This is a genomic window from Streptomyces sp. NPDC090445, from assembly GCF_044769385.1.
Taxonomy (GTDB): Bacteria; Actinomycetota; Actinomycetes; order Streptomycetales; family Streptomycetaceae; genus Streptomyces.
Map to the genome: position 1 here is coordinate 35,885 of NZ_JBIVXV010000033.1, position 45,412 is coordinate 81,296.

Below are 45,412 nucleotides of genomic sequence, written 5' to 3' on the forward strand. Positions count from 1 at the left end.
GGTGGACTTCGCTCGTTCCGATTCAGGTGGGCGGTTCGACGTTCCTGTTGTCGTACAAGGGTGGGTCGGGTGCTGCGGCGCTGGATCGTGTCGATGGCGGTGGTGGGCTGGCTGAGGTGTGGCGTCAGGAGTGGACGCAGGGGTGGACTTCGCTCGTTCCGATTCAGGTGGGCGGTTCGACGTTCCTGTTGTCGTACAAGGGTGGGTCGGGTGCTGCGGCGCTGGATCGTGTCGATGGCGGTGGTGGGCTGGCTGAGGTGTGGCGTCAGGAGTGGACGCAGGGGTGGACTTCGCTCGTTCCGATTCGGGCGAACGGTTCGACGTTCCTGTTGTCGTACAAGGGTGGGTCGGGTGCTGCGGCGCTGGATCGTGTCGATGCCGGTGGTGGGCTGGATGACGTCTGGCGTCAGGAGTGGACGCAGGGGTGGACTTCGCTCGTTCCGATTCAGGTGAACGGCTCGACGTTCCTGCTGTCGTACAAGGGTGAATCGGGCGCCGCTGCCAGCGATCTGGTCCACCCGGACGGAAACCTGACAGAGGACTGGCGTACCTCCTGGACGGGAGGGTGGACCTCGTTCGCCCCCCTCCAGGTGGACGGTGTGGTGTACCTGCTGTCGTACAAGAGCGGGTCAGGCGACGCCGCCCTGGATCGGATCACCCTCTGATGCCAGACCTGTAGCCGGTGGGCGCCATCCATCGGCAGGGACTCGGAACGGGCCGTGCACCGGCGTTCGCGTCGACGTACGGCCCGTTCGCGGACCCTTGATCCACGGCGAGAGTTGAGGATGTGCGCGAGCTCGCTCGCCTCGCCTTTGAGGCCGTCGACGTCACCGACCGGTCTCCAAGATCAAGCAGCGGGCCGGTGCCGGCGCTCTCGTGGTGGCGATTCGCGTACGGCCTCGGCTGCGTCCTCGGCGGCCTGTCGGGCCGTAGCCCCCGCGGCGCCGTGCAGCGGCAGGCCCCTGGCGGTCCCGCAGGGCGCCTCCTCCCTCACCAGACGACGATCCCGCCGGCCTCGGCCTTGGCCCGCAGCGCGGCGGCGACGATGTTGTCGAAGCGCCGGGCGACGTAGCCGGGGTCGTAACCGCCCTGCCCGGCGAGGTGGTCGAGGTGCGGGCGGACGGCCTCGCACTCGGCGAGGAAGTCGTCGATCTCGTCCTGCTCCACGTAGAGGTCGTCGCCGTCGAGCCGCGGGAAGAACCTCGCGCCCAGGGCCCGTATCGCCTCGGACCCCCACAGCCGGGTCCGGGTGCTCTCGAAGCCGGCCAGGTCCCGGCCGTGTTCGGGGTCCTCCAGGAAGTCGTAACCGCCGTCGGCGTCATAGACGAAGGTGTGCACGAGGAGACTCATGGGCCGATTCTCGCGAGCGGACCCGAGCACGTCGAACGCATTGTCGACTCGGCTCCGCCCCCGGACTTCCCCGGGGGCGGGAACACCCTCACCGGAATCCCGGGATCACACCTCGGGCGCGTACGCCACGAAGCCGGCCCACGCGGTGGGGGAGAGGGCGAGCTGCGGGCCGTGCCGGTCCTTGGAGTCCCGGACGTGGACCGCGGAGGGACAGGCAGCGACTTCCACGCAGTCGTCGCCGTCGCCGCCGCTGTAGCTGGACTTGTGCCAGGAGAGGGCGACTTCGACACAGCTGTCCCCGTCACCGCCGCTGTAGCTGCTCTTGAACCAGGTCAGTTCTTCCGTGCTCATAGCGCTCCTCGGATCTCCCTCAACAGGCCCACGGAGTCCTCCAGGGAGAGGGCCTGTGCCCGCATCCTGGCATACCGCCGCTGGAGGACGCTGACCTCCTTCGGGTCGGAGATGAGCACACTGCTGCGTTGCGCCTCGCAGTAGGCAAACCACTTTGCCTCCCGGGTCTCCAGCAATTGCATGGACCCGTCCAAACCCGCATGCGCCGCCCGCTCCAGCGGCATCACCTGGAGCTCCACGTTCCGTAGCTCCGCGGTCTCCAGCACGTGGTCGATGAGCTCCCGGGTCACCTCCACCCCGCCCGTCTTCCGCCGGAACAGGTGTTCCTCCAGGATGAATCCGAACGTGGTGTTCGGGCGTTCCCTCAGCAGCCGCTGCCGTTTCGCCCGCGCCGTCCACTGGGCCTCGATCTGGGCGTCGCTGAGCGGGGGCACCTGGTCCACGAACAGCGTGCGCGCGTACGACTCCGGCTGCAAGAGGCCCGGAACCATGCGGCACTCGTACGTGTACAGGGTCACCGCCACCAACTCCAGCCGCGCCCACCGCCGGAACCAGCTCGCCAGGCCCGGCTGGCGGGACAGATGACGGGCCGCCCGCCGCAGCGCCCCCGTGTTGCCCAGCGCCCCCTCCGCCCGCTCGACGAAATCCGGATCCGGCATGCGCCGGCCCTGTTCGACCGAGGCCACCGTGTGCTTCGAGAAGCGGACCAGCTCCCCGAACTCCTCCCGGCCCAGCCCCGCATGCTCCCGCAGGGCCTGGACGACCGCGCCGAACGTGCGCAGACTGTCCGATGCCTCCGGTTCCCCACCGGCCGGGCCGCCTTCGCCCGGCTCCCCGCCCGTACCGCCCTCGTCCGTGTTCTCGTAGGCCATCCCGGGCCACCTCCCGCGCACGTGCTTCCGTAACGCTCCCGACCCACCCATGCTCACGCTCGGTGATGCGTACTGTCCACCCTCTGTGCGCGTACGCTGACCGACCGTACGCGCCGCGGCCCTGGTGAACGCCGACTTCCGCCGCCACATTGGGGCCATGACGCCACCTCCTGCACAGCGGACCCGGCAGGCGCCGGTCACCGTACGTGTGTTCTCCCAGCAGTTCAGCTCCACCCCGCGCGGCGCCCGCCTCGCCCGGTGCCTGGCCCTCCACGAGCTCCACACCTGGGGCGTTCCGGCCGCCGGCGACACCGCAGACGCCGCCGCCCTCGTACTGGCCGAGCTCACTGCGAACGCCGTCACCCACGGCCGGGTCCCCGGCCGGAACTTCGAACTCGTGGTGACCCTCACCGCGGACGTGCTCCGGATCGAGGTCTCCGACCCGCGCGGCGAGCGCCGCCTCCCGACTCCCGGCTCGGCCCCCGCGCCGGCCCCGCTGGCCGACGCGGGCCGCGGCCTGCTCCTCGTACAGGCCTTGGCGACCCGTTGGGAGGTCCGCGACCGCCCGCCCATCGGCAAGACGGTCGTCGCGGAACTGAACCTTCCGGGCTGAACACCCCCTGATACGACGCTTGTCAGGGTGAATCATCCTGTGTCGTACGGCTACGGAGGGTGCTCGGTGACGTTCGACGAGGAATGGGCGGACGCCAAGCGGACGGCGGGGGTGGCGAGCGACTCGTACGCCCTGGTCGTCACGCGGAAAGGCCAGGGTGCCGTGGGGCACGTCCGCAACACCCGTCCCGAGGAGCCGGGGTGCACGTGCAGCGACGGCTTCGGCCACCTTGGCCTGCCCGAGCCCGAGACCTTTGTCGATGGCGTGCGCATCGGCGTCTCTCCCGTGGCGACGCCAAGACGCCCGAAGCCCAAGCCGTGCGGTCCTGTGCGGACATCCACGTGCACAAGTCCCGGCCCGGCACCACCCGCATCCATCTGTGGGTCGGCCACGGTGCGCCATCAAGAAGCCACAGGCCTGATGGGGTGTGCGGGAGTAGATCGGCACCGACGGCCCGGCTCTGCTGCGGTCCGGCCCGGCGCTTTGAGACCGTTCCGTGAAGCGGAAGGTCCCCGTCCACTGCTAGGGTGACGTGCGCCCGTCAAGACAGGGCCCTTATTTATTGCCACTTCAACGGGGGTTGAAACGTGAAGCTTCGCCATGTCCGCGCCGTCGCCGTCTTCGGTATAGCAGTCTTCGCCCTCACCGGAGCCCGCGGCTCCCACGGCGCGAGCTGCGGCGGCGGCCACAGCTCCAGCTCCAGCTCCGGCAGCTCCGGCAGCACCAGCGGCGGCAGCAGCACCACGGGCGGCAGCAACGACAGCAGCAGCACCAGCACCTCGGGCGGCACCTCCGTCCCGAACGGCTCCAGCCGCGACAAGGCCGAGCGGGACATCCGGATCGACGAGTGCAAGCTGGACGGCAAGAACCTGGTCGCCCGGCTCACCGTCACCAACAGCGGCATGCTGGACTCCACGTACGACATCACCATGAAGTTCCGCGGCGACGCCACCGCGAACCTCGCCCTGGCCAAGGTGACCGGCCTCAAGGTCGCGAAGGGCGCGTCCGCCAAGGCCGAGGCCACCACGCCGTACACCGGCAAGGGCAACGGCAGCGAGTACAACAAGTGCGAAGTCGTCAGCGCGTCGAAGTCCTCGCTCTGACGCACCGCTGCCCGGCGCACACCGACGTACGGTGCGCGCCGGGCAGCGCCTTTTCACCGGCCCGAATCCTGTAGGGCCCGGGCCCGGGGCTCCGCTCGCTTCTCCGGCCCGGTGCAGTTTTTTTCGAGCGCGAGCGCGGCAGGTCAACGCCCGGCGGCATGCCGGTCAGCGCCGCGAACTTCCGGGTCAGGTGGGCCCGGTCGTGGAACGCGAACAGCTTCTGCTGTGGCTCGCGCTGTTCAGGCCGTACGCGCAGTGGTCGGCGAGGCCCGGCCACAGCGTGGCGTGCGGCCGGGCGAACGACACGTCGCAGTCCCCCTGCAAACACGGGTGGTGGCGCACCGCTCTCTCCCCTCGACGGCTCCGCGCCACGGCCCCGGCACCGGAACCGGCACCGGCCCCGCGCCGAGGCGATCCGCCTCAGCGCGTGCGGCGGCGGGGCAGGCTACTGCCCGTCGGCCGGGTCACCGGGCTGCGGCGGCGCGGACGGTGTCGGCGACTGTGCCGGAGACGGCGGCGCGGACGGGGATACGGCCAGCTCGGCGAGGAGCGCCTCGGCGAGGCCCTCGCGCCGCATGCGCTGGTCGACGTACAGCAGGGAGCCCACCAGCTGGGTGAACCCGATCTGGAACATCTGCCCGGCAGCGGCGCCGAAGAACACGAGGAAAAAGGCGAACGCCATGGCGGCGATCACCCCGCTCGACGGGCCTCCGCCGTCCTCGGGCATCGCCGTCATGGCGGGGAAGAGCGCGAACGTGCCGATGAAGTTGAACGGCAGCTGCATCACCCACCCGATCGCGCCCGCGATCAGGCTGCCGAGGAGGGTGATGCCGAAGATCCGCCACCAGGCACCCCGGACCAGTGCGGTCGAACGGCGCAGCGCCATGACCGGACCCATATCCTCCAGCACCACGACGGCCGACGCCAGACCGAACCGGGTGGTGAGCCAGAGGGTCACCGGCGCGGCGGCCAGCATCAGTACCGGGAGCAGGCCGAGGATCGCGGGCCCGCTGCCGTCGGCGGCCGAGGCGACCACCACCGGAATCCCCACCGCCAGGGCGGCGAGCATCGGAAGCCCGGCGATCAGGCCGGCGAGGACCATGGCGCCGGCCACCGCGGGAGCCCGCCGGACGGCGGCGCGCCACATCGCGCGGAACGTGGTGGGGCGGCCCGTGACCGCCTCCTTGAGGACCGCCGGACAGAGCGCGGTGACCACCGCCACGCCGAACAGCCCCAGAGCGACCAGCACCACGAACAGCACACCGCCCGCGACGAGCAGGGGTATGACGTCCTCGGCGGGGGGCTCCTCGCCGAAGGGCGGGTCGAAGACGGGCTCGAAGTGCTCGAACACCGAGGCCACGCCGATGCCCACCGCAAGGCCCATGGCCGGCAGGACGACGGCCATGACGGCGAGCATGACACCGGCCAGCTGCTTCCAGTGCGCCCGGATCGTCCCGAACGCCCCGCCGAGTATCTCCCCGAGGTCCAACGGGCGCAGGGGTATCACTCCCGGCTGCGGTGCTGTCGGCACCGGATAGCCCCACTGCGGGGCCCCGCCCCAGCCTCCGTACTGCTGCCCCTGGCCCGGATACCCAGGCCCCGGCCCCTGCCCGCTGTTCTGTGTCATGCACAAGCTCCGTATGTCGTCCCCCGGTGAAAGGCACAACATAACCCGGCACCTCACCGGCCACAGGCCGCAGGCTGCCCGGCACCGCAGGCCCAGCACCCGCAGGCCCGTCCCCTCCCGGATGGCCGGGAGCAGACGGGCCTGCGGCCGGGGCACCTGGGTCAGCGGGCGACCCCGAGCGGCGAGGCAAGCCCCGCCGCGTACCAGCGTTGGGCGTTGGAGCCGTTGCAGTCGTGGAGGGCGAGCTGGGTGCCGTTGCCGATGGCGGCGTTCGGCAGGTTCAGGCAGCGGCCCGACCGGGGGTTGAGGAAGCCTCCTGCGGCGGTGGGAAGCCACTGCTGGGCTCCGCCGCCCTTGCAGGTCATCAGCTGGACGGGGGTGCCGTTCGCCGTGCCGCCGTCCGCGGCTTCCACGCACGTGCCGAAGACGCGGAGCTCGCCGTCCTCACGGACCTCGAACTGCTGGGCCGGTCCGTTGTTGCAGTCCCAGATCTGGATGCGGTTTCCGTCCGCGGTGCTCTCGCCGTTGTCGTCGGCGCATTTGGTGTCGCTGACCGCGGAGACGAGTGTGGTACGCGTGGCGGAGGGGATGGTGGAGTGGTTGTAAGCGGTGACGTTGCTGATGCGGCCCCGCAGGTTGGTCGCGGTGGTGCCCTTGCCCTCGTCCAGCTTCCAGGATCCGGTGGAGATACGGGCGTCGCCCATGGTGCGGGAGCCTGCGAAGCCGGTGACCCTGCCGCCAGTGGCGGTGCCGTTCCAGGTCTGCAGGCGGTGGTGGCTGTCGAGGGCCCACAGGTCGGGGATTCCGTCGGCGCTGGTGTCGCCCGAGGAACTGATGACCGGATGGTCGGCGGCCTTGGCGACGCCGGTGCCGATCCTGGTGCGCTTGGAGTGGTCGCCGAGGGCTGCCGGGTTTCCGGCTTCGTTGGCGTACTGGTAGAGGTCACCGGTGGTGTTGTCGCGGACCCACAGGTCGGGGAGCCCGTCACCGGTGGCGTCGCCCGGGGCGATGAGGGTGAGGTTGTCCCAGCCGGAAGCGCTCAGGACGAGGGCGACCGGGTCACGCAGGGAGCCGGTGGAGCCGGTGCCCTGGAACAGCACGAGCGAGCTCTTGGCGCCGTCGCTCTCCACGGTGATCAGGTCGTTGCGGGGGTCGGCCCCGGCTTCGGGCAGGGCGTCGCCGACGGCGAGGATCTGCTTGACCCGCGTCCAGTTCTCCACGTACTCGGCGCCGCAGGGCTGCTTGGTGGCGGCCACGGTGCAGTCCGACAGGTACGGGCGCTTGACGGGCACGGCCTTGCCGGCGGTGAAGTACAGGCCGTCGTTGGCGGCGAGACCGCCCTGGGTGAGGGAGTTGCGGTACAGCGTGAGCTGACCGTCGCGGTGGACCCACAGGTCGTCGGTGCGGATGCCGTTGCCGCCGCGGTGTGTGGTCAGGGTGCCGGGACCCCAGCCCTTGCCGCCGGGGCTGTGGGCTGCGGTGGAGGCGAGGACGCCGCCGGTGGCCGGGTCGGTGGCGGTGGGGTAGACGACGAGGTCGCCGGCGTCGGTGGGGGCGACGAAGTCGACCCGCTCGTCGCCGATGATGTCGCCCAGCGTCGTCTTCGCGTTGGGGTTGTCGGGCACGTAGAAGGTGTAGGTCTGCTGTTGCGACCGGTTGCCGGCACGGTCCACGGCTTGGACGCGCAGGATGTTCGTGCCCCAGGTGGTCGGCGTCAGCGGGATCGAGGCGCTGCCGGCGGCACCGGCGTCGGCGCGGTTGGCGCCGGCGGTCGGGAGCGCGGCGTTGAACGACCACTCGCAGAACTGCACCCCGCTCAGCGTGTCGGTCGACGTGACCGTGAAGGTGCCGGGGCACCCGACGTGCTGAGTGGAACCGGGCAGGGTGCCCGAGGGCGGGAACTCGGAGGAGGTGACTGCAGGGACGGACGGTGGCTGCACGTCCAGAGTGAAGCCGCAGCCGGTCACCGGGCTGGAGGTCATGTCACCATCGCCGCTCTGGACCTGCCAGCGATAGGTATGGCCGTCGAGGAGGCCGGTGGGGTGCGCTGAGACCCAATGGGTTCCGCTTGCCTGACCGATCCATCCGCTGTCGTAGGCCAGGATGTCGCCCGCGGCGTCGTACACGAGGAAGCGGGCGTCGACCGGCTGGTTCTCGGGGTCGCCGATCCAGGCACCGAGGCCCAGGCCTGCGTACGAGGTGGCGCCGACCCAGCCGCAGCCGTTCGTACCGCTCGGGTTCTTCGGCGCGGGGAACGTACTGAGCTCCCACGGGTCGTAGGGGCGCCGGTTGTACTCGACGTAGAGGAACGGAAGGTGGTTGCGGTCGCGGGTGAACCGTTTGAAAGAGTTGTTGCCGCCGCTCTTGGACTCGTCCGAGGCGAAAAGGCCGTAGGTCAGGCTCCCTCGCCATTCGTTGGCGACGAGGTGCTCGCGCACGTCCCACTCGCCGAGCGTGGTGGAACCGGGGCAGCCGGGGCCGCCCGCGCTGTTCAGCGACGTCGTACGAAGGACCTCCCAGTCTCGCGGCTGGGTGTTCCAGGTGATGTCTGACAGCAGCGGTTCAGTGGAGTGCAGGTCCACCTCATAGGTGCGCGAGCAGACGGCGTCGGCAGCGTATGACTGCGTCGCGATGAACGATGCCTTCTTGATGCTCTTGTCCCGCAGGTCGCTGGTGTCGACCTGGACGTAGTACCGCTCCAGGCCGGTCCGGGAACGCCACCGCTGGTAGCCGACACCGGGGTCGTAGGTGTTGTCGTAGTCGTCGTAGCTGACGTTGCCGGGGTAGGCCTCCTGTACCCAGGCCCAGTGCTGGGTGCCGCGGTTGGCGGGCTGCCAGGCCGGGTCGATGAAGACCGGGTACGTGGTCGAGGGGTCGGTCAGGAACGAGCGATCCGGGGTCAGCGAGATGGAATCCTTGCCGAGATCGGTACGAAGCCGCGCAACCTTGGCGGCATCGCCTGGGCTGTCGCTGTCCGAGACGGGCTTGACCGGCACTTCGTCGACGCCCGGAGCCTGCGACGCCGCATTCTTCACGGCTTGGGAGAACGCCCCAGACCCAGGGGACTTGAGCAGCGGGGCCTGGACAGGAATCGTGGAGTCCCACATCGTCGGGGTCGGAGCCTGGAAAACCGTACGTCCGGAGGAATCGGCGGCCTTCAGGTTGCCACGGTGGTCAGCGGAGAGACTGACACCTTGGCCCTTGAGACCCATGGTCAGTGTGGTGAGTTTCGGGTGCTCCGCGGCCTCGGCGGACTTCACCACCAGTACCTGGGAAATGCCACCGCCCTCGTCGGCCGTGACCTTTAGATCGGTTCCCGGGACCACCTCGCGGTAGATCGCGCTCCTGCCCTCCAGTGCGGGCACGGGAAGGGGTTCCGGCCAACTCAGCTCCAGTTCCTTGCCGTCTTGGTCCAATGTGGCCAGTGGTGCCGTGCCGCCGCCGGACAGCGTCAGCGCACTGACCGTAGCCTTCGGGCGGAGTCTGCCGTCGGCCTCCTTGAACCAGGGTGGCGTCCAGGCCGACCCAAGTGCCATCGCGCTTCGTACGCAGCAGTGCACGGCTACCACCCGCTGTACACCGTCGGGGGAGCCCTACCGTCACTGGCGGGAGCCTTCAGGGAAAATAACTGAGCATTTGCTTAGTGGCTGATCAAAGATGAAGGGATCCGACAGGTGCAGGATAAGATGACGTTTCGAAATGGTTGGAATATATTCCTCTGCGCCTTGGGTCTCCTGGCTCTTTTTCTAGGGTATGCCACTGCAACCACGGTAGGATGGAGCGAATCGATGCTGACCGTATCCATCTGCCTCTCCGTGGGTCTCTGGGTGTCAGTCAGAGCAGCACTTTGTGTGGCGTGGGTCGACAGCTGGGGGGTGAAGTACCTTGGGATATTTACTTGGAAGAAGATTCCCTGGGGTGCCATACAAGAGATCGGCTCGGAATATCGAGGCGGTAGCCTTTTGACCTCTACTGTTCCGGTCATCCGGCTGAAGAGCGGTCAGTCCGTCTCATTGGACGGGCTAGCTGGTTACACCACCCGGAACGGTGGCGGGAACTCTCGCGTCGACGCCCAGGTTCATGAGATGGAGAGTGCTCGCAGAAGGTCTCAGCGAACCGTCCCGTAGGGGCCAAGGATCCGGGCATGAACCCCTGGATGCAGCACGCCGACAAAGTAGCGACGGCCCGCCGGATCCCCCGGCGGGCCGTTCGGCGTGTCGGCCAGTGTTGCCAGCCTGCAGTGGTGAATCCGATGCTCTATCGCTCCTGCCTGAAGCGGCCCAAAAGCGCACGGAGACTTCCACTGGGCCAACCTCACCTCCGGCCCAAGACCGCTGATCCTCGACTGGTAGGGCTGGTTGCGACACGAGATCGCGGATCACGGGAAGGAAGGTGGGCCTGTGGCGGCACCCAGGACTGGACCACCGGCCTCACCCACCTCGGGGCCCACGAGTACGACTCGCGGACCGGAACCTTCCTCAGCGTGGGCGCCGACTCGACGGAATGGTCTCCTTTGCTCCCTCCCAGGGCCAGAACCTGCGGTCGGGAGAGGTGATCGTTGCGGATGGCGAGGATGGAAAGAGCGTGCGTAAATCGGAATTCATGAAGAGTGATTCTGGGCGCTGCACGCCGGTATTGTGTCGGCGAAGCGTGCCGCGTTCATGCGGTCGTCTCCAGGGCGACGCAAGTCCTGACGGCTGCGGCGTCTACACCCCTTCGGCGGAGGGTGCGAGGCGGTGGCGGAGCAGGACGGTGCGGCCGTCGAAGGGGCGGGTGTCGACCAGTTCCAGGCCCGTGCGGTGAGCGCCGGCCGGGAAGGCCGGCCGTCCTCCGCCCAGCAGCAGCGGGTGGACCACCACGTGGTACTCGTCGATCACCCGGTGACTGGTCAGGTGGGCGGCGAGCTCGGCACCGCCGAAGAGCACCAGGTCCGCGCCGGAGCCCTTCATGTCGGCGATCTGCTCGGCGGCGTTCCCGGAGACGATCCGGGTGTTGAAGCCGGCCGTCTTCAGGGTGGTGGAGACCACCACCTTCGGGGCCGCGCGCCAGACCGGGGCGAAGGCGAGGTCATGCGGGTCGTCGGAGTACTGCTCGGCGTTCGGCCAGAAGCCGGCCATCATCTCCCAGACCTTGCGGCCGTACAGGAAGACCGTGCCCTCGGGGGTCAGTTCCCGCGAGTACGCGGAGAGCTGCGCGCCCATCACGGGCCAGTCGAACTCCCCGTTCGGGCCTTCGATGTAGCCGTCGAGGGACTGGTGCACGAAGTGGATGAGCTTTCCCATGGCCCCATGATCTCCTGTGATGCGGGTGCCCCCGAGCGGTTGACACGCGCTCGTGCGTGCGCCCGGGGTCGGGGGTCCCGCAACCGTACGGAAGCGGTGCGGGCCGTGCAGGAGCGGGCTGGCTCTGACAGCCGTCCGGCAGGCGGGCGGGCCGCGGGCGGCTGCCGCACGTCATTCACCCGGGGCGGAAGCGGTATCGCTCGCGGTGAGCCAGTTGTGGATTTCCTCCGCTTCCCGGGGACGCCGCCTGCCGACTCTGCGTCGGCAGTGGTCATGTCTGGGGGCCGAAGCGGACGTCCTGCTGGTTGTTGTTGCCGACCTGGAACGCGGTGGGGCCCTTGAACGTGTTGCCGGACACCCCTCCGGCTTCACCGGCGGACGGGGGCGTGGCCTGGTCCAGGAGTTCCTGCAGCAGGCCGGCCGCCTCGGTGCGCTGCTCGTCGTCCAGGCCTTCCAGCAAGGTCTCGATGCGGGTCTGCCACACCACCTCTTGTCGTCCCCTGACCCGGTCGGCCGTGCCGGTGTCGGCGGCGACGATCTCTGCCGCGCTGTGCTCCAGGCGCTCCAGCTCGCCGCGTTCCCGCTCGGCGTCCCCGCGGCCGAACCACCGCGCCAGTCGGCTCCGCAGCCCTTCCCAGGCGTCGGTCCCGGCCGCCTGCACCACCGCGGCACCCCCTGCCGCGGCCAGCGCCGTCAATGCCTCAGCCAGCATGTCGTCCCCCTGCTGTTCTCGTTCTCGGTTTCGTCGTGTGCCGATGGGTCTGAAAACGTAGCGGCCTACCGGCGCGTAGACAGGGCTTTGCCTGAATGGGTACTCCCTCTCCCTCTTCCCCTCCCTCTTCCCCTCCCGCTGCCGCTTTCGCTTCCGCTTCCGCTGCCGGGCCTGTCCGTCCGGACGGACGGACAGGCCCGGGGCGCAAGGCGGCCTGCTACTTGCGGAGCGCGTCGATTGCCGCGGAGATCCGCTGGACCGCGTTGTCGCGGTACGGGGCGTGCTTCTGGCTGAAGACCGGCCCGATCCGGCGACGCAGGACGAGGTAGTGGCGCGTTCCCCCGGTCTGCAGGTGGACGGCCATCAGGGCCGACCCGTTCATCGCCTCGACGCCGGTGATGTCCACCAGCGCGAGGTAGTGATCGTCCAGCCCCGAGACGGCGTTGGTCAGGCCGAACGCGATTTTGAACGGGCCGGCGTTTTCCCCGAACATCATCGGCTTGAAAGCCAGCCGCTGGTCGGTGAGGACCAGCCGGCCCGGAGTACGGACCACCTGCAGGCTCCCGACTGCCGTCCCGGCAATCCACTGCCCCAACAGGCTCTCCCCTGGCCAAAGATCAGTCATCTCGCCCTCCCCAGACGGACCAACCCTGCCGCTGTACCGTTCCCCGTCCGCGCCGCCTCCGAACCGAAGTGATGCGGTGTGCAGGGAGGTTGACGGCTGGGTAGGGACGGAGGGGAGACAGCTCACGCAGTGATGCAAGGGGGGAACATGCTGGCTGAAACCATGGCGGCAATGGCGGCTGGGGGCGGTTCGGCGGTCGTGCAGGCGGCCGGCACGGACGCGTGGGAGGGGCTGCGCAGCCGACTGGCGCTGATGTTCGGACGCGGGAACGCGCACCGCGAGCAGGCGGAGCTGGAGCACCTCGACGCGACCGCGGCCGCCCTGTCGGCATCCGGTCGGCCCGAGAGCGAGGCCGAGGCGGCGCGCATCCAGCAGGAGATCATCTGGCAGACCCGCTTCGCCGGGCTGCTGGAGTGCGTCGGCGACGTGGAGCGGGACGCCCTGGGCGAGCAGCTGCGGGCGCTCGTGGCCGAGCACACCGCGGCGGCGGCCGCGGGGCGGATCGAGATCACACACAACACCTTCTCCGGGCCGACGGCCGTGCAGGTGGGCGGCGGCAACACCCAGGAGGTCACGTTCGGCCGGACCAGCGAGTGACCTCGCCAGGGTCCGGCCCCGCCGAGCCGGGCGGTCCCGCCGAGCCGGCTGGCCTCGCCGAACCGTCCACTGCGGCCCCGGACGCGCGCGACGCCGTCGGCGGAGAGCCGTACGCCGCTCTGGCGGGGAGCTGGTTCAGCGGGCCGACCGCCGTGCAGGTCGGCTCCGGGAACGTGCAGTACGTCCACTTCCCGGCGCCCCAGACTCCCGTCGCCTGGCCGTACGTGGTCGGCCTCCCACCGCACCGCGCCGAGGGGTTCCGGCGCCGGGACCTGGCGGTGGACCTCGACGAACCGGCGGCCCCGCCCGCCGCGGACGGCAGCGACTGTGACGGCCGTCGCCACGGTGACAGTGACGGCGACGGTGATGGCGGCCGCCGCCGCGGCGGGGACCTGACGTCCTGGGTGGTCACGGGTCTCGGCGGAACCGGGAAAACCCAGATCGCCGCCGACCATGCCGCCCGCATGCTGCGCGAGGGCCGGATCGACCTGCTGATGTGGGTGACGGCCGGAAGTCGGGACGCGGTGCTCGCCGCCTACGCCACGGCCGCCGAGGGCCTCTTCGGCGCGCCCGGCGGCAATCCCGAGCGGGCCGCCGCCGAGTTCCTCACCTGGCTGCTGCCCCGGCCCGCAGGGCCCGGGTGGACGCCCCGCCGCTGGCTGGTCGTCCTGGACGACGTGGCCGACCCGGCCGATGTGCGCGGACTGTGGCCGCCCCCGAGCCCGTACGGCCGGACCCTCGTGACCACGCGGCGCCAGGAGGCCGCGCTGGGCGGGGACCTGCGGCGCCTGGTGCGGGTCGGGCTGTTCACGCCCGACGAGGCAGTCGCCTACCTTGCCGACGGCTCCGCATCCGTCGGCCGCCGGGACCCGCGGCCCGAACTGGCCGCCCTCGCCGAGGACTTGGGCCGCCTCCCGCTCGCCCTCGCGCACGCGCGGACCTACCTGGCGGACAACCCCACCCTGTCCTGCGCCGCCTACCGGGAGGAGCTGGCGGACCGGCGCCTGACCCTGGCGGAGGTGTTCCCGTCCGGTTCGGCCGTTCCGGACGGGGCGGCGGCGGACGCCGGGCCCGTCGCGCTCACGTGGGCGCTGTCCGTGCGCCGGGCTGACGCGCTGAGCCCCGGGGGCGCGGCCCGGCCCCTCCTCCGGGTGGCCTCGTACCTCGACCCGAACGGGATACCCGAGGAGGTGCTCGGCGCCCCGAGTGTCCTCGCACTGCTGCCGGGGCCACCGGGGCCACCGGGGCCGCCGGGGCTGCCGGGGCCGCCCGGGCTCTCGCGGCTGCCGCAGGGCGCAGGCCCGGGCAGCCGCGGCTCCCGTGCAGCCCGGCTCGCGCTGGCCAACCTGCGCCGGCTGAGCCTCGTCGAACTCGACGCGGAGCAGCCGCGTTCCGCCGTACGGGTCCACCAGCTGGTGCAGCGCGCGGTACGGGAGGACATGGCCGCCGACGAAGCGGCAGCGGCCATCGCTGCCGCAGCCGATGCCCTGATGGCCGTCTGGGAGCGGGACCCGGAGCCGGCGCCCCCGGCCGAGGAGGCGCTGCGCGCGAACGCCGCCGCGCTCACGGCGACGGCGGGCGAGGCACTCCTCGCGCCGGTGCCCCACGAGGTGCTGTACCGGATGGGCCGCAGCCTGGGCGAGGCGGGCCGGTCCGGCGCCGCCATCGGGCACTTCGCCGGGCTGCTCCGGGAGGTGCGGACCCGCTTCCCCGACGACGCGGACCTGCTCTTCAAGACCCGGGGATACCTTGCCTGGTGGACGGCGAAGTCGGGTGACGCGCGCGGCGGCGCCGAGGCCTTCGAGGCCCTCCTCGCCGACCAGCTGCAGGTCCTCGCGCCCGACTCCCCCGACGTCCTGCAGACCCGGCGCAGCGCGGCCGTATGGCGGGGTTCCGCCGGGGACGCGCGCACGGCGGTCGCGAAACTGGAGGCACTGCACTCCGACTGGGTGCGCATCGAGGGCGCGGACGCCCCGGGGGCCGCGAGCACCCGCAACCACCTCGCCAACATGCGGGCCGTACTCGGCGACCACACCGGAGCGCTCGCCCTCCACGGGGAGGCGCTGCGCGAGGCCGAGTCCCGGTTCGGGCCCGACGACCCGCGGACCCTGAGCGCCCGGGCGGAGGCCATGCGCCACCGCGGCGAGCTCGGCGAACCGGCCCTCGCGCTGCGGGCGTTCACCGCTCTCGCCGCGGTCCGGCGCGAGAGTGCCCCGGACCACCCCGACACCTTCGGTACGCGGGCGGCGGTTGCGGAGTGGACCGGCCGCTCGGGTGACCCGGCCGGGGCGGTCCGCCTGCTGGAGGAGCTGCACGCCGAGCGGGTCCGCGTCCTCGGCCCGGCCCACGCCCACACCCTGGCCGGCCGTGAGCAACTGGCCCGGTGGCGCGCCGAGGCCGGGGACATCCCGGGGGCGGTCGCCGAACTGGAAGCGCTGATCCCGGACCAGATCGCCGCTCTCGGACTGGACCACCCGGCAGCGGACCGCACCACGCGCCTGCTGGCCCGCTGGATCGGGGGGTGACGGTGACGGCGCCTACCTCGCCGGTGACCGGCAGGCGGCGGGCCGGGTGACGGGCGGCCCGTGAGTGCCGGCGGCGAGCAGGGCGAGGCCGGCCTTCTCACTGCCGCCGGCCCGCTCCCCGCCGCTTGACGATCAGGCTCACGCCGAGGGTGTTCGCCGACCCGGTGAACGGCTCCGGCAGCGCTTTCAGGCGGTTGACCGGGGAGGCGAGCAGGCCGAGTGCGACGGCGGCCGAGCCGACGGCCGCCACCACCAGCGCGCCGTGGGCGCCGAGCCGGCCCGCCAGCAGGCCGGCCGCGAGCCCGCCGAGCGCGCCGCCGCCGAACAGCAGTGTCCGGAACGCAGCCGTCATCCGGCCCATCATCGACTGCGGGGTCAGGGTCTGGCGGAGGCTGACGATGATGACCCCGGCCACGCCAAGGCCCAGGTACGTCGTGAAGAAGGACAGCACGAACATCGCCAGCATCAGCGGCCTCGGCCCGCCGGCCGCCACGATGAGCGTCGGGCCGAGCAGCAGGGCCGACTGCGCTACCAGGTACACCCGGCCGAGCGGGAAGCGGGCGATGACCCGGCGGGAGACCAGCGAGCCGATCAGCCCGCCCACGGAGGCGGTCGCGAAGATGGTCCCGAGGGTGGACGAGCCCAGGTGGAGGTCGTTCGTGCCGTGGAGCAGGAACATCGTCCAGGTGGTGATCATGGAGAAGTTGCAGCAGAAGCCGACGAGCGCGAGCGCCCGCAGCACGCTGTTCCCCATGACCCATCCGAGCCCGTCGCGGAGTTCGCGCAGCAGATGCCGTTCGGCGGCCGGCTCCGGGCGGGGTTCGCGCGTGCGGATCAGCAGCAGCGACAGCATGGACACCGCGTACGAGCAGGCGTCCACGACGAGCGCGACCGGTGCGGTGAGGGCCGAGACGAGGACACCCGCGAGGCCCGGCCCGGCCACGTCGGCGGCGGAGGAGCTGGTGCCCATCTTGGCGCCGGCCTCGACGTAGTGTTCGGGCGTGCGGACGACCGTGGGCACGTACGACATCCAGCTGACGTCGAAGACGACGGACGCGATGCCCACGGCGCAGGCGATCACCAGCAGGATCGTCAGGTCGAGGAGGCCACACCAGTACAGCAGCGGCACCGAGCCGATCAGCACCAGCCGGACGGCGTTGGCGCCGAGCATCACCGGTCGGCGCCGCACCCGGTCGGTCCAGACCCCGATCAGCAGAGCCAGCCCGAGGTACGGGACGAGCTGCAGGAAGCGCAGCAGCCCGACCTGTTCGTCGGTGGCTCCGAAGGCGCTGATCGCGGTCAGCGGCAGGGCGAGGTTGGTGACCTGGGTGCCGAGCAGCGACACCGTCTCGCCGAACCAGAACCTCAGGAAGTCGCCGTTGCGCCACAGGCTCTCCCGCGCCTTCGACGGCGGGGGCGGGGCGGCAGCTGCAGGCCTGGCGGTTACCGGCCCGGCTGGGCGTTCCCCGCTCACCTGGGGTTCCGTACGAGCTCGGCGACCGCCGCGGCGACCTCGTCGACCTCGTCCTCCGTGTTGTAGTAGTGCGGCGACAGCCGCAGGCACCACTCCACCTCCTTGTCCCCGAAGTCGAACTGCGCGAACTCCCGGAAGCTCAGGGCCGAGTTGATGCCGCGTGCGTCCATGGCGGCCTTGAACGGCTGCGGCCGCCACCCCTCCACCGCGAACGTGACCAGGGCGGCGGGCGCCGCACCCCCGTCCAGCGTCCGTACGCCCGGCAGCCCGGCCAGCTGCCCGCGCAGCCGGGCGGCGAGCGCCGGGGTGCGCCGCGACACCGGTTCCATGCCGACCCGCAGGGCGTAGCGGACGGCGGCGGCGCAGCCGAGCACGGTGGCGTACGGGAACTCCCACTCCTCGAAGCGGGCGGCGGTGTCGCCCGGGCGATCGCCCTGCTGGCCGCCGAGGGCATCGTCGTCACCCGCCCCGGCAGCGGTACGTACGTCGCCACCCGCCGCCCCCCGGCGTCGGAGGAGGGCCCGGCGGACACCTCCTGGCAGACGGTGGCCCTGGCCGGCCGCGCCTTCGACCCCGGCGGTACCGCGAACGGCCCGTCCGCGGAACTCCCGCCCGGCACGGTCGCCCTCTCCGGCGGCTACCTGCACGAGAGCCTCCGGCCCGCCCGCGAACTCAGCGCCGCGCTCGCCCGCGCCGCGCGCCGCCCGGACGCCTGGCACCGCGCCCCCGTCGCCGGACTCGCCCCGCTGCGCGCGCTCTTCGCCCGGCAGGCGGGAAACGGCGTGAACCCCGAGGACGTCCTGGTCACCGGCGGCGGCCAGGGCGCGCTGTCGATGCTGTTCCGCGCCCTGGCCGCCCCCGGCAGCCCGGTGCTGGTCGAGTCACCGACGTACCCGGGCGCCCTCGCCGCCGCCCGGGCGGCCGGCCTGCGCCCCGTCGCCGTCCCCATGGACGGGGACGGGATCCGCCCGGACCTGCTCGCCGACGCCTTCGCCATGACCGGCGCCCGGCTCCTCTACTGCCAGCCGACCTTCCACAACCCGACCGGCACGGTGCTCACACCCGAGCGCCGCCGCCAGGTCGTGGACGTGGCCCGGGCCGCCGGGGCGTTCCTGATCGAGGACGACTTCGCCCGCCACCTCGGCCACGGCGGCAGCCCGGTGCCCCGCCCGCTCGTCGCCGACGACCGCGACGGCACAGTCGTCCACCTGACCTCGCTGACCAAGCCCGCCTCGCCGAGCCTGCGCATCGGCGCACTCGTCGCCCGCGGCCCGGTGATGCACCGGCTGCGCGGCATGCGGCAGGTGGACGACTTCTTCACAGCCCGCCCGCTCCAGGAAGCCGCCGTCGAACTGCTCTCCACCCCTGCCTGGGACCGCCACCTGCGCGCCCTCGCCACCGCACTCCGGGCCCGCTCCACCGCGCTCGCCACCGCCCTCGCCCGCGAACTGCCCGACTGGACACTCACCCGGCACCCGGCCGGCGGCCTGCACCTGTGGCTCCGCCTCCCCGACCGCCTCACCGACACCGCCGTCGCCGACGCGGCCCGCCTGCACGGCGTCTCCGTCGACGCCGGCCACCGCTACTTCCCCACGGACCCGCCCGCTTCACACCTCCGCCTCGGCTTCGCCGCGGCCGCCGACACCGCGGACCTGACCGAAGCCGCGCACCGCCTGGCCGCCGCGGCACGCACCCTGCCCCAGGCCTGAGACGCTCCCGCGCGCGACCGTCCGTACGGGGCGGGGAGGGGCGGGCTGGGGCGGGGCAGGCCGGGGCGGGGCGGGAGGTCTACAGGTCGACGTTCCAGTGTCGTGGGAGGTCCGTGTCGCAGAAGACGCAGGCGAAGTGGCTGTCCCGGACGATGCTGTGCTCCCGGCAGGCGGGGCAGCGGCGGAAGACGATCCCGTGGGTGAAGCCGTTCGGGCGGTCGAGCCCGGCTGCATCCAGTGCACGGGCCACGGCCGGCCACGACACCGGGTCCGGGCAGTAGCCGGTCGACTGGTTGCTGACCTCGTGCACCGCCCACCGACCGGCCTCGGCACGGAAACGGAAACCGATCTCGCCGGCGCTCAGGACGCGGTGCCCGCCGGCGCAGGCGACGTGCTCGCTGCGGCGTGGGGCCAGTCGCAGGATGCCGTCCGTGCCGATGACGAAGGTGAACGGTTCGGCCAGTTCGCCGGGTGACCGGTCCGCCGCCCACCGGGCGAAGTCGGCCGGTGTGCGGACGGGGGTCCCGGCCGCCGCCCCACGGACGGCGGCCCTCACGTGCTCCGGGCCGACGTACCGGTAGCCCGGCTGTCCCGCTTTCGGCGTGCTCATGCCGGTCACGGTAGGGCATGCCGGGCGGAGGGGGCGCGGCGCCGGAGTGCGGCGGCCGACGACACCTCTGGCCGATGACATCTCCGGGCCGACGACGCCTCCGGCCGACGACGCCTCCGGCCGACGACGCCTCCGGCCGACGCCCGCCCGGCCCGCCCCGGCGTCAGCCCCGGGTCGGCGGGGTCGGCGGGGTCGGCCGCGTCGCGAAGTGGCGGGCGGTCGGGACGAGCGCCGCGGCCGCGGCCGGTACGAGGAAGCAGGCGGCGGCGCACGCGGCCAGCACGGCCGTGACCCCGAACCGCTCGATGGCCGGGGCGATCAGGGCGAGCCCGACCGGCGCCAGGCCGTACGAGACGAGGAAGTCCAGCGACGAGACCCGGGCCAGCTTGTCCGGGGCGACCTCGCGCTGGGTGGCGGTGAACCAGGGCACGTTGAACAGCTCGATGCCGATCCCGGCGACGGCGTACGCGGCGACGACCACGACCGGGTGCACGGGCAGCATCAGGCTCAGCGGGGCGACCCCGTACGCGGCCAGCCCGGCGAAGGCCGCCCAGCCCTGGGAGCGGAACTGCCATCGGGCCATGACGAGGCCCCCGCCGAGCGCGCCCACGGTGTACGCGGTCATGGCCGCGGCCAGGACCCACTCGGTGCCGTACCGGTCCCGGCTGATCAGCGGCAGCGCGACGCTGGTGGCGGAGTAGCCGAGGGCGATGACGGCGACGAGGGCGGCGAGTCCGGCGAGGAACCAGGGGTGGCGGCGGGCTTCGCGTATGCCGTCCAGGAATTCGGCGCGGAAGCCGGGGCGGCGGGGCGAGGCGATGTCGGCAGGGTCCGCGGCCGCTGCGGGGGCAGCCGCGGCGGCGGCGCCCTTGCCCGGGACGAGGGCGGCGACCAGCCACAGCAGGCCGATGCCGAGCAGCAGCGTCGAGACGTCGAGGAACGCCGCGAGCAGCGCGGTGAGGGCGGGTCCGGCGAGGGTGGACGCGCGGACGGCCGTGGTCATGGCGGCGTTGGCCTGCTGACGGCGCTCGGGGGCGACGGTCTCGGCGGTGAGCGCCTGGAAGGCCGGGCGGCAGGCGCCCTGCCCGGCGCCCGCGAGCGCGGCGGCGGCCGTCATCAGCAGGAGCGAGCGGCCCAGCCCGAGGGCGAGGAGGGGCGCGGCGACGGCGGCAGCGAGGGCGGACCAGAGGACGACGGCGCGGCGGGAGTGCCGGTCGGCCAGTACGCCTCCGACGGCGACGGCGAGGAGGAAGCCGGCGGTGCGGGCGGCGAGGACCAGGCCGAGGCCGGCGGCGCCGAGGTCGCGGTGGAGGACGGCGAGTCCGAGGACGAAGGGCAGGGCCCAGGTCGCGAGCCCGGAGGCGGTGGTGCCCGCCCACAGGCGCAGGAACGCGGTGTCGCGCAGGACCGAACGCGGGCGCGGGGCTTCGGACTTGGCCGTTGTGGGCGGGGGTGTGGGGGTGGGTGTGGCGGCCACGGTGTGGTTGCTCCTCGGGGGCGGGGCGGCGGCTCAGGGCCGCACCCCGGGGTCGTTAATGAAAATGATTGCCATTACAGTACCCTTCGGATGCGGTGCTTCTGCCCCGTGCACGACAACACCTGCTGCCTGCCGTCCTGAGCCCCACCGCCGCCCAACCCCCTGTCCCCGCCTCCTCCCAGACCCCGGAGAGTCCATGCGGCACCTCGCCCGCCTCGCCCGTCGCGCCAGCCTCGCTCGCCTCGTCCGCCTCGTCCGCCTCGTCCGCCTCGTCCGCCTTGTCTGCTCTGCTCGCCCCATCCGTCCTTCGCGCCTCGCCCACCCCTCCCGCCTCTCCCGCCCTGCGCGGTTCGGGATCGCAGCCCTGGCCGCCGGACTCGCCACCTCCGGCTGCTCCGCGGGGGACGCCAAGCCCGCCGCGGAACAGTCGGCCGCCTCCGCGCATGGGGCGGCCTCCTTCGCCAGCTGCGGCCGCCAGGTGTCCTTCGCCCAGCCGCCGGGGCGGGCCGTCGCACTGGACCAGACCTCGACCGAGACCCTGCTCGAACTCGGCCTCCAGGACCGCATGGCCGGCACGGCCAACCTCAAGACGAAGATCCCCGCGCAGTACGAGGCCGCGTACGCGAAGGTCCCCGTCATCGCGCCCAAGATCGCCACCGGCGAGCAACTGCGCGCTGCCACGCCCGACTTCGTCGTCGCGGCCTCCACGGACCTCTTCACCAAGGACCGGGCCGGCACCCGCGAGGAACTGGACGCCCTCAAGGTCCCCACCTTCGTCAGCGCGGTGGACTGCCCGCAGCAGAACCCGGCCGGTACGACCCCGTTCGAACTGCTCTTCTCCGACTACGAGAACCTCGGCAAGGTCTTCGGGGCCGAGGACCGGGCCGCCTGGCTCGTCGCGGCCCAGCGCGCCGCGGTCGCCAAGGCCGGGGAGGGCGCCGCCAAGGTTCCCGGAGGCGCCGACCGGCCGACCGTCGTCTACCTCTACTCCGTCTTCAACGGCATGCCGTACGTCGCGGGCCGGACCGGCCTGCCCAGCGAGATGAGCCGCATCGTCGGCGCGAAGAACGCCTTCGACGACATCGGCGAGGACTGGCCCGAGGTCACCTGGGAGGAAGTCGCCAAGCGCGACCCCGACTTCATCGTCATCGGCGACCTGTCCGAGCGCGGCCGCCCCGGCGACAGCGCCGCCGAGAAGCGCGCCGCCATGACCGCACACCCGGTCGTCTCCCGGCTCGCCGCGGTCCGCGACGGCAGGATCCTGCAGGTGCCGGGCATCGAACTGGACCCCTCGGTGCGCTCCGTGCACGCCCTGGGGCTGCTGGCCGACGGGATGAAGGACCTCGGGTATGCCCGCTGACCCACTCACCTCGGCCACGTCGGTTGCCCCGGTTGCCGCGGTGGACCTGTTGATGCCCGCGGCCCGCGGGCGGGGGGCGGTGACGAGCGGGAGATCCCTCCCCGTCCCGCCCGCCGGCGGGAGTCGGCCGACTGCAGCCGCTGCCCGGGCCGGCCGTCTCCTCCTCGCCGTGCTCGCGCTCGCCGCCTCCGTCGCAGCGGCCGTACGCATCGGCACCGCCGACGTCGGCTGGGACGGCCTCGCCCGCGTCCTCGGCAGCCGGCTCGGCCTGGCCGTGGAGCCGCTGCCCCCGCTGCTGGACTCCCTCGTCTGGGACCTGCGGCTGCCCCGCGTCCTCATGGCCGCCCTCGTCGGCGCATCGCTCGCCGTCTGCGGCACCGTACTCCAGGCCGTCACCCGCAACGCACTCGCCGACCCGTACCTGCTCGGCGTCTCCTCCGGCGCCTCGACGGGAGCCGTCACCGTGGTCGTCCTCGGGGTCGGCGCGAGCACCCTCGGGGTCACCGGCGGAGCCCTGGCCGGTGCGCTGCTCTCCTTCGGGCTGCTGCTGGTGCTGCTCCGGCGCAGCGGGCTGGACTCGGTCCGCATCGTCCTCACCGGCGTGGTCGTCGGCCAGCTGTTCACCGCGCTGACCTCGCTCGTCCTGATGGCCTCGGCCGACGCGGACACCACCCGCGCCGTCACCCACTGGCTGCTCGGCTCCATGGCCCCGGCCCGCTGGAACACCGTCGCGGTCTGCGCAGCCGTCACCCCGCTGGGCCTGGTGGCCGCCTGGCTGTGCGCCAACGCCCTCGACGGGCTCGCCTTCGGCACGGACACCGCCGCCTCCCTCGGGGTCGGCGTGCGGCGTACGCGGATGCTGCTGCTCGTCGTCACCGCCGCGCTGACCGCCGTGGCCGTGGCCACCGTCGGCGCCATCGGCTTCGTCGGGCTGATCGTCCCCCACGGAGTGCGGTTCCTCGTCGGACCGCTGCACCGGCTGCTGCTGCCGTACGCCGCCCTGGCCGGCGCGGTGTTCCTGGTGTGGACGGACGCCCTCGCCCGGATCGCGTTCGCACCCCGCGAGGTCCCGGTCGGCGTGATCACCGCGCTGCTCGGCGTACCGCTGTTCCTCCTCGTCCTGCGCAAGCGGGGTGAGCTGTGAGGATCACCACCGAGGGGCTGACCTGGTCCGTGGCCGGCAACCCCGCCCCCGTCGTACGCGGGGTCAGCGTGGACATCGCCCCCGGCGAGACCGTCGGGCTGCTCGGCCCCAACGGCTCCGGCAAGTCCTCCCTGCTGCGCTGCCTGGCCGGGCTGCGGGTGCCCGACGCGGGCACGGTCCGGTACGACGGCGAGTCCGTACGCGGCTGGAGCGCGCGCCGGATCGCCCGCCGCGTCGCCTTCGTCGAGCAGGACGCGGCCGCGGACAGCGACGTGCGGGTCAGCGATGTCGTGGGCCTGGGGCGGACCCCGTTCCGGGACCGGTGGCGCGGGCCGGACACCACCGACCGGGCGGTCGTCGCCGCCGCACTGGAGCGCGTCGGCCTCACCGCGCTCGCCGGACGCCCCTGGCGAGCCCTGTCGGGCGGCGAGCGGCAGCGCGCCCACATCGCCCGCGCGCTGGCCCAGCAGCCGTACGCCCTCCTGCTCGACGAGCCGACCAACCACCTCGACGTCAAACACCAGCTGGAGCTGATGGAGCTGCTGACCGGCACGGGCACGGGCACAGGCGCAGGCACGGGCAGCGGTACCGGCGGGACCGGCAGGACCGTCCTGGTCGCCCTGCACGACCTGTCGCTCGCCGCCCGGTACTGCGACCGGCTGCTGCTCCTGCACCACGGCCGCCTCATCGCCTCCGGCCCACCCGCCACCGTCCTGACGGCCGAGCGGCTCGCCGAGGTCTTCGAGGTCGACGCCGAACTCACCACCGACACCCTGGGACATCCCCAGGTCGCATACCGCGGGCCGCTCGGCACCCCGGCCCCGCCGGCACCCCGACCCGCCACATGAACAACAACAAGAACAAGCGCAAGAACAAGAACAAGCGCAAGAACAGGAACCGGAAACCCCTGATGACCCAGACAACCCCCACTCCTGCCCGCCCGCTGTCCGCCGACCGACTCGACGGACTGGACGGACTGGACGGACTCGTCGCGGCCGTCCTGGCCGGCGCACACGGCCCGCTGCCCTCCGAACTCGTCGCGACCAGCGTCTTCTGGATCCACCACGGCACCCGCCTCGCCGGCGGCGACACCACCTACCTCAACCAGTACGTCCTGGTCCGCCTCGGCGGCTCCTTCGGCGGATGCGCCTTCGAGGCAGGCGAGCTCGACCCCGCGATCTGCCGCGACTCCTCCGGCACCCCGCTCGACGTCCTGCTGCGCGAGGCACCCCGGCCGCTGCGCATCGCAGCCCTCGACGCCTACCTCTCCGAAGCCCGCCCGCACCGGCTGGCCGCCGAGACCGGCGAGGCCGAGCCCGTCACCCTCCCCGTCGGCACCCCCGAGGTCCGTGCACGGGCCCGTGACGCGGCGATCGCCGGCCTGCTCGACATCGGACAGGGCGCGAAGGTCGGCCTCATCGGTGTCGTCAACCCGCTGGTCGCGGCGATCCGCGAGCGCGGCGGCGACCCCCTGCCCTGCGACTTCAACCTCAAGGCCACCCAGTGGGGCGACCCCGTCACCGACGACATGCACGAGGTGCTGGACCGCGCCGACGCCGTCGTCGCCACCGGCATGACCCTGAGCAACGGCTCCTTCGACACCATCCTCGAACGCTGCCGCTCGCGCGGCATCCCGCTGATCGTCTACGCACAGTCCGGCAGCGCCGTCGCCCGCGCCTTCCTCGACTCGGGCGTGACCGCCGTGTCCGCGGAGCCGTTCCCGTTCTCCCAGTTCAGCGCCGACGAGACGGTCCTGTACCGCTACCGGACGAAGGGCGGCGCGTGAGCCCCGCCCTCCGCCCGGCCGTGGCCGACACCGGCTTCGGCACCGGCGTCGGCTTCGGCACCGGCACCGGGTACGCCCCCTGCCACCACGGCGAGATCCTCCAGGGCGTCTTCCTCGACCACGACGGCCGCCGGTGCGCCGGCCTCGTCACCCTCCCCATGGCCGGCCCCGGCACCAGCGCCGAGTTCACCCGCCGCCCCGGTACACCGCCCGAGACCGTCACCGTCGTACCCGCCGACCGTGCGAAGGCCGCACAGGCCGCGGTACTCGCGATCGCCGAGTGCGCCGAGCGGACCGGACTGCCGCCCTGCGGCGGCGTGTTGCGGCTCACCGGCGACATACCGGTGGGCCTGGGCATGGGCAGCTCCACCAGCGACGTCATCGCAGCCGTCCGCGCGGTCGCGGACGCGTACCGGCTGCGGATGGCGCCCGGCACGGTCGCCCGGCTCGCCGTACGGGCCGAACGGGCCAGCGATCCGCTCATGCTGGACGACGGCCGCCCGGTCCTCTTCGCCCAGCGGGAGGGCCGCGTCCTGGAGGTCCTCGGCCCGGCCCTGCCGCCGCTGGTCGTGGTCGGCTGCGCCCTCGGCGGCGGCGCCCCCGTGGACACGCTGTCGCTGCCGGCGGTGTCGGAGGCGGACGAGGACGAGGACGAGGACGACGTGCGGGCCTGCGAGCGCCTGCGCACCCGGCTGCGCCGTGCCGTGGCCACCGGCGACGCAGCGCTGCTCGGCGCGGTCGCCACCGCCAGCGCCCGGCGCGGCCAGCGGGTGCTCGGCCACCCGGAGTTCGACGCGCTGACCGCCGTCGCCCGCCGGACCGGGGCGGTGGGCGTGCAGATCGCGCACAGCGGGGCGGTGGCGGGCGTGCTGTTCGACCCGGCCGCACCGGGCGTGCGCTACCGCGTCCGCAGCTGCCTGCACGCCCTCGACGCGCACGGCATCCCCACCACCCGGACCTTCACGACCTCCACAACCCTCACAACCTCCACGACCCGCACGCCTCGCACGACCCCCACAACCCCAACGACCCGCACGACAAGGAGCTCCTGAATGGACCAGCACATCGCGGAGGCGATCGGCCGGCCGGACCTGATACGCCTCGACGACCGGCTCGTCTGCCTGCGCTTCGAGACGATGAAGGCGGTCTCCGCCCTCGCGGCCGTACGCCACCTGCTGGACACCGGAGCGGTACGGCGCGGGGACACCCTGCTGGACAGCTCCAGCGGCATCTACGCGTACGCCCTCGCCCTGGCCTGCCACCGCTACGGCATGCGCTGCCACATCGTCGGCTCGACGACGGTGGACCACACCCTGCGCACCCAGCTGGCCGTCCTCGGCGCCACCCTGGAACAGATGGAGCCGTGCAGCGACCTCAAACTCGACCAGAAGCGGCGGGTGGAGCGGATCCACGACATCCTCGCCGAACACCCCGAGTACCACTGGATGCGCCAGTACCACGACGACATCCACTACCTCGGCTACGCCGCGGTTGCCGACCGGATCCGCGAGACGCTCGGCACGGACGGGCTCACCGTCGTCGGCGGGGTCGGCTCCGGCGCCTCCACCGGCGCCCTCGCCCGCTACCTGCGCGCGTCCCCCGACAGCCGGGGTTCCGACGGCCGGGGCCCCGACGGGCGGGGTGCCGGCCGGCGGGCGGCGGACGTCGAACTCGTCGGCGTCCAGCCGTACGGCAGCATCACCTTCGGCGCCGGACACATCGCCGACCCCGAGATCATCATCGCCGGGATCGGCAGCTCCATCCCCTTCGGCAACGTCTCCCACGAGCTGTACGACGCCCTGCACTGGATCTCGTTCGACGCGGCCCTCGCCGGCAGCGTCGACCTGCTGCGGCGGCACGCGGTCTTCGCAGGGCTGTCGAGCGGCGCCGGCTACCTCGCCGCCCGCCACGAACGCGACCGCTCCCCGGAACGCACCGTCCTCTTCGTCGCCGCCGACACCGGCCACCGCTACGCCGACACCGTCCACGCCCGCCACCGCCAGGCCGTCCCCCTCTGCGACTTGGCCCCGCAGGAGGTCACCGACCAGAGCCGACTCGCCCTCCCGTGGTCCCGCATGCAGTGGAACCGGGCCCGGGCGACGGCGCCGTGACACACCGGCGGCCCGCAGCGCGGACTACGCCGAGGCCGGCGGGCCGGGGTCGTCAACTGCCGCTGTTCCCCGCGTCCATGGCCTGCATCGCCGCCTCGGCCCGCTTCTCCATCTCCTCCGGCGGGACGTCCTCCACGTGCGTGGCAAGGCTCCAGCGGTGGCCGAAGGGGTCCTCGATCTGGCCGGTGCGGTCGCCGTAGAACTCGTTCCTGACGGGCCGCAGCTCCTTGGAGCCCTGGGCGAGGGCCTTGGCGAAGACGGCGTCGACGTCCTCGACGTAGACGTGGAAGGTGACGGGAGTGCCGCCGACGGCCTTGGGCGAGCGGAATCCCATGTCCGGGTACTCGTCCGCGAGCATGATCACCGAGTTGCCCAGATCCAGCTCGGCGTGGCCGATCCTGCCGTCGGGCGCGGGCATCCTCATCCGCTCGGTCGCGCCGAACACGGAGACGTAGAAGTCGATCGCAGCCGCGGCCCCGTCGACACAGAGGTAGGGCGTGATGCGCGGATATCCCTCGGGAACGGGCTTGACGGCCACCGGACTCCCGCCTTTCCGGACAGGGCGGTCACCGCCGACCGCCGCCTGCGACCACTGATATCCCGCCCCGCCCCGACACGCGCCCCGCCGCGCGGCAGCCGGCCCCGGCATGCCCCGAAGGGACTCCGGGCCGGTCCGACACGGTGAGCCGAAGGCGAGGCGGCAGCGCGCGTACGTCGAGGCGATCGAGGCGATCGAGGCCTTCACGGTCGTCACCCCGACCGACGGCCCCGAACCGGATGCGGCAGCCCGGCGGGGGTGGGGTACCGGCGGGGCCTGCCCGGGCAGCGTGCGGCTGCGATCACGGCGGCCCCTGCAGGTATACCCGGGTGTGGGGCACCCGCGCCGCCGCGGCCCGGAAGGAGATCGCGCGCCGGTCGCTCACCACCGAGACGCGGAGGTGGTCCGACGTACCGTCTTCCGTGATCCGGACCGCGCGCTCGGCGTCCGCGAGGATTCCCGAGACCCGGAGGCCGGTGACGCCCGTGAACTCGATCCAGAAACGCAAGGTGTTGTACGCGTTCCCCGACCACTCCGGCTTCGGATGGGGTGGCAGTCGCCCGGTCTCGAAGCCGAAGGTCACCGAGGTGCCGCGCTCGTCGATGTGGGTGTGGAAGAAGTGGCAGGTGCTGAGGTCGGGCACGGGCGCCGCCCCGTACAGAGCCTGCAGTTCCGGCCAGCGGATGGAGTCGGTCATGTCACACCCGCCAGAAGAAGGTGTCCACGTACGCCGGTGGGACGGTCGGGTAGAGCCTGTTTTCGAGCGGTCGGGCGAAGTGGTGCGGACCGATGTCGTCGCCGCCGTCCGGGTCCCGCGTGAAGACGCTGAACCTGCCCGCGACGAGCGAGGCGTTCGACGTGAACGACACGGCCACACCCGGCGCCGTCACGGCCACTGCCAGCCGATGTTCCGGCAGCTCACGCAGTGAGATGTCCGCCGTGACCGGAGGCTGCCATCCCTCCATCAGAAAGTCCTCGACCATGCAGAACTGGACGTGGCACTGCATCGTGTCACCCGGGCGCCCGTCCCAGCGGTCCGGGAACCTCGGCAGATCGAGTCGCAGCGTCACGGCCGGGTCCCACCCGTCCAGGTGCACCGAGCGCAGCCGTACGCCTGTCAGGTCGGGGACCTCGTCGTAGTACGACCCGAAGCCCGTGTTCACCACGAAATCGGTCCATGTCATGGGAACACTGTGCCTCTGCGCCCGTCGGCGACGCGGTTGCGGGCGTAGTGATCTGCGTCGCCTTCACCCCGCCATGTACGGAGCCGTGGCCTGCTCCGGTGTGTTCGCTCCGCCGTCGGAACGCGGAGACTCGGACGTCCGCGTGAACGGGTTGTCCTGGAGGGCCTTCAACGAGATGGTGACCTGCCCCTCACGCGTCTCGGACATGATCACCTCGGCGGTGATCCGCTGTCCGGGTTCCACGGCCTGCGAGGGGTGGTCGATCCACGACCAGGACAGGTCCGGCAAGCGGATGAACCCAGTGCAGCGCCCGTCCGGCTCGCCGTCCAGGTGGACGAAGACCCCGAAGTCGTGCACCCCGGAGACCGTCCCCGAGACGACCTGCCCCGGGCGGATGCCCGTGAGGAAACCGCGCAGGTCCTGGTTCTCACAGGCCCGTGCAGACAGCCACAGCTGTTCTCCGCGCCGGCGGCCGATCTCCTCGGCCTCCATCTCCCGGCCCACCTCGAAGACCTCCGACGGGTGCTCGATGCAGCGACGCATCGACGCTTCGTGCCGCGGAATTCGCCCGACCTCGACGTCGTCCCCCTCCGTGTCCAGGAGGCTCACGAGGGTGTCCGTTCCGTCGAACCCGATGACCTTCACCCGCCTTACGGGGCCCGGCTCCGGTCGGTTGAACAAGGATCGTAGGCGAGCGTAGGGGTCGGATTCGGGCATGGGCGGAGTCTACGGTCCGACCACACGGGCGGGCCGGCGGCGCGGGGTGGTGTCATCGGGCGGTGCTGCTGCCTTCCACGGCGGATCGGCGGAAGGAGCGGACGGTGGCCGACCTGGACAGCGCGAGCGACATCCGTACGAGCCCCTGGCTGCTGCTCGGCGAGGTCAGCACCGCGTCCGCGGTGTGCGGGAGCGGGAGCGGGAGCGGGAGCGGGTGCGGGCCCTGGCCCGGGCCCCGGCTCGGGCAGGCTGTGGTCCGGGCGCGCTCCCACTGCGCGACGGCGCTGACCAGTGCGGCGGCGTCCGCGACGGCCGCGGCCTCCTCCGCCGGGCGCCCGTCCGCCAGCTCCTTGCGCAGTGCCCGCTCCCGCAGCTCGGCCCGCAGGTAGGGGTTGACGGTGAGGATGCCGTCGTGGATGTCCGACTCGCGCTGCGTCAGCCGCATCCCGATCGGCACCCAGGCCCCGCCGGCGGACAGGTCGATGCTGCGCTCGGTCGCCCCCCGCAGCTCGTCGTGCAGGGGGCGGAGCCGCCGGTACCGGCGCCACATCCGCCACCGGCTCGCGACGGGCTCGGCGACGAGGGGCAGCACGAACCCGACCGCGATCAGCAGCGCCGACACGGAGGCGAGGGCCGGCGCGACCTCGACGGCGAGCACGTCCCAGTCGCGGCCCGCCCACCGCGCCCCGACCGCGGCGAACTTGGCGACGTCGTAGCAGAGGTTGAGCACGTAGCCGACGACGATCAGCACCAGCCCCGCGCGCAGCGCGCCGCGCACCGCGCGGGCCCACCTCCAGCACAGCACCGTCATGGTGACGGCCGCGGTGGTGTGCGCCGTGAGGTAGAGGAGGATCGTCTCCCGGATGAACGGGGTGCTGGCGTAGTACGTGTCGAGGTCGCGCAGGCGCTCCACGGGCGCGTCGCCGAGGACGAACAGCGTGTTGACGGCCACGATCACGGCGAGCGTGGCCGCGGTGCACAGACGGGCCCGCCGACGCGTCCGCTCCCCGTCGGCGTCCGCGGCGCCGCGGCTCCAGTGGAGGATGAGGACGATGTTGGCCCCGGAGAACGCCGTGATGAGGGAGTAGACGAGGGGCGCCGCGGCGTTGGGGACACCGGTGAGCCGGTTGACGGCGACGAGGCTCGGGATCGCGGTGAACCCGAACACGGCCGTCCCGAGCGCGAGCAGGACACACACGGAACGCAGCAGCTCGTCACGCGGATTGCGCCGGAGCGCGGGCAGCTTCAGCAGCGTCGCGAGCAGGAGTACGGCGCCGGGTAGGTAGAAGCCCAGGCCCTGGGGGTCGTTCACCGCGGGCCCCGCCCGTGGGGGACCGTATGGTTCCGGCGGCTGGTGGTTCGGGGCGGCTGCTGCTGTGTCGTCATGGCAGGTGTGTTCCTCACGGGCGGTTCGGTGGTCCGGCGGTGCCGGTACCGGGTGCCGTATCCGTTCCCACGCCTCGTCGCTCGGCCCATCAGCGCGATCACAGGCACGACGAGTGATCATCGTACTGAGTGGCCGAAAGGGGCATGGTCCGAGCATCGCTTTGCTGCTGGGCGAAGCGCACGGCCGACCGCCAGAGGCTGAATCCCGCCCCCTGCCGCTGGGTGGCGGGTTGGGGTCCGCTGCCCCGTCCGTGCGGATCGTGCCGGCCGCAGCCCCTGTCGGCACGAGGTCGAGTTCCGCCATGCTCGTCGAGCGTGCGCCGGCCGGCATGTGTGCCGGGCGCGCCCCCTGCCGCTGGGAGGGCGCGCCCGGCGATGCTGCTGCCGGTCGGCCGGTTACAGCGTGTGGGTCAGGCGGGTCGTGAGCAGGCGGGTGAAGCGGGCCGGGTCGGGCAGGTCGCCGCCTTCGGCGAGCAGCGCGCTGCCGTACACCAGCTCGGTGATCTCCGCGAGCGCGGGGTCGTCCGCGTTGGCCTCGTGGGCCGAGCGCAGGGCGGTGACCAGCGGGTGGGCGGGGTTGAGCTCCAGGATCCGCTTGACGGGCGGCATCTGCTGGCCCATGGCCCGGTACATCTTCTCCAGGGTCGGGGTCATGTCGTGGGCGTCGCCCACGATGCACGCCGCCGACGTCGTCAGCCGCGACGACAGCCGGACCTGCTTCACGTGCTCGGACAGGGACGTCGCCATCCAGGGCAGCAGGGCGGCGAAGTCCTGGTCCCGCTTGGCCTTGTCGGAGTCGGCTTCCCCGTCGCCGTCGGCGGCCTGGTCGAGGTCGACCTGGCCCTTGGCGACGGACTGGAAGCGGTGGCCGTCGAAGCCCGGGACCTGCTCGACCCAGACCTCGTCGACCGGGTCGGTGAGGATCAGGACCTCGTACCCCTTGGCGGCGAAGGCCTCCATGTGCGGGGAGTTCTCCACCATGGCGCGGGTTTCGCCGGTCAGGTAGTAGATCGCGTCCTGGCCGTCCTTCATGCGCTCGACGTACTCGCGCAGGGTGGTCGTCTTCTCCGCGTCGTGCGTGGAGCCGGCCGACACGAGCGCCAGCAGGGCCTCGGTGTTGTCGGTGTCCTCCAGGAGGCCCTCCTTGAGGACCCGGCCGAACTGGCCCCACAGCTTCGCGTAGCGCTCGGCGTCGCCCGACTGGACTCCCTTGAGCGCGCCGAGGACCTTCTTCACCAGGCGCCGGCGCACGCCCTGGATCTGGCGGTCGTGCTGCAGGATCTCGCGGGAGATGTTCAGCGACAGGTCGTGGGCGTCCACGACACCCTTGACGAAGCGCAGGTAGTTCGGCATCAGCGCTTCGCAGTCGTCCATGATGAACACCCGCTTGACGTACAGCTGCACGCCGCGCTTGGTCTCGCGGGAGAACAGGTCGAACGGCGCCTGCGAGGGGATGAACAGCAGCGCCTCGTACTCGAAGGTGCCCTCGGCGCGCATGTGGATGGTCTCGGCGGGGGCGAGCCAGTCGTGGCTGATCTGCTGGTAGAACTCGCTGTACTCGGACTCGGACACCTCGCTGCGCTGCCGCGCCCACAGCGCCTTCATCGAGTTGAGCGTGTCCATGCTGTGGGCGGCGGCGCCCTCGGCTTCGCCCTCGCCGTCGCCGTCGCCGTCGCCGTCGGCGTCGAGGGCGGCGTCGGTGCGCTCGGCGGCCATCTTGATCGGCCAGCGGATGAAGTCCGAGTACTGCTTCACGATCTGACGGATCTTCCATCCGGCCAGGTAGTCGGCCAGCCCGTCCTCGCTGTCGGCGGGCTTGAGGTGGAGCGTGACCGAGGTGCCGACCGGCAGGCCGTCCACGGCCTGGATGGTGTACGTACCCTCGCCGTCGGACTCCCACAGCGTGCCCTCGTCGGTGCCGGCCCGCCGGGTGCACAGGGTCACCTTGTCGGCGACCATGAACGCCGAGTAGAAGCCGACGCCGAACTGCCCGATCAGGCTCTGCGCCGCGGCGGCGTCCTTGGCCTCCTTGATCTTCTCCAGCAGGCGGCCGGTGCCGGACTTGGCGATCGTGCCGATCAGCTCCACGATCTCGTCCCGGCTCATGCCGATGCCGTTGTCGCGGACGGTCAGCGTGCGGGCGTCCTGGTCGACTTCGAGGGTGATGTGGAGGTCGGCGGTGTCGGCTTCGAGGGCGGAGTCGGTCAGCGACTCCAGGCGGAGCTTGTCCAGTGCATCGGAGGCGTTGGAGATCAGCTCGCGCAGGAAGATGTCCTTGTTCGAGTAGATCGAATGGATCACCAGCTGCAGCAACTGACGGGTCTCGGCCTGGAACTCCAGCGTCTCGGTACTGCTACCCACGTGGGTCTCTCCTTAGAGAACGGAAACGGTGACGGTGATGGACGGTGTCGTGTGAGGGACGGAGGGTGCCGCGGCGCCCGGGCGGCACGCCGTACCGCGCCGTCGGCACGGCGCGCTCGGGGCGGGCGTTGGCCTAGCCGTGGCTGACGGGCGGCTGCCGTATCACGGCCGAGGCCGGAGCCGGGGCGGGGTACGGCGCTGCCGGCGGCTGTCGGCGCGCAGTTGGCCGGTGCGGGCGGCGAGCCGGTCGAGGCGGGCGGCGATCGCCGGGTGGCCAGCCGCGAGGTGGGGGCGGGTCGCGGCGAGCGGGGCCAGGAGCCGGGCCGGGTCGTTGTCGCCGAGGGCGTCCAGCAGGCGGGCCACGGCCGGGGCGGCGCCGACGGCGATGTCCTCCAGGGCGCCGATCTGCCCGGCCAGGAGACGCAGTTCGGCGGCGTTGTCGCGGGCCCACGTGGTGACGGCGCGGTCGGCGGCACGCTGGTCGCGGGCCGCCCGGACACGCTGCTCGCCGGTGCTGCCCGCGGCGGTTCCGGCGTCGGTGTCGGGGCGCAGGCGTAGGTAGCGGCGCTCGGCGGCCTGACGGCTGGCCACGCCGAGAGGCCCGGCCAGATCCGCCCATGTGGCGCCGGCGGTGCGGGCGGCCTCGATCAACCCGGTCTCCCAGCCGGCGAGTTCCTCGCGCACGTGGCGCAGGAGCAGCAGCGCGGCGAGGGCCTGCTGCGGGTCGCTCTGGCCGGCGTCGTCGGGCGGTGCGTGGCGGGCGGTGCGGGCGGCGGCGTTCATCATGCCGAGCGCGGCGGCAGCGGCCGGGAACGAGGCCGGCCCCGACCCCGGGGGGTCCTGCGCTTCCATGGTCGTCACCTTTTCGCCGACGGCGGGATTGTCGTCCGAATGGTGACATGCTACGACCGTCCCGGCCGAACCGCACCGGCGAATCCGCGACAACTGTCCGGAATTGGAGGTGTCCGGCTGTGCCCACCCGGTACCGGGCCGCTTCGAAGGAGTCGACGGCGATCCCTCTCGCGTGTCGTCCATAGGGCGACATGGCCGCTTGCCGCGAGCATCCGCGTATCCGCCTGCCGCCGGGATGGGGATCATGGGTGCATGACCCGAATCCTGACCCGCAGCGATCTGGAGGCCGTACTGGAGCCCGCGGCCTGCACAGCCGTCCTGAAGGACGGTTTCCGCAACACGGACTCCCGGTCGGCAACAGGGCAGCGGGTGAGGACCGATCTGCCGTTTCCCGGCACGGCCACAGCCCTGATCCCCGGGCTGCTGCCCGGCATCGACGCGTACACGGTGAAGGTGAACGCCAAGTTCCCCGCCGGACGGCCGGCGCTCCGCGGAGTGATCTGCCTCCACAGCGGTCAGGACGGAGAACTCCTCGCGCTGATGGACTCCGCCACCATCACCGCCTGGCGCACCGGCCTCGCAGCAGCCCTGGGCACGCACGTCCTCGCCGCCCCCGACCCGGGAGGTGACGCGGTACTCGGTGTGATCGGCGCGGGCGCGCAAGCCGACCTCATGGTCCGCGGGTTGCGCAGTATGCGCGGCTTTCGCGAAGTCGTCGTGTACGACACCGATCCGGCCCGGGCCGCCGCGTTCACCGCCCGGTACGGAGGACGCGCGCTCGGTTCTCCCGCGGACGTTGCCGCAGCCGCCGGTGTCGTCCTGCTGGCAACGTGGTCCCGCACGCCCTTGCTGCACCTCGCCGACACCCGGCCCGGGCAGCACGTCACGTCGCTGGGAGCCGACGAGCCCGGCAAACAGGAGCTCTCCGCCGACCTGCTCGCCTCCGCGCTCCTCGTGGTCGACGACCGTGAACTGGCCGCTGCCGCGGGAGCTCTCGCCGCCGCCGGACTTCCCGCCTCAGCCGCCCGCGCCACCCTGGGCGAGGTCCTCCGCGGCGACCGTCCGGGCCGCACCAGCTTGACGCAGCGCACCGTCTACGCCCCCGTCGGGCTCCCCTGGCAGGACCTCGCCCTCGCCTGGCTGGCCTACGAGCACGCCGAACGGCGTGGCATCGGAACACGAACCGACCTGCTCTTCTGAGCGGCGAACCCTGCGCGGAATCGGCTCCGTGTCAGATTTCGGCCAAAGCGGCTGTCATGACGCCGGAGCGGGATCTTCCGGCGTTAGCGTTCGAAACGTTCTTGCGGCCTCTGGGGGGAGAGCCCGCGTACGCGTACCTCTCTGCCTCCGTGCGCCGCCTCGGGGCAAGGGGAGGGGACTGTGATGAGCAATCATCAGCGACGGTTGGCAGGGACAGGGACAGGGACAGGGACAGGGACAGGGACAGGGACAGGGACAGGGCCGGGGCCGGGGCGAGCGCCGGGGCAGGGGTAGCGCCATGGCCCTCGTGCTTGAGGGGATCTCCTTCCGGTACGGCCGGCAGGAACCCGTCTTCACCGGCTTCGGGCTGGTCCTCGACGCCCCCGCCACCGTCCTCCTCGGCCCGAACGGCGCCGGGAAGTCGACGCTGCTGGGGCTCGCGGCCTCACAACTCCGCCCCGGCTCCGGCACGGTCGCGCTCGGCCGGACCCGGGCCGGGGGCCGCTCCCTCGCCGCGTACCGGCGCAAGGTGGCGTGGATCCCGCAGCAGATCACCCCCGTACCCGGGCTGACCGTCCGCGAACAGGTCGCGTACGCCGGCTGGCTCAAGGGCCTGAAGCGGTCCGAGGCGTGGGAGGCGTCCGCCGCCGCCGTCGACCGGGTCGGTCTGAGCTCGCTCTCCGACCGCAAGAGCCACCGGGTCAGCGGAGGCCAACTGCGCCGCATCGGCATCGCCGGGGCGCTCGGCCACCGCAGCGAGCTGATCCTGATGGACGAGCCGACCGCCGGACTCGACCCCACCCAGCGGCAGATGTTCCGCGAACTCGTCGCCGAACTGTCCGCCACCGTGCGGATCGTGGTCTCCACCCACCAGACGGAGGACCTCGCCGACCTCTACCGGCAGGTCGTCGTCCTCGACCGGGGCACCGTCCGCTTCCAGGGGACCCCGCAGGAGTTCCACGCCCTCGCCCCCGCCCCGCCCACCGCGACCGCCGCGACCGATGGCGGGCCCCGCGAACGGGCCGAGGCCGCGTACGCCCGTCTCGTCGAGCGGGAGGTCTGAGCCATGCGCCTGCGTACCCTGCTGCGCACCTCGTCAGCCACGGCGCTGCTGCCGTTCCTCCTCGCCTACGTCGTCGTGCTCCTCCGCGACGCAATGACCGCCTCCGTCCTGCCCGGCTACGGGCCCTCGGTCGTCGGGCCCGTCGCATTCGCCCTGGCTCCGGCAGCAGCGGCCTGTTCGGCGGCCGGCGCGTGGGAGGCCGCACGGCTGCGCCGCGGCCGCGTCCTGGACCAGGCGCCCGTCCGCTCGCCGCTCACCCTCGCGCTCGCCGTGCTCCTGCCGGTCTGGGGCATGGGCCTGGCGGGCCTGGCCGCCGCACTGCTCGTCACCTCCAGGGCGGCCGGAGCCCTGCCCGCGCCCTCCCATACGGGCATGCTCGCCGCGTACGCCGCCGTACTGGCCGCGGCGAGCCTCCTCGGCCACCTGCTCGGGCGGGTCCTGCCGGGCCTTGCCGCCGCGCCGGTCGCGATGGTCGTCGGGTTCTTCCCCGTGGGGTTCGCCGGGTCCTTCGAAACGCCCTGGCCGCGCCATCTCGTCGCCACGGCTTACGACTCCTGCTGCCACCCCGGCCAGGTGATCGACCCGGCGGCCGTCTGGTCCCCGCTCCTCCTCGCCACCGGGCTCTGCCTGGCCGCGGCCCTGGTCATCCACCCGTTCCTCAAAGCGGCACGGGCGCTCGCCGTCGCCCTCGCGGCGGCCGCCGCCGCAGCGGCCGTCTGGCTCGTCCACGACCTCGACCACAACCCCGTACTCGCCCGCGAACCCTCGGACCTCGTCTGCGACACCCGTGGCCGCCCCACCGTCTGCCTGTGGCCCGAGACCCCCGACCGCGGCCGGACCGTGGACCTCGTCCGCAGCCACACCACCCGCCTGACGGCGGCCGGGATACCGGTCGCCGACACGCTCAGCGCCGCACCCCGGCCCGGGGAGGCCGGGTTCGGCGGCAAGGGCACCGTCCAGGACGCGGACATACCGCTCCGGCTCGCGAGCATGCTGATGCCCGCCACACCCGCATGCGCGCGGACCACCGGCCACTACCCAGCGATACAGGACACGCCGCCGCTCCACGCCTGGCTCACCGCCACGGCGACCGGCACCCCGCCCGTCCCGACCCCCAACCGCTACACCGCCCAGGACGTCGACCTCGTCCGGCAGGTCCTCGCCCAGCCGCGCGCCGTACAACTGGCCTGGTACGAGCAGTACCGGAAGGCGCTGGCCGGCTGCACCGACCGCCCGGACCGCACCATCCCGGGAGCCGCCCGGTGATCTGGTGGCTCACGTCCCGCCACGCGGCCCTGACCGTCCCGGCGACGCTCCTCACCGCCCTCCTCGGCATCGCGCTCGGACGCACCGTGCTGCCCCTCCCGTCCCTCTTCGGCAGCGGTGATTTCCTGCTCAGCGCGGTGGTGGCGGCGTTGCCGGCCGTGCTCTGGCTCAACGGCACCGGACGGACCGACCCGAGGACCGAAGCCACCGCCCTCCGGCCCGTCCACCGCTGGGACACCGCACTGGCCGCGCTCCTCGCCGCGACCGCCCTGGCCGTCACCGGCATCGCCTACCTGCTCGCCGCCGACGACATCGCCCTCGCCGTGGGCCGCAACATCACCTTCTACCTCGCGGCGGCCGTGCTCCTCGGCGTGTGCGTCGGACCGCGCATCGCCGGGCCGCTCGTCACCGGCATCCCGTTCGTCGTGGGGGTCGCCGGCCGGCGGGGCCCCTTCCCGGAGCCCTGGGCCGTGATCCTGCACGACGGGGACTCCGGACGGGCGCTCGCGGCGACACTGGCCCTGATGGCGATCGCGTGCCTCGTCGGCGCCGGCGTCGGCGTGCGTGCCGGTCGCTGGAGCGCAACAACGCCGTAACGCGCGCCTCGTACCGTCGTACGGATGAGCGCAAAGGCGAACGGAAACGAGACGAACCCGGACGCACGGCCGCGGCCGCGGATCCGGCCCGGTGCCGGGCCCGACCTCGACGAGCTGACCCGGATCTACAACCACTACGTCACCGAGACGCCGATCACCTTCGACACCGTGCCGTTCACCGCGGACCAGCGGCGGCCGTGGCTGCTGGCCCATCCCCACTCCGGCCCGCACCGGCTCCTCGTGGCCGAGGAGGACGGAAAGCTCCTCGGCTACGCGACCAGCAGCGCCTTCCGCCCGAAGCAGGCGTACGCGACCTCCGTGGAAACCAGCGTCTACGTGGCGCCCGAGCACCTGGGACGCGGCATCGGCAGCCTGCTGTACACCGCGCTCTTCGAGGCGCTGGAGCAGGAGGACGTGCATGTCGCGCTCGCCGGAATCACCGTGCCCAACGAGGCGTCCCAGCGGCTCCACGTACGCTTCGGGTTCCGGCCCGTGGGCGTCTACGAGCAAGTCGGGCGGAAATTCGGGCGGTTCTGGGACGTGGCCTGGTTCCAGAAGCGGCTGTGAGGGGTATGGACCCTGGGATGGTCGGCGCGGCCGGCTGCATACCGTATGATTGATCTCGAGCTCGCGTCCGGGAAATCCGGTGGTGGGACTGGCGTTGGTGGTCCAAGGAAAGGCACCCCACTTCCTGTGGGGGGATGCAGGTGCAAGGCCTGCCCAGCGCTCGATCAAGGCCCCGGCCTCCTCAGGGAGACCGGGGCCTTCTTGTTGCGCGCGAGGACGAGCGGGAAGCCCGTCGGGCGGGCCCTCCCGCCTCGGGCATCATCAGGGTGTGATCTTCCTTGACGAGCGACTCATCGGGGCCTGGCTCGGTACTGCCGAGGGGGTGATGGAGGCGAGCGGCATTGTCTTCCTCGCGGACGGCCGCGGCTGGAGCCGGTTCGACAGCATCAGCGGCGAGCTCGCCGTCAGCCGCTTTCGCTGGCACTGCCCGGACAACGGGGTGCTGAGCCTCCGATACACCTGGCAGGTCAGCGGCGAGTGGGACGCGGAGGCCGCTGGAGGCGACGGCTTCGCCGTCGTCCGCCACAGCGGGCCGTTCGACGAGGTCATCGAGACGGGCTACCGCGTCGGCCCCCATCAGCCGCAGCTGTCCGCGTCCGAGGCCGCGAAGACGGCCCTGCTGCTCGACCAGGCCGTTGAGTTCGAGCACGTCTTCCACCGGAGCGGAAGGCCCGCCACCGTCGCGGACGACCCTTCGACCGCCGTCGTGCCCTACCCGCCCGCACCCCACCCCGGCGGCCCTCCCCGGAGCTGACGCGCGAGCGCCGTGACGTTCCGTTCCGTGCCGTGCCGTCAGTCGGACAGGGCTGCCTGCCAGCGCCACGACGTGAGCCGGGGCCGGCCTTCGAGTTCGCCCCGCCCCGTGCACCACAGCAGGACGCGTACCGGGTCGCCGGACGGCGCATCGGGGAAGAGGCGTTGCAGGACCGCGTCACACAGCGGGGCCGGAGGCAGCCACGGAATCCCCAGTCCCCGGGTGATGTCGTGCGTGTGCAGCAGGACTTCGGCGACGCCCATCGCGGCGAAACCGGCCGGGTCGCACGGCCCCCAGTGCCAGGCCCGCATCCCCGGGTCGGCCGTCGCCAGGGCGCTGACGAGCAGGCTGCCGCAGGCGGCGACCACGCCGAGCACCTCGCGCGGCTCCGCTTCGGGGCGGACGACCAGGTCGAAGGGGAGGTACGCGTCGGCAGGCCGGGCCGCCACCTGCCCCGCGTACGCCAGCAGGTCGTGCGCCACATGGGCTGCCGTCTCCCGGCAGTCCCACTCCAGCGGGCCCGCCCGCACCGACCAGTCCGCCTCCTCGGCATGCGTGCCGAGCACCTCGCGCATGACGGAGACCGCCAGTTCCACGTCCCGCAATCCCACGCTGCCCATGCCGCGAGCCTAGCCCGCGCCCTGGCCCTCGCGCCCGCCCCGGTGGCGCTTGGCACGCCCGTGCGGTCTTACGAGGAGATCCCCTTCGCCACCGGGCTCGTCGGCCGCGAGGAGTGGAGGCCGTGGCACAGGGTGTCGAATGCGTCGAGGGCCGCCGGGGCGACCGTGTCGCGTGCGTGTGCCGGGGGTTCGCCGGACATGATGCGCCGCTGGAGCTCGCGCAGGGCTGCCCGGTGCGTTCCGGCGATGGCGCCCGCGAGGAGGGCCGCGGACAACGGGAGGCCGGCGCTGTCCGGCGTACCGGCGGTGTTCGGCGGGTGCTCGGCCAGGGCTGCGGCGAGGGCGGCCTCGGCGTGTTCGCCGATCTCCCGTTCGCGGGCGCGCAGTGCGGGGCTGTCGAGGACGACCTGCCGGAACCGGCGCGCGCCGGGGTGGAGTCCGAGCATGGGGTCGTTGTCCCGGAGGGCGGCGAGCAGGGCGTCGCGGACGGTCTCCACCGGGCAGGTGCCGGGGGCGCGGTCGCGTGTGAGGGCGGCGAGACGGTCTTCGGCCTCGGCCTGGCGGTCGAAGAAGAGGTCTTCCTTGGCGGGGAAGTAGTTGAACACGGTGTTCGTGGACACGCCCGCGTGCCGTGCCACGTCGGCGACCGTGACCCGGTCGAACCCGTGTTCCAGGAATAGTCCCAGTGCCGCGTCGGCGATGGCCGTGCGGGTCTGCTGCTTCTTGATCTCTCGAAGTCCCACACCCTGAATGATAGTGTCACCGCAAAGTTAGTGTGACACCAAGATTTTTGGAGGGGGACGGCCATGGCTGCTGCGCTGGCCTTCGGCATCTATCCCGGCGCGCTCCTGGGCGATGACCAGGGCATCGTCCATCCGGTCCGGCCGGACGAGCCGCGCCGCATCAACGACGCACTCGATGTGCTGCAGGGAGACGCGGCCCCGCTCACGGTCCGCGCCTATCACTCCTTCGCGGCCACCGTGGCCCTGCCGGAACCTCCCACGCCGGCCGAACCGCAGGCCTACCTCCGGCGAGGCCGCAAGCTCGACCTCGTCCTGCAGTTCCGCGAGCCGTCCGGGCGGTTGGACGAGTGGCTGGAGTTCGTCCGCCACACCGTCCGGACGCAGGGACCGCACCTGGCGTCGCTCCAGATATGCGAGGAGCCGAACGCCGACCTCCCCGTCCTCGACGGCAGCACACCCAACGTCATCAACGCGCTCGTCCAAGGGGTCATCGCGGCCAAGGAGGAGGCCCGGGCCCTGGGTCATGCGGTGGCGGTCGGCTTCAACGCCGTGCCGACCTTCGATCCGGCCGACACCTTCTGGTCCGAGCTCGGCGCCCTGGCCGACGCCCGCTTCGCGGCCGCCCTGGACTACGTCGGCCTCGACTTCTTCCCCGACGTCTTCCGGCCCGTCCCCGCCGACCGGCTGGCCGACGCGGTCACCGCGGTCCTCACCGCCTTCCGGCGCGACCACCTCCCCCAGGCCGGCATCCCGGACACCATCCCCATCCGCATCTGCGAGAACGGCTGGCCCACCGGCCCCGGCCGGCCCGAGCGGCGACAGGCCGAAGTCCTCGAAACCGTCGTCCGGACCGTCGCCGCCCTCGCCGGCGAACTCACCGTCGACGGCTACTCGTTCTTCGCCCTGCGCGACGCCGACAGCAGCGGCGAGGGCCTCTTCCACCACTTCGGTCTCCTGCGCGACGACTACACCCCCAAGCCGGCCTTCGACACGTACCGCCGGCTCATCGGCGAACTCGCCCCACGTTGAAGTGCCACTCCCGGGTGTGGTCGTCGGCGCTGGTCAGGATGGTGCCGCGGTCAGGGGGGCGCAGGGGCGGGGGGGGGGGGGGGGGGGGGGGGGGGGGGGGGGCGGGGGGGGGGGGGCCCCCGCCCCGGCCGCGCCGTGCACCGCTCAGTCGGGCAGCCGGTCGAGGACCCACTCGCCGATCTCGGGCGTCATGAGGGCGTGCCGGTCGTTGTCCTCGGAGAGGATGAAGTCGTCGAGGTCGGACTCCTCCGGGGGCAGGTCGTCGATGTGGACGTACAGGTCGTCCTGCCGGTCCAGGTCGCGGATGGCGACCGCGCTGACCGACGGCACGAAGCACACGGACCGGTGGGCCAGGTCGATGGCCTCGTTGATGCTGGAGAGCGCGTCCCCGACGAGGCCGAACGACTCCAGCGTCCCGCCCGGCGCCCCGTCCAGCTCGGGGAAGCCGCGCGTGGTGATGGAGTGCGGGCCGCCGAGGACGCCGTTCAGGACCGCCACCTCCGCCGGGTCGCCCTGCGACTGGGCCAGGAAGTACGTGCCGTCGAAGGTCGGCCCGGCACAGCTCAGGGTCTTCTCCCCGGGCCGGACGCGGTTGCCCACGCCGTCGCCGCGCCCGCTGGACACGCCGAGCAGGCGCGGGATGCGCGGCCACCCGCCGACGCGCTGGAGCTGCTCCAGGAACTCCGTCCGCAGCGGGCTCTGCTTCGGCGTGCCGCTGACGCCGTCCACGTACCGCCAGAGCATCTGCTGCGCGGCCGGGCTGCCGATCTGCCTCAGGTACATGTCGCTGACCGGGGCGAGGTAGTGCGCGAACGCCTGGAGCCCGATCGGCACCCACGCGCCCCGGTGCGGGCTGTCGAACGACACGTAGACGCCGGTCCGGTGGTCCATGCGCTGCATTTCCAACTTCGCGAGCGCGTACCGCATGACGATGCCGCCCATGCTGAACCCGCCGACGAGCAGACGGGCGTCGCCCAGCTGCTCGGCGAGGGTCCGCATGATGGCGGCGGTCGCCGTCTCGGCGTTGCGGAGGATGGACTCGCTGCGCTCGTCGAACCCGACGAGGATCAGCGTGCGTCCGCGGGCGCGGAGCCGGCTGATGAACGGGAACCGGCCGTTCTCCAGCTCGTCGTAGAGCCAGTCGAAGTCGGTCGGCCCGAGGTTGAACCCGTCGGCCAGGATGACCGGCCGGATCACGCCCTGCTGGCCCTGCCCGTAGTACACCCGCGCGCTGCCGCCCGGCAGCTGCCACTCCTCGTCGGCGGGGGGTGCCTGCGGCGCTGCCACTGCTGCCTTGCCGATCGGGGTCACGAGTCCGATCGAGGCGGCGGCCTTCCTGGCCTTGTCGGTCTTGCTGTCGGCCACGAACGTCCCTTTCCATGCTGCTGACAACGGATCAAGGAACATGCTCGTTGTACGGACCACCTGCTATGCACCGAATTCCGCGCATTTCACCCTGATGGGCTGATTGATTCTGTTTTCACCTCTAACGAGGAACTACCGGCGGGACGCGGGCGGGATGCTCTGCTCGTACGAGAAGACGTTGTGCGGGTCGTACTTCGCCTTGATCTCGCGCAGCCGGTCGAAGTTCGGTCCCCAGTAGGCCGTTTCCCAGTTCTGCATGCCGATGTTCGGCACGTTGACGTAGGCGCCGTTCACGTACGGCCGCAGCGCCTGGCCGAACTCGGCGATCCAGGCCTGGGCCTGCGCGGTGAGCGCGTCGCCGCTGCCCGCCTCGCCGCGCACTCCCCAGCCGGCTCCGGGCTCGGCGTAGAACAGCGCGTCGCGGTGCGGGAAGGCCGTGGCGTCGCGGGGGATCCTCCCGACCGCGCCGCCGAAGGCCTGGGTGAAGAAGTTGCTGGCCTCCGTGGGCGCGTTCCGCATGAAGGTGGCGATCAGGCTGATCGCCTCCCCGGGGAAGGGCTCGGTGGCGAACTGCGAGTAGAACTTCCAGTGCGACGGATCACGCTCGGCCGGAACCTGGAACCGTGTGTAGACGTCACCCCAGTTGCCCGTCCGTACCGAGACTTCGGGGCTGCCGACCGACAGGACCGGCGCCAGCATCTCCTTCGCCTCGTCCGGCGATCCCTCCGCGAGCACGGCGTACAGCAGGGCCTCGTCCCGGTGGACCTCCAGCTGCGTACCGAGGCGGTCGTCGGCGTACGGCGCCGTACGCTGCCATGTGTCGAAGACGCCGTGCAGGTCGCCGAGGCCCTCCCACCTGGCCTGGACGGAGGTGACGCTCTTCAACGGCGCCACCGTGTAGGTGAGGGACGTGACGATCCCGAAGTTGCCGTTCCCCGCCCCGCGGAGCGCCCAGAGCAGGTCGGCGTTCTCCTCCGCGTCCGCCCTGATCACCTCGGCGTCGAGGCCGTCGTCGCTGCCGCCCGCCGCAGCGACGACGACCTCGGCGCCGATGAGGCTGTCGCAGGCCATGCCGAGCCAGCGGGTGAAGAAGCCGAGGCCGCCGCCGAGCGTCGCACCGGCGAGGCCCACTTGGCCCTCGGATCCCGTCGTCACCGCGAGGTCCTGCCCGGCGAGCGCGGTCACCGCCTCCAGCTGGTTGAGCCCGGCGCCGACGGTCGCCGTGCGGGCGGCGGCGTCGATGCGGACCGACTTGAGCCCGCTGACGTCGATCACGATGCCGTTGTCCACGTTCGACCAGCCTTCGAGGCTGTGGCCGCCGCTCCGGACGCGCACGGCGACGTCGTGCTGCCGCGCCCACGCGAGGGCGTTGACCACGTCCTGGGTGTTCCGGGCGTAGACGATGACCAGGGGGTAGCGGACGAAGAGCTCGTCCCAGCCGAGGCTCGCGCTCGCGTAGCCGGGATCGTCGGGGCGGACGACACGACCGGTCAGCCGGGCCGTCGGCTGCCGGAGCGTCGGGTGGGCCGGGTGGGCCGGGCGGGAGAAGTCGTGCATGGTCCGCATCCTCGCGAGCGGGAGATGCCGGTGCCGGTATTCGGCTCGGGCGAATCGAGTCGGCTGTCGTGCCTGTGCATGTTGTCTGCGTCTGCGTCTGCGTCTGCGTCTGCGTCTGCGCCTGTGCCGTTGCCCGTGCCTGGAGCCCGCAGAGTAACAGCGGCGACCCGTTGCCCTATCGCCCAACACGCGCCCGCGCGGCGCCGTCGCATGCGGATGCCGGAGAGGCTGGGGGCCTCTCCGGCATCCGGGGTGGGGTGGGGGTGGGGTGTTCGGGTCTCACTTG

General features: G+C 72.4%; 42 protein-coding genes. 19 read left to right on the plus strand and 23 right to left on the minus strand.

Annotation, left to right across the window (positions count from 1 at the left end):
- Positions 1 to 665 (plus strand): hypothetical protein (locus ACIQUT_RS35260; protein ID WP_403569127.1); only part of this gene is annotated, 665 nt, incomplete at its 5' end.
- A 325-nt stretch (positions 666 to 990) separates the two neighbouring features.
- On the opposite strand, the gene ACIQUT_RS35265 is transcribed toward ACIQUT_RS35260, so the two are convergent.
- The 3 genes from ACIQUT_RS35265 to ACIQUT_RS35275 form a co-directional block, all read right to left on the minus strand.
- Positions 991 to 1,350, minus strand: a complete 360-nt coding sequence (locus ACIQUT_RS35265; RefSeq protein ID WP_403569128.1) for a hypothetical protein — start codon at positions 1,348 to 1,350, stop codon at positions 991 to 993.
- Between the two features lie 105 nt (positions 1,351 to 1,455).
- A complete protein-coding gene (locus ACIQUT_RS35270; protein WP_403569130.1) occupies positions 1,456 to 1,701 on the minus strand; it encodes a DUF397 domain-containing protein in 246 nt (81 codons plus the stop codon).
- Positions 1,698 to 2,573, minus strand: a complete 876-nt coding sequence (locus ACIQUT_RS35275) for a Scr1 family TA system antitoxin-like transcriptional regulator (RefSeq protein WP_403569132.1) — start codon at positions 2,571 to 2,573, stop codon at positions 1,698 to 1,700. Before ACIQUT_RS35275 ends, ACIQUT_RS35270 begins: the two co-directional genes overlap by 4 nt.
- Before the next feature lie 157 nt (positions 2,574 to 2,730).
- Between ACIQUT_RS35275 and ACIQUT_RS35280 the strand changes: the two genes are divergently transcribed.
- Together ACIQUT_RS35280 and ACIQUT_RS35285 are read left to right on the plus strand one after the other, a co-directional pair.
- Positions 2,731 to 3,186 (plus strand): ATP-binding protein, encoded by a 456-nt coding sequence (locus tag ACIQUT_RS35280; RefSeq protein ID WP_403569134.1) that lies wholly within the window; start codon positions 2,731 to 2,733, stop codon positions 3,184 to 3,186.
- A 587-nt stretch (positions 3,187 to 3,773) separates the two neighbouring features.
- Positions 3,774 to 4,289 (plus strand): hypothetical protein, encoded by a 516-nt coding sequence (locus ACIQUT_RS35285; RefSeq protein ID WP_403569136.1) that lies wholly within the window; start codon positions 3,774 to 3,776, stop codon positions 4,287 to 4,289.
- Between the two features lie 445 nt (positions 4,290 to 4,734).
- On the opposite strand, the gene ACIQUT_RS35290 is transcribed toward ACIQUT_RS35285, so the two are convergent.
- The 5 genes from ACIQUT_RS35290 to ACIQUT_RS35310 form a co-directional block, all read right to left on the minus strand.
- On the minus strand, positions 4,735 to 5,916 hold the full coding sequence (locus ACIQUT_RS35290) for a hypothetical protein (RefSeq protein WP_403569138.1): 1,182 nt from the start codon (positions 5,914 to 5,916) through the stop codon (positions 4,735 to 4,737).
- 161 nt (positions 5,917 to 6,077) lie between these two features.
- Positions 6,078 to 9,452, minus strand: coding sequence for a ricin-type beta-trefoil lectin domain protein (locus tag ACIQUT_RS35295; protein ID WP_403569140.1), 3,375 nt, complete (start codon positions 9,450 to 9,452; stop codon positions 6,078 to 6,080).
- Between the two features lie 1,170 nt (positions 9,453 to 10,622).
- The gene (locus ACIQUT_RS35300; RefSeq protein WP_403569142.1) at positions 10,623 to 11,198 is read right to left on the minus strand and encodes a dihydrofolate reductase family protein; all 576 of its coding nucleotides are present in this window, start codon (positions 11,196 to 11,198) and stop codon (positions 10,623 to 10,625) included.
- 271 nt (positions 11,199 to 11,469) lie between these two features.
- Positions 11,470 to 11,910, minus strand: a complete 441-nt coding sequence (locus ACIQUT_RS35305) for a hypothetical protein (RefSeq protein ID WP_403569144.1) — start codon at positions 11,908 to 11,910, stop codon at positions 11,470 to 11,472.
- Between the two features lie 217 nt (positions 11,911 to 12,127).
- Complete coding sequence (locus tag ACIQUT_RS35310) at positions 12,128 to 12,463, minus strand: hypothetical protein (RefSeq protein ID WP_403569146.1); 336 nt, start codon at positions 12,461 to 12,463, stop codon at positions 12,128 to 12,130.
- A 219-nt stretch (positions 12,464 to 12,682) separates the two neighbouring features.
- On the opposite strand from ACIQUT_RS35310, the gene ACIQUT_RS35315 reads away from it, so the two are divergent.
- Together ACIQUT_RS35315 and ACIQUT_RS35320 are read left to right on the plus strand one after the other, a co-directional pair.
- Complete coding sequence (locus ACIQUT_RS35315) at positions 12,683 to 13,132, plus strand: hypothetical protein (protein ID WP_403569148.1); 450 nt, start codon at positions 12,683 to 12,685, stop codon at positions 13,130 to 13,132.
- Positions 13,129 to 15,657: a tetratricopeptide repeat protein gene (locus ACIQUT_RS35320; protein WP_403569150.1), complete on the plus strand. Its 2,529-nt coding sequence runs from the start codon at positions 13,129 to 13,131 to the stop codon at positions 15,655 to 15,657. Before ACIQUT_RS35315 ends, ACIQUT_RS35320 begins: the two co-directional genes overlap by 4 nt.
- A gap of 97 nt (positions 15,658 to 15,754) precedes the next feature.
- On the opposite strand, the gene ACIQUT_RS35325 is transcribed toward ACIQUT_RS35320, so the two are convergent.
- Both ACIQUT_RS35325 and ACIQUT_RS35330 read right to left on the minus strand, forming a co-directional pair.
- Positions 15,755 to 17,131: an MFS transporter gene (locus ACIQUT_RS35325; protein ID WP_403569153.1), complete on the minus strand. Its 1,377-nt coding sequence runs from the start codon at positions 17,129 to 17,131 to the stop codon at positions 15,755 to 15,757.
- Complete coding sequence (locus ACIQUT_RS35330; protein ID WP_403569155.1) at positions 17,128 to 17,778, minus strand: aminotransferase class V-fold PLP-dependent enzyme; 651 nt, start codon at positions 17,776 to 17,778, stop codon at positions 17,128 to 17,130. Before ACIQUT_RS35330 ends, ACIQUT_RS35325 begins: the two co-directional genes overlap by 4 nt.
- Here ACIQUT_RS35330 and ACIQUT_RS35335 point away from each other — a divergent pair.
- A complete protein-coding gene (locus ACIQUT_RS35335; RefSeq protein ID WP_403569157.1) occupies positions 17,677 to 18,840 on the plus strand; it encodes a PLP-dependent aminotransferase family protein in 1,164 nt (387 codons plus the stop codon). The two genes, ACIQUT_RS35330 and ACIQUT_RS35335, sit on opposite strands and share 102 nt — an antisense overlap.
- Before the next feature lie 79 nt (positions 18,841 to 18,919).
- Here ACIQUT_RS35335 and ACIQUT_RS35340 read toward each other — a convergent pair whose 3' ends face one another.
- Positions 18,920 to 19,450, minus strand: coding sequence for a hypothetical protein (locus tag ACIQUT_RS35340; RefSeq protein ID WP_403569159.1), 531 nt, complete (start codon positions 19,448 to 19,450; stop codon positions 18,920 to 18,922).
- A gap of 163 nt (positions 19,451 to 19,613) precedes the next feature.
- Positions 19,614 to 20,855, minus strand: a complete 1,242-nt coding sequence (locus ACIQUT_RS35345; RefSeq protein ID WP_403569199.1) for an MFS transporter — start codon at positions 20,853 to 20,855, stop codon at positions 19,614 to 19,616.
- 268 nt (positions 20,856 to 21,123) lie between these two features.
- Between ACIQUT_RS35345 and ACIQUT_RS35350 the strand changes: the two genes are divergently transcribed.
- The 6 genes from ACIQUT_RS35350 to ACIQUT_RS35375 are packed head-to-tail and all read left to right on the plus strand — an operon-like array spanning position 21,124 to position 27,328.
- The gene (locus tag ACIQUT_RS35350) at positions 21,124 to 22,287 is read left to right on the plus strand and encodes an ABC transporter substrate-binding protein (protein WP_403569160.1); all 1,164 of its coding nucleotides are present in this window, start codon (positions 21,124 to 21,126) and stop codon (positions 22,285 to 22,287) included.
- Between the two features lie 52 nt (positions 22,288 to 22,339).
- Positions 22,340 to 23,431: a FecCD family ABC transporter permease gene (locus tag ACIQUT_RS35355; protein WP_403569201.1), complete on the plus strand. Its 1,092-nt coding sequence runs from the start codon at positions 22,340 to 22,342 to the stop codon at positions 23,429 to 23,431.
- A complete protein-coding gene (locus ACIQUT_RS35360; protein ID WP_403569162.1) occupies positions 23,428 to 24,279 on the plus strand; it encodes an ABC transporter ATP-binding protein in 852 nt (283 codons plus the stop codon). The genes ACIQUT_RS35355 and ACIQUT_RS35360 overlap by 4 nt, the downstream gene beginning before the upstream one ends.
- Positions 24,276 to 25,217 (plus strand): Rossmann-like domain-containing protein, encoded by a 942-nt coding sequence (locus ACIQUT_RS35365; protein ID WP_403569164.1) that lies wholly within the window; start codon positions 24,276 to 24,278, stop codon positions 25,215 to 25,217. Before ACIQUT_RS35360 ends, ACIQUT_RS35365 begins: the two co-directional genes overlap by 4 nt.
- A complete protein-coding gene (locus tag ACIQUT_RS35370; RefSeq protein ID WP_403569166.1) occupies positions 25,214 to 26,269 on the plus strand; it encodes a GHMP kinase in 1,056 nt (351 codons plus the stop codon). Before ACIQUT_RS35365 ends, ACIQUT_RS35370 begins: the two co-directional genes overlap by 4 nt.
- Entirely contained in the window at positions 26,270 to 27,328 is a 1,059-nt protein-coding gene (locus tag ACIQUT_RS35375) for a pyridoxal-phosphate dependent enzyme (RefSeq protein WP_403569167.1), read from the plus strand.
- A gap of 52 nt (positions 27,329 to 27,380) precedes the next feature.
- Here ACIQUT_RS35375 and ACIQUT_RS35380 read toward each other — a convergent pair whose 3' ends face one another.
- The 7 genes from ACIQUT_RS35380 to ACIQUT_RS35410 all read right to left on the minus strand — a co-directional run bounded on the left by ACIQUT_RS35380 (position 27,381) and on the right by ACIQUT_RS35410 (position 34,366).
- Positions 27,381 to 27,866, minus strand: a complete 486-nt coding sequence (locus ACIQUT_RS35380; RefSeq protein WP_403569168.1) for a VOC family protein — start codon at positions 27,864 to 27,866, stop codon at positions 27,381 to 27,383.
- A 301-nt stretch (positions 27,867 to 28,167) separates the two neighbouring features.
- Positions 28,168 to 28,563, minus strand: coding sequence for an Imm50 family immunity protein (locus ACIQUT_RS35385; protein ID WP_403569170.1), 396 nt, complete (start codon positions 28,561 to 28,563; stop codon positions 28,168 to 28,170).
- Between the two features lies 1 nt (position 28,564).
- On the minus strand, positions 28,565 to 29,050 hold the full coding sequence (locus ACIQUT_RS35390; RefSeq protein ID WP_403569172.1) for a hypothetical protein: 486 nt from the start codon (positions 29,048 to 29,050) through the stop codon (positions 28,565 to 28,567).
- Positions 29,051 to 29,113: 63 nt separating this feature from the next.
- The gene (locus ACIQUT_RS35395) at positions 29,114 to 29,731 is read right to left on the minus strand and encodes a S1 RNA-binding domain-containing protein (RefSeq protein WP_403569174.1); all 618 of its coding nucleotides are present in this window, start codon (positions 29,729 to 29,731) and stop codon (positions 29,114 to 29,116) included.
- An 88-nt stretch (positions 29,732 to 29,819) separates the two neighbouring features.
- Positions 29,820 to 31,079 (minus strand): MAB_1171c family putative transporter, encoded by a 1,260-nt coding sequence (locus tag ACIQUT_RS35400; RefSeq protein WP_403569176.1) that lies wholly within the window; start codon positions 31,077 to 31,079, stop codon positions 29,820 to 29,822.
- A 470-nt stretch (positions 31,080 to 31,549) separates the two neighbouring features.
- Positions 31,550 to 33,514, minus strand: a complete 1,965-nt coding sequence (gene htpG / locus ACIQUT_RS35405; protein WP_403569177.1) for a molecular chaperone HtpG — start codon at positions 33,512 to 33,514, stop codon at positions 31,550 to 31,552.
- Positions 33,515 to 33,676: 162 nt separating this feature from the next.
- On the minus strand, positions 33,677 to 34,366 hold the full coding sequence (locus tag ACIQUT_RS35410; RefSeq protein ID WP_403569179.1) for a hypothetical protein: 690 nt from the start codon (positions 34,364 to 34,366) through the stop codon (positions 33,677 to 33,679).
- 252 nt (positions 34,367 to 34,618) lie between these two features.
- Here ACIQUT_RS35410 and ACIQUT_RS35415 point away from each other — a divergent pair, with 252 nt between their 5' ends.
- The 6 genes from ACIQUT_RS35415 to ACIQUT_RS35440 all read left to right on the plus strand — a co-directional run bounded on the left by ACIQUT_RS35415 (position 34,619) and on the right by ACIQUT_RS35440 (position 39,812).
- Positions 34,619 to 35,566, plus strand: a complete 948-nt coding sequence (locus ACIQUT_RS35415; RefSeq protein WP_403569181.1) for an ornithine cyclodeaminase family protein — start codon at positions 34,619 to 34,621, stop codon at positions 35,564 to 35,566.
- A 298-nt stretch (positions 35,567 to 35,864) separates the two neighbouring features.
- Entirely contained in the window at positions 35,865 to 36,629 is a 765-nt protein-coding gene (locus ACIQUT_RS35420; RefSeq protein WP_403569183.1) for an ATP-binding cassette domain-containing protein, read from the plus strand.
- 3 nt (positions 36,630 to 36,632) lie between these two features.
- Positions 36,633 to 37,895 carry a hypothetical protein gene (locus tag ACIQUT_RS35425; protein WP_403569185.1) on the plus strand — a complete coding sequence of 421 codons (1,263 nt, stop codon included), beginning with the start codon at positions 36,633 to 36,635 and terminating at the stop codon, positions 37,893 to 37,895.
- The gene (locus ACIQUT_RS35430; RefSeq protein WP_403569187.1) at positions 37,892 to 38,491 is read left to right on the plus strand and encodes a hypothetical protein; all 600 of its coding nucleotides are present in this window, start codon (positions 37,892 to 37,894) and stop codon (positions 38,489 to 38,491) included. The genes ACIQUT_RS35425 and ACIQUT_RS35430 overlap by 4 nt, the downstream gene beginning before the upstream one ends.
- Before the next feature lie 24 nt (positions 38,492 to 38,515).
- On the plus strand, positions 38,516 to 39,058 hold the full coding sequence (locus ACIQUT_RS35435) for a GNAT family N-acetyltransferase (protein WP_403569189.1): 543 nt from the start codon (positions 38,516 to 38,518) through the stop codon (positions 39,056 to 39,058).
- A gap of 268 nt (positions 39,059 to 39,326) precedes the next feature.
- Entirely contained in the window at positions 39,327 to 39,812 is a 486-nt protein-coding gene (locus tag ACIQUT_RS35440; RefSeq protein WP_403569191.1) for a hypothetical protein, read from the plus strand.
- A 38-nt stretch (positions 39,813 to 39,850) separates the two neighbouring features.
- Here the strand turns inward: ACIQUT_RS35440 and ACIQUT_RS35445 are convergent, their stop codons facing one another.
- Together ACIQUT_RS35445 and ACIQUT_RS35450 are read right to left on the minus strand one after the other, a co-directional pair.
- Positions 39,851 to 40,432: a maleylpyruvate isomerase N-terminal domain-containing protein gene (locus tag ACIQUT_RS35445; RefSeq protein ID WP_403569192.1), complete on the minus strand. Its 582-nt coding sequence runs from the start codon at positions 40,430 to 40,432 to the stop codon at positions 39,851 to 39,853.
- Between the two features lie 68 nt (positions 40,433 to 40,500).
- Positions 40,501 to 41,175, minus strand: a complete 675-nt coding sequence (locus tag ACIQUT_RS35450) for a TetR/AcrR family transcriptional regulator (protein WP_403569193.1) — start codon at positions 41,173 to 41,175, stop codon at positions 40,501 to 40,503.
- Positions 41,176 to 41,238: 63 nt separating this feature from the next.
- Here ACIQUT_RS35450 and ACIQUT_RS35455 point away from each other — a divergent pair, with 63 nt between their 5' ends.
- Positions 41,239 to 42,204, plus strand: coding sequence for a hypothetical protein (locus ACIQUT_RS35455; RefSeq protein ID WP_403569195.1), 966 nt, complete (start codon positions 41,239 to 41,241; stop codon positions 42,202 to 42,204).
- 144 nt (positions 42,205 to 42,348) lie between these two features.
- Here the strand turns inward: ACIQUT_RS35455 and ACIQUT_RS35460 are convergent, their stop codons facing one another.
- Positions 42,349 to 43,569 (minus strand): esterase/lipase family protein, encoded by a 1,221-nt coding sequence (locus tag ACIQUT_RS35460; RefSeq protein ID WP_403569196.1) that lies wholly within the window; start codon positions 43,567 to 43,569, stop codon positions 42,349 to 42,351.
- 132 nt (positions 43,570 to 43,701) lie between these two features.
- Positions 43,702 to 45,126 (minus strand): FAD-binding oxidoreductase, encoded by a 1,425-nt coding sequence (locus ACIQUT_RS35465; RefSeq protein WP_403569198.1) that lies wholly within the window; start codon positions 45,124 to 45,126, stop codon positions 43,702 to 43,704.
- Positions 45,127 to 45,412 lie beyond the last annotated feature (286 nt).

What these genes read in the sequence shown, in the direction of transcription:
- ACIQUT_RS35265 (WP_403569128.1), bottom strand. Translation starts at nt 1,350, where the DNA reads ATGAGTCTCCTCGTGCACACCTTCGTCTATGACGCCGACGGCGGTTAC.
- ACIQUT_RS35270 (WP_403569130.1), bottom strand. Translation starts at nt 1,701, where the DNA reads ATGAGCACGGAAGAACTGACCTGGTTCAAGAGCAGCTACAGCGGCGGT.
- ACIQUT_RS35275 (WP_403569132.1), bottom strand. Translation starts at nt 2,573, where the DNA reads ATGGCCTACGAGAACACGGACGAGGGCGGTACGGGCGGGGAGCCGGGC.
- ACIQUT_RS35280 (WP_403569134.1), top strand. Translation starts at nt 2,731, where the DNA reads ATGACGCCACCTCCTGCACAGCGGACCCGGCAGGCGCCGGTCACCGTA.
- ACIQUT_RS35290 (WP_403569138.1), bottom strand. Translation starts at nt 5,916, where the DNA reads ATGACACAGAACAGCGGGCAGGGGCCGGGGCCTGGGTATCCGGGCCAG.
- ACIQUT_RS35295 (WP_403569140.1), bottom strand. Translation starts at nt 9,452, where the DNA reads ATGGCACTTGGGTCGGCCTGGACGCCACCCTGGTTCAAGGAGGCCGAC.
- ACIQUT_RS35300 (WP_403569142.1), bottom strand. Translation starts at nt 11,198, where the DNA reads ATGGGAAAGCTCATCCACTTCGTGCACCAGTCCCTCGACGGCTACATC.
- ACIQUT_RS35305 (WP_403569144.1), bottom strand. Translation starts at nt 11,910, where the DNA reads ATGCTGGCTGAGGCATTGACGGCGCTGGCCGCGGCAGGGGGTGCCGCG.
- ACIQUT_RS35315 (WP_403569148.1), top strand. Translation starts at nt 12,683, where the DNA reads ATGCTGGCTGAAACCATGGCGGCAATGGCGGCTGGGGGCGGTTCGGCG.
- ACIQUT_RS35340 (WP_403569159.1), bottom strand. Translation starts at nt 19,450, where the DNA reads ATGAGCACGCCGAAAGCGGGACAGCCGGGCTACCGGTACGTCGGCCCG.
- ACIQUT_RS35350 (WP_403569160.1), top strand. Translation starts at nt 21,124, where the DNA reads ATGCGGCACCTCGCCCGCCTCGCCCGTCGCGCCAGCCTCGCTCGCCTC.
- ACIQUT_RS35355 (WP_403569201.1), top strand. Translation starts at nt 22,340, where the DNA reads ATGCCCGCGGCCCGCGGGCGGGGGGCGGTGACGAGCGGGAGATCCCTC.
- ACIQUT_RS35365 (WP_403569164.1), top strand. Translation starts at nt 24,276, where the DNA reads ATGAACAACAACAAGAACAAGCGCAAGAACAAGAACAAGCGCAAGAAC.
- ACIQUT_RS35375 (WP_403569167.1), top strand. Translation starts at nt 26,270, where the DNA reads ATGGACCAGCACATCGCGGAGGCGATCGGCCGGCCGGACCTGATACGC.
- ACIQUT_RS35385 (WP_403569170.1), bottom strand. Translation starts at nt 28,563, where the DNA reads ATGACCGACTCCATCCGCTGGCCGGAACTGCAGGCTCTGTACGGGGCG.
- ACIQUT_RS35390 (WP_403569172.1), bottom strand. Translation starts at nt 29,050, where the DNA reads ATGACATGGACCGATTTCGTGGTGAACACGGGCTTCGGGTCGTACTAC.
- ACIQUT_RS35410 (WP_403569179.1), bottom strand. Translation starts at nt 34,366, where the DNA reads ATGGAAGCGCAGGACCCCCCGGGGTCGGGGCCGGCCTCGTTCCCGGCC.
- ACIQUT_RS35415 (WP_403569181.1), top strand. Translation starts at nt 34,619, where the DNA reads ATGACCCGAATCCTGACCCGCAGCGATCTGGAGGCCGTACTGGAGCCC.
- ACIQUT_RS35420 (WP_403569183.1), top strand. Translation starts at nt 35,865, where the DNA reads ATGGCCCTCGTGCTTGAGGGGATCTCCTTCCGGTACGGCCGGCAGGAA.
- ACIQUT_RS35425 (WP_403569185.1), top strand. Translation starts at nt 36,633, where the DNA reads ATGCGCCTGCGTACCCTGCTGCGCACCTCGTCAGCCACGGCGCTGCTG.
- ACIQUT_RS35435 (WP_403569189.1), top strand. Translation starts at nt 38,516, where the DNA reads ATGAGCGCAAAGGCGAACGGAAACGAGACGAACCCGGACGCACGGCCG.
- ACIQUT_RS35445 (WP_403569192.1), bottom strand. Translation starts at nt 40,432, where the DNA reads ATGGGCAGCGTGGGATTGCGGGACGTGGAACTGGCGGTCTCCGTCATG.
- ACIQUT_RS35455 (WP_403569195.1), top strand. Translation starts at nt 41,239, where the DNA reads ATGGCTGCTGCGCTGGCCTTCGGCATCTATCCCGGCGCGCTCCTGGGC.
- ACIQUT_RS35465 (WP_403569198.1), bottom strand. Translation starts at nt 45,126, where the DNA reads ATGCACGACTTCTCCCGCCCGGCCCACCCGGCCCACCCGACGCTCCGG.